Origin of the sequence: Streptomyces sp. NPDC048484, from assembly GCF_040651415.1 — a bacterium.
Classification (GTDB): domain Bacteria; phylum Actinomycetota; class Actinomycetes; order Streptomycetales; family Streptomycetaceae; genus Streptomyces.
Map to the genome: position 1 here is coordinate 113,194 of NZ_JBEZJY010000011.1, position 57,671 is coordinate 170,864.

Genomic DNA, 57,671 nt, shown 5'->3' on the forward strand with positions numbered 1-57,671 from the left:
GGCTCTGGAGCGCGAGCCGTCCACCGAGGACGGCCGGGAGCGGATGGCGCGGGCCATCGACGCGATCCTGGGCCTCGCCCGGGACCACCCCGTTCTGATGCGCCAGCACATGGCGGGCATCCTGCAGGGCGAGGGATTCAGGCAGTGTCCGGAGCAGCAGCGCCTGGCGGAGCTGCTCAGTGACACCACGGCCCGCCACGGATCGCCGGACGCCGGCGTCGACTACCCCATGCTGCGGGCGCTGCTGATGGGTGCGGTGTTCTCGGCTCTCGTGCCCGGGGTCCCGATGCCGGTACCGGTGCTGCGGGCCGAGCTGTTCCGGCGCTACGGGCTCGAATGGGAGCGGGGTGCCCCGCCGGGCGCCGAAGCGCCCGACGGGACGTACCGCGAGGACCTCTCACGGTTCTTCACTCCCGGGAGCCGCGAGTCGGAACAACGTCCCGATCACGGTCACGGTGACGAGCACGGTCGGGAGCAGAACCAGGAGACGGACGTGACCGGTCAGCCGGTCAGCCGAGGTCAGTCGAAGTAGTCCGGCTGCGTCTGAACGTTCAGCTCGCTCTGCCGGTTCTTCTTCGCCGGGTCCGTACGACGGTCGTTGATCTTCAGGACGTCGAAGCCCTTGGCGATGTCGTTCGAGTAGATGTAGCCGTTGTAGTAGTACGCGGACCAGGAGCCGCCGGTGACCATGGTCGTGGTGCTCAGCGGGCCGCGTTCGAAGTAGGCGATCTCCTTCGGCGCCGAGGAGTTCGTGAAGTCCCAGACGGAGACGCCGCCCTGGTACCAGGCCTGGACCATGATGTCCTTGCCCTTGACCGGGATCAGCGAGCCGTTGTGGGCCACGCAGTTCTCGGTGTCGGCCTGGTGGCGCGGGATCTTGAAGTAGCTGCGGAAGACCAGCTTGCGCTTGTCGCCCTTGCCGACGATGTCGTAGATGCCGTCGGCGCCGCGGTTCGGACCCACGGCCTCGTTGCAGGTGGCCGCTCCACCGCCGCCCAGCTCGTCGGTGAAGACGACCTTGTTGGCCTTCTGGTTGAAGCTCGCCGAGTGCCAGAACGCGAAGTTCACGTTGTCCTGGACCTGGTCGATGACCTTCGGGTTCTCCGGGTCCTTGATGGAGAACAGGATGCCGTCGCCCATGCAGGCGCCCGCCGCGAGGTCCTTGGAGGGCAGCACGGTGATGTCGTGGCAGCCGGTCGTCTTGGAGACACCCGGGTTGGTGGGCCCGCCCGGGTTTCCGCCGCCGTCCGCGCCTTCACCGGGGAAGAGAACGGGGAAGTTGACGACCGCCGCCTTCTCCGGGGCCTTGCGCGGCACCTTGATGATCGAGATGCCGTCGTGCGGCGGCTGGCAGTCGGGGAACGTGGCACTCGGCGAGTACGAGGACACGTAGATGTAGACGTTCTTGCGCTCCGGCACCAGCGTGTGGGTGTGGGAGCCGCAGGCGGTCTCGACGGCGGCGACGTACTTCGGGTTCTTCTTGTCGCTGATGTCGAAGACCTTCATGCCCTCCCACGAGGCCTTCTCGGTCGCGGGCTGCGTGGTGCTGTTGCAGGAGTTGTCGCTGCGCGAGGAGTCCGTGGAGAGGAAGAGCAGGTCGCCCGAGACGGTGATGTCGTTCTGCGAGCCCGGGCAGAGCACCTGGGAGACCGTCTTCGGGGCCTTCGGATTGCTGATGTCGAAGATACGGAAGCCGTCGTAGTTGCCGGCGAACGCGTACTTGCCCTGGAAGGCGAGGTCCGAGTTGGTGCCGGGCAACGCGTCCTTGGGGATGTTCGCGAGGTGCTCGATGTTGTCCGAGTGGACGATCTCGTCCTGCCCGGGTATCTCGCCCTTCGCGATCGCCGCTCTGGCCTCGGCCGCCTCACTCTTGGAGACCTTCTCCGAAGTCACCGGAGCGTCCCCGGGGTCGGGGGTCGCGACCGCGGGGCCTGCCGTGAGCAGTGCGGCCAGAAGGCCCGCCGCGGTGACGGCAACTCCCAGACGTCTGCGCCGCGTTCGGTGATTGTTCAACAGGGTCACTGCGTCCTCCCTAGTAGCCGTTCGCAGTCGAACGGTTCAGGTACCTCCGCAGTATCGTCTTCTGCATGCACAGATCAACAGGTGGCAACGCATTCGTAATGAATGTTTTTGATCATTGGCATGCGGAAGCGTGCTAGGACGGTCATCAACACTCACGAGGTGTCTGCCGATTCATGTGCCGCAGGAGGTCACTGTGCTCGCTCGCCGTACGTCCCGCCGTCTGATCACGGCGTCCGTGACGGCCGCCGTCCTCACACTCGGCGGCTGCACGGGCTCCGACGACGACACCAAGTCCGCGCCGAGAACGGGCCCTTCGGTGATCGCTCCGGGCAAACCGGGCGAAGCCGCCGAGACGCTCTCCGCCGCGGACGCCGCGGAGCAGCGCTCCGACGACGACACTCCCAACTCCGCGGACTTCGACTACGCCCGGATGATGATCGAGCATCACAACCAGGCCATCGAGATGACCGAACTCGCCCCGAAGCACGCCTCGTCGACGCGGGTGAAACGGCTCGCCGAGCGGATCTCGGCCGCACAGGGGCCGGAGGTCGAGACGATGGAGGCCTGGCTCAAGAACCACGGCGACGCCAAGAAGAACGGCGCCGAGAAGAACAAGGGGCACCACCACGACGTGATGCCGGGTATGGCGACCGAGGCACAGCTCAAGACACTGCGCGCGGCGAAGGACGAGGCGTTCGACGAGCTCTTCCTGAAGCTGATGATCACCCACCACAACGGGGCGATCACCATGGCCACGGACGTCCTCTCCCAGGGCAACAACATCCAGATCGGCGAGATGGCCGACGACGTGATCGCCCAGCAGACCACCGAGATCAGCCGCATGCGCGAGATGTGACGGCAGGGGCTTCAGCGGCGGGCGTGGCGGGGCGCGAGGAAACCCGCGTCCCGTGCCCCGGCGATCAGTCTCAGCGAGCGACGGCGGCTGTGCCCGGTCGCGGACATCACCGCGAGCACCGGATCCCGCCCCGCCCGCTGAGCCGCCAGATACTCTCCGGCGACGAGGCGACGGCCCTCGACGCCGGGCGGCCGGGCCGGGCGCGCGTGCCGCCTGTCGGGGCTCCCGTCGCCGGCCGGGCCCCCCGGCGCCCCGGCCGCTCCCGCGCACGCTTCCAGGAGCGGGCCCTCGATCCAGTCCGCAAGCGCCGCCAGGTCGTCGAGCGAGAGCGCGGGCCGGGCGCGTACCTCCTCGACGGAGACGCATCCCTGGCACACCGCCGCGAGCAGGTCGACACCGGCACCGTCGTCGAAGCGCAGCCGGACGTCGCACCACGTCGTGGCGGTGTCGTTCTCCCGCACTTCCCAGGCGCGCCGTACGGTCACCGCCCCGTCCGGCTCATCACGATCAGAAAGATTAAGAAAGGATGCTTCCAGCACATACGCAACGTAACCGCATGATCACATTCGTCACGAAAAGGCACGCACGCGGGGCCCACGCGGCACACCGTCGGCGCAGCGCCCTGTCCTGCCCCTCCCCCGTCTCGCGGTGCGGTGCGATGCTGGGAGCACCAGCGAGTTCCTCGTTCTTCTCGGGGAAGGGGTTGTGCCGTGCTGCAGGTCGCCGTCGTCGGATCGGGGCCGAGTGGCGTGTACGCCGCGCAAAGCCTTGTCCAGCAGGAGCGGGTGCCCGGGGTCAGGGTGGACGTCCTTGACCGGCTCCCGTGCCCGTACGGCCTGGTGCGCTACGGCGTGGCGCCCGACCACGAGAAGATCAAGTCACTGCAGAGCACGCTGCGTACGGTCCTGGAGCACGAGCGGGTGCGGTTCCTCGGCGGTGTCCTGGTCGGCCCGGACGGACTGCCGGCCGCCCGGCTGAGGGAGCTGTACCACGCGGTCGTGTACTGCGTGGGCGCCGCCACCGACCGGCATCTCGGAGTGCCCGGCGAGGAACTGCCGGGCAGCTGGTCGGCGACCGACTTCGTGTCCTGGTACAGCGCGCATCCGGACATGGTGTCCGACGGTTTCGCGGCCGGCGGTTTTGTGGCCGGCGCGCGGGCGGCGGTCGTCATCGGCGTGGGCAACGTGGCGGTGGACGTGACCCGCATACTGGCCCGTGGCGCCGCGGAACTGAGCCCGACCGACATGCCCCAGGCGGCACTCGCCGCACTGTCCGGCAGCCGGGTGCGGGAGATCCAGATGGTGGGGCGGCGCGGCCCCTCGCAGGCCCGCTTCACCACCAAGGAGCTGCGGGAGCTGGGCGGCCTGCCGGACACCGAAGTCGTCGTGGACCCCGCCGAGTTGGCGCTCGATCCGGCGTACGCGGATCCGTCCGCCCTGCCCGCCGCGCAGCGACGCAACGTCGAGGTGCTGCGCGGGTGGGCCGAGCGACCGCCGGCCGCCGGCTCCCGGCGGATCCGGCTCCGCTTCTTCCTGCGTCCGGTCGAGGTGCTGCCGGACGCGGGCGGGCGCGTGGGCGCGGTCCGCTTCGAACGGACCCTCCCCGACAGCCTCGGCGGCGTGACGGGCACGGGGCGGTACGAGGACATCGAGGCCCAGTTGGTCCTGCGCTCGGTCGGCTACCGCGGAGTTCCGCTGGAGGGACTGCCGTTCGACGCGGACCACGGCACTGTCCCGCATCTCGCGGGCCGCGTCCTGCGGGACGGCTCGGTCGCGCCCGGCGAGTACGTGGCCGGCTGGATCAAGCGCGGCCCGACGGGCGTCATCGGCACCAACCGACCCTGCGCGAAGGAAACGGTGACGTCGCTTCTGGAGGACGCCCCCGCACTCGTACAGCGCGAGGTACCGCCCGATCCGCTCGCCGCCCTGCGGGCCGCGGGCCTGCGCCCGGTCGACTGGTCGGGCTGGCAGGCGATCGAGCGGGCGGAGGCGCGGCTGGGGGCCTCACTGGGTCGCGGCGTGGTGAAACTTCCCGACTGGCAGTCACTGATGAACGCGGCCCGGACAGAAGACGCCCCATAAGGGGGCGGGGCCGCACCGGCAAGCGGCTCCGCCGCGGGGCGCGACCGGTCACGTACGACTCCCGGGTTTCGACACATCCCTGTCACCCCCTGTGGGCATGACACCTGGCGGCAACAACCAGGAAATCAACAAACTGTTCAACACCCGTACGGTCACGTGCGACCCCCCGCTCCCCCGCCGCCCAGGAGTACCCATGGCACCCCCCACCTCCGCCCCCGCACGGGAAGTGCACCCCGTGGACGAGGTCCCGCCCGTCCGCCACCTCGCCGCCTTCGGTCTGCAGCACGTGCTCGCGATGTACGCGGGCGCGGTCGCGGTCCCGCTGATCGTCGGCAGCGCGATGAAGCTGTCGCCGGCGGACACGGCGTACCTGATCACGGCGGACCTTCTGCTGTGCGGTATCGCGACGCTCATCCAGTGTGTCGGCTTCTGGCGGTTCGGGGTACGGCTGCCGATCATGCAGGGGTGCACCTTCGCGGCCGTGTCGCCGATGGTGCTGATCGGCACGGGCGGCGGCGGACTGCCCGCGATCTACGGTTCGGTGATCGTCGCCGGTCTCGCGATCATCCTGCTGGCGCCGGTCTTCGGCAAGCTTCTGCGGTTCTTCCCGCCGCTCGTCACGGGCACGGTGATCCTGATCATCGGGCTCTCGCTGCTGCCGGTGGCCGGCAACTGGGCGGCGGGCGGGGCCGGTTCACCGGACTTCGGCGAGCCGAGGAACCTGGCACTCGCCGCCTTCGTGCTCGCGGTGGTGCTCGGCGTGCAGCGGTTCGCGCCGGCGTTCCTGAGCCGGGTGGCCGTGCTGATCGGTATCGCCGTGGGACTCGCGGTCGCGGTGCCGTTCGGCTTCACGGACTTCGACGGCGTCGGCGACGCGGACTGGCTCGGCATCAGCACACCGTTCCACTTCGGCGCTCCCGCCTTCGAGGCGTCGGCGATCGCGTCGATGCTGGTCGTGGCACTGGTGACGATGACCGAGACCACCGGTGACCTCATCGCGGTCGGCGAGATGACCGACCGGAGGATCGAGCCCCGGACGCTGGCCGACGGTCTGCGCGCCGACGGCCTGTCCACCGTACTGGGCGGGGTGTTCAACACCTTCCCGTACACGGCGTACGCGCAGAACGTCGGCCTCGTCGGCATGACCCGGGTCCGCAGCCGCTGGGTCGTCGCCGCCGCGGGCGGCATGCTCGTGCTGCTCGGCCTGCTGCCCAAGCTGGGCGCGGTGGTCGCGGCGGTACCGGCCCCGGTGCTCGGCGGCGCGGGGCTCGTCATGTTCGGCACGGTCGCCGCGAGCGGACTGCGCACCCTGACCCAGGTGGACTTCAAGGGCAACAACAACCTGACGGTCGTGGCCGTTTCGGTGGCCGTGGGCATGCTGCCGGTCGGCGTGCCGGCGGTGTACGCGAAGTTCCCCGACTGGTTCCAGACGGTGATGAACAGCGGCATCAGCGCGGGCTGCCTCACGGCGATCGTGCTGAACCTGCTCTTCAACCACCTGCCCGCGAAGGGCGGTTCAGCGGCCCCCGAGCCGGACGGCCTGGCGAGCGGCGGCCGCGAGGACACTGTCGAGAAGTCCCGGGAATAGTCCGTCCAGGTCGTCCCGGCGCAGCCCGTTCAGCTTGGCGGTGCCCCGGTACGCCTGCCGGATCACCCCGGCCTCGCGCAGCACCCGGAAGTGGTGCGTGGTCGTGGACTTGGTGACGGGCAGGTCGAAGTGCGAACAGGAGAGCTCGCCGCCGTCGGCGGCGAGCTCGCGCACGACCTGGAGCCGCAGCGGGTCGGAAAGAGCGTGCAGCACGGCCTCCAGACGGATCTCCGAGCGCTGCGGGTGCGGCAGGTCGCGGCTGCTCCCGGTCGGGGCGGCGATCGTCACGGCGGCTCCACTCCGTCGGGTCCGGGGGGCTCCCCGGAGAACTCCATTGGAACTCCATTGTACGAGAACTCTCGTAGTTTGACATCCGCCATACTACGATGACTATCGTACGAGTCGTAAGCCGCCCCGCCACACGACCCGCCACACGATTGGAGTCCGCCGTGAGCGCGCTCTTCGAGCCCTACACCCTGCGCGAGCTGACCATCCCGAACCGGGTCTGGATGCCGCCGATGTGCCAGTACTCGGCCGCGCCTCAGGGCCCTGATACGGGCGCCCCCGCCGACTGGCACTTCGCGCACTACGCGGCGCGCGCCGCGGGCGGAACGGGCCTGATCATCGTCGAGGCCACCGCGATCAGCCCCGAGGGCCGGATCTCGCCGTACGACCTCGGCATCTGGAACGACACCCAGGTGGAGGCGTTCCGGAGGATCACGCGTTTCCTGGTGTCCCAGGGCACGGTTCCCGGCATCCAGCTCGCCCACTCCGGCCGCAAGGGCTCGACGGACCGCCCCTGGAAGGGCGGCGCGCCCGTCGGACCCGACGCCCACGGCTGGCAGCCGCTCGGACCGAGCCCACTCGCCTTCGACGAGAAGCACCCCGTACCGACCGAACTGACGGTGGACGGGATACGCGAGGTCGTCGGCCAGTTCGCCGACGCCGCCCGGCGGGCACTGGACGCCGGCTTCGAGATCGCCGAGATCCACGGCGCGCACGGCTACCTGATCGGTGAGTTCCTCTCCCCGCACTCCAACCGGCGCACGGACGCGTACGGCGGCTCGTACGAGAACCGGGTGCGCTTCGCCCTTGAGGTCGTCGACGCCGTACGCGAGGTGTGGCCCGACGACAAGCCGCTGTTCTTCCGCATCTCGGCCACCGACTGGCTGGAGGAGAACGGCTGGACGGTCGACGACACGGTCCGCCTCGCCGCCGAGTTGTCCGCCCACGGTGTCGACCTGCTCGACGTGTCCACGGGCGGCAACGCGTCCGGGGTACGCATCCCCGTCGGGCCGGGTTACCAGGTCCCCTTCGCCGCGCGCGTCAGGGACGAGACGTCCATGGCCGTCGCCGCCGTCGGTCTCATCACCGATGTCGAGCAGGCCGAGAAGATCCTCGCCAACGGTGAGGCGGACGCCGTGCTGCTCGGCCGGGAACTGCTGCGCAACCCCTCCTGGGCCCGGCACGCGGCTCGCGAACTCGGGAGCGCCCCGCACATACCGGACCAGTACCACCGTTCGGTCTGACGGGATCTGTGGACCCGGCCGTGCCGGGCCCGCCTCCGGCGGAGCCTGCCCACGACGGGCGTCGGCTCAGCCGGTCTTCCACCGCCACTGGGGGCCGACCCGCTCCCACTCCGTGTCCCACTGGTCCAGCCGCCGGCGCTCCAGGAGACCTCGCACCAGCCGCCCGCCCGCGAGGGGCACGGCCGCGGCGGCCACACCCATCAGGGTTCCGATCAGTCCCGCCCGCAGGGTCGCCTGGGCCTGCGTGACGGGCCTGGTGACGGGACGGCCCTGCGGATCGGTCCACACGGTGACCGGGGTGCCTGCCGTGCTGCCCGGCTCGACCCGGGTCTGCCCCTCGTGGACGGAGCCGTCCGCCGCCGACCAGCGGACCTCGGCCCACACCTGCTCGGAACCGGACGCCGTGCCGGGCGCACGCTCGGTGAGCAGCGCGTTCACGGGCCGCCACTCGACTCGCTCCCGGGCGAGGCTCTGCTCGACCGAGCGCGCCGTCGACAGGCCCGCGAGCGTGCCGGTGAGCAGGGCGAGGAGCCACACGGCGAGTATGGTCCAGGCCTCGATCGTGTCGCTACGGCGCCGCAGCGGATTGGGCCGCCAACGCCACAACAACGCCGCCGGACCACGCAAAGCCGCCATCGGGGCCCCTCTCCTCATGCCGCACGCGCACACCGTGCCGCCCGCGCACCATGTCTTACGCGCACCATGCCTCACTCGCACACCGGACGCTCTCCTATACGGGAGCGGCCCGCCGGTTGCTCACGAGACGTGCCCCACATCACCGCCACCCCATGAGAAACGCCCTGACCTGCGTCGATATGCCGCTCAGGGGTGATTGTCAGTGCCGGGGTGCACACTGGCCGATATCTGAGACAACGACGTCCGGAGGTGGCTGGCATGACCGAGGTACTGCTCGCGGTGGGCACGCGCAAGGGACTGTTCGTCGGGCGGCGGCGCGACGACGCCTGGGAGTTCGACGACAGCCCGTATTTCAACGCCCAGGCGGTCTACTCGGTCGCGATCGACACCCGGACCGATACGCCGCGGCTGCTCGTCGGAGGCGACAGCGCCCACTGGGGCCCGTCCGTGTTCCACTCCGACGACCTGGGCCGCACCTGGACCGAGCCGGCCAAGGCCGCCGTCAAGTTCCCCCAGGACACGGGTGCTTCGCTGGAGCGGGTCTGGCAACTGCACCCGTCGGCGGCCGAGCCGGACGTGGTGTACGCGGGCACGGAGCCGGCCGCGCTGTACCGCTCGGCGGACCGCGGCGAGTCCTTCGAGCTCGTCCGTCCTCTCTGGGAACATCCCACCCGCTCGCGGTGGGTGCCGGGCGGCGGCGGTGAGGGCCTGCACACGATCCTGACCGACGCCCGCGATCCGCGTGCGGTGACGGTCGCCGTCTCCACGGCCGGTGTCTTCCGCACGAAGGACGGCGGCGAGAGCTGGGAGCCGTCCAACTCCGGGATCTCGGCGGTGTTCCTGCCCGATCCGGACCCGGAGTTCGGCCAGTGCGTCCACAAGGTCGCGCGGGACTCGGCGACACCGGACCGTCTCTATCTGCAGAATCACTGGGGTGTGTACCGCAGCGACGACGCGGGGAGCCACTGGACGGACATCGGTGAGGGCCTGCCGTCCACGTTCGGCTTCGCTGTGGCCGCTCATCCCCACCGCGGCGGCACCGCCTATGTGTTCCCCATCACCGCCGACTCGGACCGGGTCCCGGCGGACCGCCGATGTCGTGTCTTCCGCACGGCGGACGCGGGCAAGAGCTGGGAGTCGCTCTCGGCGGGCCTGCCGCAGGAGGACCACTACGGCACGGTGCTGCGCGACGCCCTGTGCACGGACGGCGCGGACCCGGCGGGCGTGTACTTCGGCAACCGCAACGGAGAGGTGTTCGCGTCCGCCGACGATGGCGACAGCTGGCAGCAACTGGCGTCCCATCTGCCCGATGTCCTCTGCGTACGGGCCGCGGTGATCGCTTGAGCTCCCGCGACCGACCCCTCCGCGGCACCCGGTCGGTCTCCGGGACTCGGACGCTCGCTCGCGCACGGCCTCCAGGACCTGTCTGACGATTCCGCCCCGCGAAACCCGGTTCCGCGCGTTCGGCGCGCATGTCTCCAGTGGCCCACCGCCGTCAGGGTCCGGGGAGCCGACCGGAGCACGGGACGTGGAGCTGCCCGGGCCGGCCGGGCACACCGGCGGCGCGGCGTCCCCTCGCGGATCACGAACACCTCGCGGGCCGGTGGTACGGGGCAGGCGGCGCTCGCCCCGTACCACCGGCCGACGAAGAACCTGTGGCACTTCGGCAAGGAGACCCGGCCGTTACGACGCCAGGCCGTGCCCTACGGCAGGCGCCAGTCGACCGGCGGGGCACCCTGCTCGACGAGCAGGTCGTTGACTCGGCTGAACGGACGCGAACCGAAGAAACCCCGGTCCGCCGACATCGGCGACGGGTGGGCGGACTCGATCGCAGGAAGATCCCCGAGCAGCGGACGCAGATTGCGGGCGTCCCTGCCCCACAGCACCGACACGAGCGGCGTACCGCGGGCCACCAGCGCCCGGATCGCCTGCTCGGTGACCTCTTCCCAGCCCTTGCCGCGGTGCGCGGCCGGCTTGCGGGGTGCCGTCGTCAGCGCCCTGTTGAGCAGCAGCACCCCCTGCTCGGTCCACGGTGTCAGATCCCCGTTCGACGGCCTGGGCAGCGACAAATCCGCATGGAGTTCCCGGAAGATGTTCTCCAGACTTCCCGGCAGCGAACGCACCTCCGGCGAGACCGCGAAACTCAGCCCGACGGCCATCCCCGGCGTGGGATAAGGATCCTGACCGACGATCAGGACGCGCACATCGTCGAAAGGCTGCTGGAAAGCGCGCAGGACGTTCGCCCCGGCCGGCAGATAGGTCCGGCCGGCCGCTATCTCGGCCCGGAGGAAGTCCCCCATCGCAGCGATACGTTCAGCCGCAGGTTCCAGGGCCTTCGCCCAGCCCGCTTCAACAAGTTCATTCAAGGGTCGTGGTGCCACGGTCCGTCACTCTAGTGGCACACACCGGAGCCCCGCATACACGGGAAGCCTCCGCACAACAGCCGTCCCTCGGACGCTAGTCTTCCTCCTCAGTCGAGGTCCGCGAGCCGGTCGGGCAGATCACGCAGCCGGCCACCGGGAAGGAGGGGAGCTTGTTGCGTCCAGCGGTCAAGCCACTCCGCCATGGTCGTCACACCTGGTCGGCCCTTCTGCTCGGACACCCGATCGGACACCCAGAGGACCGGCGGCTGCCGTGACCGGCCCCGGGAGCGGGTCGGGCGTGCTGGGGGTGGACTCCGGCGGATCGGGGCTGCGGGTCGTCCTCGCTGTCGACGGAGGCCGGGTCACCACGCCGCTGACGTCCAGGGAGCCGGTGCGCACCGGACCGCGCGGCATCGACGCCGGGCATCTGCTGGAACAACTGGTGCCGATGGCCCGGCGGTTGATGACCGACACCGAGGTCGGCACACTCCGGGCCGTCACCGTCGGCGCCGCCGGCCTCACCACACTGGGCGACGCGCTGCGCGCCGAACTGCCCTCGGCACTGGCCCGTGAACTCGGCGTACGGCGGCTGGCCCTGGTCGCCGACGCCGTCACGGCGTACACGGGTGCGCTGGGGCAGCGGGTGGGCGCGGTCGTCGCGGCCGGCACCGGGATGATCGCGATCGGCACGGACCTGCACGAGTGGCGCAGGGCGGACGGCTGGGGCCACCTGCTCGGCGACAGCGGCAGCGGGGCCTGGATCGGTCAGGCCGGCCTCGACGCGGCGCTGCGCGCCTACGACCGGCGGCCGGGCGGCTCGGTGCCCCTGCTGGCACGCGTCGAGGCGGTGTTCGGCTCCGCTCCGGCGCTGCCGGGGCAGCTCTATCCGCGCCCTGACCGGCCGGCCGTGCTGGCGTCCTTCGCGCCGGAGGTGGCCGCCTGTGCCGACGGCGGCGACCCGACGGCGGTCGGCATCCTGGCCGCCGCGGCCCGGCACATCGCCGACTCGGCCGCCGCGGTGTGTCCCACAGCCGAAGAGGCCGGAGGGGCCGGAGAGGTCTCGGGGGAGGTCCCGGGGGAGATCTGTCTCGCCCTCACGGGCGGGCTGTTCAAGATGGGCGACCCCCTCCTCGTACCGCTACGGGCCGCCCTGACGGACCGGTTGCCGCACGCCCGGCAGGTTCCGGCCGCGGGTGACCCGCTCGACGGTGCCGTCGGTATCGCCGTCGAGCTGGCCGACGACCGTCTGACCCTGCCGCACGACGACAGCATGCTGTACGTCGTGCGGGACGCCATGGATACCGCGGACACCATGGGTACCGCGGACGCCACGGACACGGCGACGACCACGGACAACCCGTCACGAGACCGTTCATCTTGATCCGTAGATATCCATCCGAAGATAGCCAGGTAGATCAATCTGTACGTAACTCATCAGACAAAACCGGACGGATACCGCTCACCTGCACCCTCCCCGAACAGGGGAGCCCAGGAAACCAGTAACATTCGGCGCCATGAGCTCCCCCACTGGGCCCGCGTCCGGCCTACCAGTACGAATGCCGCGACCCCGCCAGCCCGGCCGGCACCGCCGACCGGAACCGTTGGCGGCTCCCGAGGGCGCGCCCGCGCTCGTCCTCGCGGTGCCGGGCACGCCCAGCGCCGCCACCCGTAGCCTCGCCGAGGAGGTCGTGAGCATCGCTCGCTCCGAGCTGCCCGGCCTCGACGCCCGGATCGGGTACCTGGACGGGGACGACTCCGAGTTCCCCACCCTTCAGTCGGTGCTCGCGCACGCCTTCGAGGAGCGCGCCGCACGCTTCGAGCAGGCCCGCGCGGCCGGTGCGGACGTCGTGGAGCCCGACGGCCCCGTGGCCGTGGTCGTGCCGCTGCTCGCCGGTCCGGACAGCGCGCTGCTGCGCCGCGTCCGCCAGGCCGTCATGGACAGCCGTGTCTCGGCCGACCTGACCGATGTACTCGGTCCGCACCCGCTGCTCGCCGAGGCGCTGCACGTGCGCCTGTCCGAGGCGGGCCTGGCGCGCGCGGACCGAGCCAGGCTGTTCACCGTGGCGACGGCCGCGGACGGCATCATCCTGGCGTCCGTGGGCGGCGACGAGGCGGTGCAGGCGGCCGGGATCACCGGCATGCTGCTCGCCGCGCGACTCGCCGTACCCGTGATGGCGGCGGCGCTGGACGAGGAGGGCGCGATCGCGGCCACCGCCGAGCAACTGCGTTCCTCGGGCTCCCAGCAGCTGGCGCTCGCCCCCTATCTGATCGGCCCCGAGCTGGACCCGGGTCTGCTCGACGAGGCCGCGAAGGAGGCGGGCTGTTCCGCCGCCGAGGCGCTGGGCCCGTACCCGGCGATCGGCAAGCTGGCGCTCGCCAAGTACACGACAGCGCTCGGCATCGCACCGCCGCAGCCGCAGGGCGCGCCGGTCCGCTGACGGGGCCGTTTCGCCCACGCACCGGCACACGCACCATCCCGAAGGGCCCCGCTCCGCTTTCCGGAGCCGGGCCCTTCGGGGTTCCGGCAAGAACCCCCTGGGACAGGTCCTAGTCGAGCACCACGCAGGACGCCGCCGGTGCCTTGACCGACCCGCCGCGCCGCGGTACGCCCGTGTCGGGGTCCACCAGGAACCATGCGACATTCCCCGATCGTTCGTTGGCCACGTACAGGAAGCGGCCCGTCGGGTCGAGGGCGAGCGCTCTCGGCCAGGTGCCGCCGCACGACACCGTGGCGACCAGTCGCAACCCCTCACCGGCCGCTCCGGGCACGAGCAGCGAGACGACATCCGGGCCGCGTGTGGCGGTCCACACGAAGCGGCCGTCGGGCGACACGACGATGCCGGAGGGGTAGGCGCCGCCGTCCGGGAGGTCGGGCAGCACGGACGTCTCCCCGACCGGCTTGAGCGAGCCCCTGACCGCGTCCCAGCGGCAGGCGGTGACGGTCGGCGAGAGTTCGTTGAGGACGTAGGCGTGTTCGCCGTCGGGGTGGAACGCCAGATGGCGGGGCCCCGAGCCGGGTCGCAGCGCGATCTCCCGGTGCAGCGCGAGTGTGCCGTCGCGCAGTGCGCACACCCGTACCGAGTCGGTGCCGAGGTCGACGCTCACGGCCCATCGGCGGCTCGGATCCGGCTGGACGTGGTGGGCGTGCGGCCCCTGCTGGCGCTGTGTGTGCGGGCCGGCGCCCTCGTGCCGCAGTACACCGGCGACGGCGCCGAGGCTCCCGTCGTGGCGGACGGGCAGGGCGCTGACGCTGCCGGAGCCGTAGTTGGCGGTCAGGATGTGCCCGTCGAAGAGGCTCAGATGCGTGGGGCCGCTGCCGCCGACCGGTACCAAAGGGCCGGTCAGGGACGGTTCGTCGCCCTTCACCCGGTAGGCGGCGACCGCGCCCTCCGTCGTCTCGCTCACCGCGTAGAGCATGTCTCCGCCGGGCGACAGGGCCAGATACGAGGGGTCGGCCACGCTGTTCACGGCGCTGAGCAGCGTCAGAGCGCCGGTTTCCCCGTCCACGGAGGCGGTGAGCACTCCCAGGCCTCCCGCCGCCGTGAAGGAGCCGATGTACGCCCGTCGCTGCCGTCCGTCGCCGTCCGTCACTGCGTCCCCTCTCGGTACCACGTCTCTCGGTGCCATGGCTCTCGGTGTCACGTCTCTCGGTGCCATGTCCGTGGGGCGACGGTAGCAGCGAATGGACTAGACCAAATCGGAATCCGCCTGCGTCTCGCCGCGCGCCCGGGCGTGTGCCTCCGGATGGTGCACGTAGGCGGGGTGCTGTTCGACCGTCTCGTACGTCCGGTGGAACACGGGCGTGGCGCTGCCCGAGATGGGCGGCACGATCCAGGACCAGTCCGCGCCGACCGGGCGGCCGCTGCTCTCCTCGCGGCCGAGGTGGGTGAGGAAACGGCGCGACTCGGTGTGGTGATCGGTGACCCTGACGCCGGCGCGGTCGAAGGAGTGCAGGACGGAGCGGTTGAGTTCGACCAGGGCGCGGTCCTTCCAGAGGGAGCGGTCGGTGCGCGTGTCGAGGCCCAGCCGCTCGGCGACGCGGGGCAGCAGGTCGTAGCGGTCGGCGTCGGCGAGGTTGCGCGCGCCGATCTCCGTGCCCATGTACCAGCCGTTGAAGGGCGCGGCCGGGTAGCAGATTCCGCCGATCTCCAGGCACATGTTGGCGAGGGCCGGGACGGCGTGCCAGCGCAGACCGAGCCCGCGCCACCAGGAGTACTCGGGATGGTCGAGGGGCACTTCGAGCACCGCGTCCGCGGGCAGCGTGAACCAGCGGGGCGTACCGCCGCCGCTCGGAACGGCGCCGCCCCGGGCCACGCCTCCCTGGACGACCAGGGGCAGGACGTCGAAGGGGGTTCCGGGGCCGCCGGGCCAGCCGAGACGACGCAGGAGCGCGGTGATGCCCGCGTTGCGCGGATCGCCGGTGACACCGCCGTCCGGGCGCCGGTAGCCCGCGTACCGGATGAGCTGTTCGTTCCAGATCCGCGGGCCCGGCCGGCCCGGCCGGTCCGGGGCGAGGACGGTGATGAGCGCACGGATCCGGCCGTCGCGGGTGGCCTCGCGCAGATGGTCGGCGCACGCGTCGGCGACGCCTTGCGCCTCCGTCACGTCCCTGCGGTCGTTCACGCGCAGGGAGTGCCAGTAGAGCCGCCCGATGCAGCGGTTGGCGTTGCGCCAGGCCACTCGGGCGCCGAAGACGAGTTCCTTCGTCGTCTGCCGGTACGTGCCCGAGTCCGCGATCTCCCGGTGTACGGCGGCGATCCGGCGGGCCGGGTCCCCGAGCCGTTCCTCGGTGTGCCGCAGGGCGATGAACTCCGCGGCCGCGAGGAAGAGGCGCCGGAGTGCGGCCGGGGACACGGCGTCGGGCGGGCCCCCCGGGGGCGGGTGTTCGACGAGGCGCCCGGCGGCCGTTTCGGGGGCCGGGCCGCGGTCATGCTGCCCGGCCGCTCCCGTACGACGTGGCCGTGCGTCGTCGACGCCGCCTGCGGGACACCGGCCGGGATCGGCCGGCACCCGGTCCAGCCATCCGCCCGGCCCCTCCTGTGCCGGTGGTGCCGGTGGTGCCGGTGGTGCCGGCGCCGGAAGCCCCGCGCTCCCGTCGTCGAGCAGGCGTTGGCCGATCCTGCGTGGGACATGCCGCATGGTGCACCTGCACCCCCAGGTGGCTCCGCCCGCGGACCGCTCCCGCACGGTCCGCGGGTTCCGTGCGTCTGATAGCCGCCGGGTTACCCTCCTCGTGGCCTGATCCACCCTCTACGTGGCCGGTAAATCTGCCTCATTCGCGGGCAGGATGTCCAACTCGCCTGCGTACGACAGGAGTTCAGGCGCCCGCGAGCGAACCCCGCAGCGGTGTGGCCGGCGCGGTGAGCGCTCGTTCCAGGCCATGGAGGCGGGCGGGGGTTCGGACGCTTCCTGGTGCTGCGGCTGTTGGTACTGCGCAGCAGTACGGACCGGAATCACCTGCCCTCGGGCAGGCGCGGGCTTCAAAAACCGGCTCCGCGCCCGCGGTACGCACGGCGCTCGCCAGGTTCCGGCAGTCGGTGAACTGACGAAGCCGACGCCGTGTGCCGCTGTTGCAGGGGCAGGCCCCGTCAGGCGGGGGCTGTGATGGGGCCCCGCAAGGGTACGGCGAGTGCTTTCAGCGCCTGCTCCAGACCATGCAGATGGGTCAGGGCCGGCTCACCACCGGAAGGGTGCGCTGCGGCGACGGGTATGCCGACCGCACTCCGCGCCGCAGCAGGCACGGTCAGGGCCTCCACCGCCGCCTCCACCCGCCGACAGGCGGCAGCGAGCCTCGCGTCGTGGGAGGCATCGGGATCCGCGGCAACCGATGCCAGGCCGCGCACCTCCCGCGCGCACTGGTCAAGCAGCACGATGACCTTGCGGGCCCGCGCCTTGCGGGCCCGCAACGGGCTGAGCGGGTGCACCAGCGGGGACAGCGAGAGCCGCACCCTGCCCAACAGCAGTTCCAGCTCAGCCACATACCGGGCCGGGTCTGCGGCAGGGGACCCGGCCAGGCGGGCGGCAGCCTCAGACGTGCAGGCATGGACGCAGTGCAACGCGCGCTGGACCCACGCATCGGTGGTGGCATGCGTGGTCACCGGGAGCACCAACAGCACAGCGAGCGCCGCGCCGAGCGCCCCCGCCCCCGTCTCCATCACACGCAGAACAAGCAGACCCGGATCGAGCACCCCCAGCAGCCCGTACAGCAGGCCCACCATCACCGTCACCGACAGCATCATCCACGTGTACGACACCGCGGCCGCATAGAAGATGCCGAACACACAGACCGCGACAAGCCCCGAGGTGGGAGCACCGGCTCCATCCAGCGGAACAGCGATCACCAGGCCGACGGCGATACCGATGACGGTCCCCAGGACCCGCCGAAACCCCCGAACCAGGGTCTCGCCGCGCGAGGCGGTGTTCACGAAGATCCACCAGGCGGTGCCGACGGCCCAGTACCAGCGCTCGTGCGAGAGGACCTGGCCCGCGGCGATCGCGAACGCGCAGGCGGCCGTCGCCTGGAAGGCCTGGCGGGTGGTCGGCCGGGAGAGGCCGCGGCCGGCCGGCGCGGCGGACGTGACCGGTGCCGGAGTGCGCCGCTCGATGCACCACGCGCCGAACCGCACCGCCGAGGACGCGGCCAGTGACAGGCCCATCGCGGCGTACAGCTGCGGCAGCTGACCGGGGACCGCGTGCAGGAACTGGGTGATGAAGAAGGTCATGAACGCGAAGATGCCGAGCGCGTGGCCACGGGGTCCCCAGCGGCGGGCGTACACCCCGCAGAAGATCACTGCGAGCCAGACCGCGTCGCGCAGGGTCGGTACCGCGTGCAGCACGGCTGAGAGGGCGAGGACGGGGAAGCCGACGGCGGGCAGCAGGGCGGTGGTGACCACCTGGCCGCGCACGGTCGCGTCGCCGACCGTGAACAGTGCGAGCAGCGCGGTGAGACCCCCGGTGATCGAGGCGGACAGCGAGAGCCCGGCCAGCTCCGACACGGTCACCGCGAGGCCGATGCCGAGCACCGCCCGCAGCGAGACCCGCAGCCGTACCAGGCCCGGATCCGGAGCCATGAACATCTTCTTCACCGTCGGCAGCCCGCCCCCGTTTCGCATTGCTTCAAGGACACAAGGACATGGGAGTGGCGCCGCAGGTCCGGTTCGGCGTTGATTCGGCGTTGATTCGGCGTTGATTTGGTTTTGCTGCGGTTTTGGTCCGGCTTCCTTGCCGGCCGGCGCTGCACGTCGCCATCAACAGCCACACGTTAAGCAGGAGAGGCGCAGTGGCTCAACAGGCGTCCGCTCCACTGGGCCATTGGTACAGTCAGAAACGATCACTCAATACCGTAGGGAGGCCAACGGACCATGGCCGTGGACGAGCTCGACACCCGCATCCTGCGACTGCTCCTCGAACGGCCGCGCACCAGCGTGCGGGAGTACGCCCGCGTCCTCGGCGTGGCCCGCGGCACGCTGCAGGCGCGGCTCGACCGGCTGGAGCGGGACGGAGTGATCACCGGGACGGGCCCCTCGCTCTCCCCCGCCGCGCTGGGCCACCCGGTGCTCGCGTTCGTGCACATCGAGGTCACCCAGGGGCATCTCGACGACGTGGGGGACGCGCTGGCAGCCGTGCCGGAGATCATCGAGGCGTTCTCGATCACCGGCGGCGGAGATCTGCTGACCCGGGTCGTCGCGAGGGACAACGGACATCTGGAGGACGTGATCCAGGCGCTGATCAGCCTGCCGGGGGTCGTCCGCACGCGCACCGAGGTGGCACTGCGCGAGCGCGTACCGCAGCGGGTGCTGCCGTTGGTGGAGGCGATCGGCCGTACGGCCCGGGGTTGATCATTGGCATCCTGGACACCATGAGCAATCTCGGCGGCACTTCGGTCATCTTCGATCTTGACGGCACGCTCGTGGACAGCGAGCCGAACTACTTCGAGGCGGGACGGCAGACGCTCGCCGAGCAGGGCGTCACGGACTTCAGCTGGGCCGACCACGAGCGGTACGTCGGCATCAGCACACAGGAGACGATCGCGCTCTGGAAGGAGCGGTACGCCCTCGACACCCCGCTCGACGTGCTCCTCGCGGACAAGAACCGCCGCTACCTGGAGCTGGCCCGCGCGTCCACGCGGGTCTACCCGGAGATGCGCGGGTTCGTGGAACTGCTGGCCGGTGACGGGGTCCCCATGGCCGTGGCCTCGGGCTCCTCGCGCCTGGCCATCGAGGCGATTCTGTCGGGCACGGGGCTGGACGCGTATCTGCGGACGGTCGTCTCGGCGGAGGAGGTCCCCCGTGGGAAGCCTGCTCCCGATGTCTTTCTGGAGGCGGCACGGCGGCTCGGAGCGGCTCCTGGGGACTGCGTGGTTTTTGAGGATGCCGTGCCGGGTGCCGTCGCTGCGCGTGCGGCCGGGATGCGGTGTGTCGCGGTCCCGTATGTCGCGGGACAGGCCGATGATCCCGCGTTCGCGACGGCGGAGTTGGTTGTGCGGGGCGGGCAGGCTGAGTTCATGGCGCGCGGCGTGTACGAGTGGCTCCGCCGATTTGACGGTTAGGGGGTCAGGCGGTCAGGCGGTCGGTTGGGTGCCACAGGGGCGCGGTGAGTGGGAGAGCGCGGGTTGCCCGTGGCTGAGCGCGCAGTTCCCCGCGCCCCTGGGTGAGTGGGCCCGGGCGAGTGGGACTGGGGGCCTGGTCGCGGCCCGGGACGGTATGGGCTGGGCTCGCGGTTCCTCGTACGCCTGGAGGGTGCTTCCCTACTTCATGCCCGCCGCGTCGAGCAGGGCCGTGGCCGCCGTGGTGGTGAGGCCCTCCAGGTTTTCCGCCTTTGCGCCGGCCCGGGCGCTCGCGCCGTCGAAGACGAGGGTGAGCTGACGGGCGAGCAGCTCGGGATCGCGTGCGCCGCCGCGCTCCGCCTCCACCCGGAAGGCCTCGATCAGCGTGCCCTTGACCCGCAGGGCGACAACGCTCGCCGGATGCCCGGGGTCCTTCAGCTCGACCAGGGCCGACAGGAACGGACAGCCCCGGAAGTCGTCCTCCGTCGACGCCTGCTCCAGCTGCTCGAAGACGTACAGGATCCGCGCCCGCGGCGGCCTGGGGTCCTCGGGGCCGAGGTGGAGCCTTCGCCCGTACTCCGGCGCACGCCGCTCCAGGCTCGCCGCGAGCACGTCGTCCTTGCTCTCGAAGAGCTGGTACATCGAGCGCTTGGAGACCCCGGCGGCCCGGCACAGCGCCTCGACGCCGATGGAGACGCCGTCGCGGTAGAACAGCTCCATGGCCGCGTCGAGCAGCCGGTCCCTCGTGGATGTCTTGTCCGTGCTGGTGGCCATGACGGCGAGGCTACCTCCGGGGGACGACAACCGGAAAACCGATCGGTATACCGGGATGACCGGTCAGGCCACCAGCTGCGGATACAGGACCGAAAGGTCGGCCGACAACCCGGACTTGACCTGGCGGGACACGTCGTCGGCGAGCACCTCGAAGGCTCCGCTCCCGATGCCGTCGAGCGCCTGGGCCGCCACGTCGGCAGGCGAGGACTTGGGTGCGTCGACCGCCGCGGTCATGTCAGTGTCGACGTATCCGACATGGAGCCCCGTGACGCCGATCCCCCGCGGGCGGAGGTCGAGCCGCAGGGAGTTGGTCTGGGACCAGAGCGCGGCCTTGGACGCGCTGTACGAGCCGGCGAGGCCGATCCACGACAGCACGGAGTGGACGTTCAGGATGTGGCCGCCTCCGTTGCGCTCGATGACGGGGACGAACGCCCGGGCGGTGAGCAGCGGCCCGTAGAAGTTCGTCTCGAAGTCCCGGCGCACGTCGTCGACCGGCGAGTCCAGGAAGGAGGCGTTCACGGAGACGCCCGCGTTGTTGATCAGGATGGTGACGTCGTCGGCCCGCTCCGCGGCCGCCGCAACGGACGCGGGGTCGGTGACCTCCAGGGCCAGCGGTACGGCCCGGGGGTCCGTGACCGTACGCGGGTCGCGGGCGGTGGCGTACACCTTCTTCGCTCCCCGCTCGAAGAGCCCCTCCACCAGCGCCTTCCCGATCCCCCTGCCACCGCCGGTCACCAGGACGACGGAACCCTCGATTGCAGTCATGACACTCTCCGAACCTCGACACACGCGCGGAAACCGATCGGTTTCCCTTCGCCTCAGAAAGGTAAACCGATCGGTTTCACAAAGCAAGTGACCCCGCTTGTGGCCCCGCTGCCGCAGCGAGGCCACTCCCGGTGCGTCTACGCGCCGCTCGCCTTGAGCATGTCCTCACGCTCCACGAGCTTCACCCGCTCACGACCCTGGGGCTCCCCCAGCGCCTTCTCCGCGGCGTCCAGGCGGTACCAGCCCTCCCACGTGGTGAAGCGGACGTTCCGGTCGGCAAGGAACGCGTCCACCGACCCCGGGTCCGGCGAGGCGGGGGTCCCCAGACGGCCGTTCCGGTGATCGTCCAGGAGGCTGGCGACCGTCTCGTTGGCGTCGCCCTTCGTGTGGCCGATCAGGCCCACCGGGCCGCGCCGGATCCACCCGGTGACGTACGCGGACGTAAGGTGCTCGCCGGTCTCCTCGATCACCCGGCCGGCCCTGTCCGGGACGGTGCCCGACTCGACGTCCCAGGGCAGCTTGGGCAGCTTGTCGGACAGGTAGCCGACGGCACGGTAGACCGCCCCGAGGTCCCAGTCCTTGAACTCGCCGGTCCCCTTGACGTTGCCGGTGCCGTCGAGGACGGTGCGCTCGGTGCGCAGACCGACGACCTTGCCGTCCTCGCCGAGGATCTCGGTCGGCGACTCGAAGAAGTGCAGGAACAGCTTGTGCGGACGGTCGCCGACGTCGCGGATCGCCCAGTTCTCCAGCGTCTTCGCGACCATGTCGGCCTGCTTGTTGCCGCGCCGGGTCGCGATCGAGCCGTCGTCGTAGTCGATGTCCTCGGGGTCGACGATGACCTCGATGTTCGGGGAGTGGTCCAGCTCCCGCAGCTCCAGCGGGCTGAACTTCGCCTGCGCAGGGCCGCGACGGCCGAAGACGTGCACCTCCAGGGCCTTGTTGGCCTTGAGACCCTCGTGGACGTTCGGCGGAACCTCGGTCGGCAGCAGTTCCTCCGCGGTCTTGGCGAGGATGCGCGCCACGTCGAGCGCTACGTTGCCGACGCCCAGGACGGCGACCTTCTCGGCCTCCAGCGGCCAGGTCCGCGGCACGTCCGGGTGACCGTCGTACCAGGAGACGAAGTCCGCCGCGCCGTACGAGCCGTCGAGCCCGATACCGGGTATGTCCAGCGCCCGGTCGGCCGTCGCCCCGGTGGAGAAGATCACCGCGTCGTAGAAGGCGCGCAGATCGTCCAGGTTGATGTCGTTCGGGTAGTCGACGTTGCCGAAGAGACGGATCTGCGGTTTGTCGAGCACCTGGTGCAGGGCCGTGATGATGCCCTTGATGCGCGGGTGGTCGGGGGCGACGCCGTAGCGGATCAGCCCGAAGGGCGCCGGCATCCGCTCGAAGAGGTCGATGGAGACACCGGGCTCGACGGCCACTGCGGACTTCAACAGCGCGTCGGCGGCGTAGATCCCGGCGGGGCCGGCTCCGACTATGGCTACCCGCAGGGGGCGAGGCATGATCAGGTTCCCTTCGAGCGGTGATCAGGAGTACTCACCGGGGAGCCTAAACTAAGGCTTGCCTAAGCTTGTAGCCGGGTTGGATCTATGACCCCATAAAGCCGACTTATGAGTTGTTGTTCACAGCGAGGTGGCCAGCAGCGAGGTGGCCGGTGCCGCGACAGGCAGCCGGCCGAGGTAGCGATGTTCGGCTCGCCACGTCTTCAGCCGGCCGCTTCTTCAGCTTCTCGGCCCTTCAGGTGCTCAGTGCCTCGGAGCTCCTCAGCTGTCGTAGTCCACGGTCAAGGTCTCGGAGACCGGGAACGACTGGCACGTGAGGACGTACCCCGCGTCGACCTCGGCGTCCTCCAGGGCGAAGTTCCGGCGCATGTCGGCCTTGCCGTCGGTGATCAGCGCACGGCAGGTGCCGCAGACGCCGCCCTTGCAGGCGAACGGCAGATCGGGGCGGGTCCGCTGGGCGCCGTCGAGGATGCTCCGGTCCCTGGCCAGACCCGAGGTGGTTGAGCGGCCGTCCAGCGTGATGGTGACCTGGCTGACGGGCCCCCGCACGGCCGTCTCCTCGTGACGTACCTCTCGGATCGGCTCGTCGTCGGCGTAGAACAGCTCCCGGTGGACGCGATCGCCGGGCACGCCGAGACCGGTCAGGACCCGCTGAGCGTCGAGGACCATGCCGTGCGGCCCGCACAGCCACCAGTGGTCCGCCGCCTTCACGTCGACCAGCGAGCCGACGAGCGCCGAGAGCCGGTCCGCGTCGAGGCGGCCGGACAGCACCTCGGCCTCGCGGGGCTCACGGGACAACACATGGGCGAGCTGGAACCTGGCCGGGTACAGGTCCTTCAGATCCGCCAGCTCGTCGGCGAACATCACGGTGTCCGTGCGCCGGTTGCCGTAGAAGAGGGTGACCGTCGAGCGCGGGTCCGCGGCCAGGACGGACTCGGCTATGGAGAGCATCGGCGTGACACCGGAGCCTGCCGCGACCAGCACGTGACGGCCGGGCGCGGCGAGGTCGGGCGTGAACGTGCCGGTGGGAGCCATCACTTCGACCGTGTCGCCGGGGCGCACGTCACGCACGAGCCATGCCGAGAACAGACCGCCCGGCACCACCCGCACACCGATGCGTGGCACCGAACCGGCCGGAGAGCAGATCGAGTACGAGCGGCGCTCGTCCCGTCCGTCGACCACACGCCGCAGCGTCAGCGACTGACCGGGCGCGAAGGCGAACTCCGCCGCCAGCTCCGCCGGGACCTCGAAGCTCACGGCGGCCGCGTCCTCGCACAGCGGCTGTACGGCGGCCACGCGCAGGGCGTGAAAGGCCGCACGGCGGCGCACGCGGCGACGCACCGCCGACACGGAGCCGGAGCCGGGGTCGGGGGTCGGAGCGGCACCCACGGCCGGCGCGGGCGCCGCAGCCGTGGCAGCCGTGGCCGTCACGGCCGTCGTGGCAGCCGGGCCCGTCAGGCCTCCTGCCGGCTCTTCCCTCGGGCCTTCCATCAGATCTCCTTGACGTACTCGAACGGCTCGCGACAGGCGCGGCAGCGCCACAGCGCCTTGCAGGACGTGGCGGCGAAACGGGAGGTCTCCTCGGTGTCCGCCGAGCCGCAGCGCGGACAGGCCACCGTGCGGCGGGCGGGAGTCAGCACGAGGGGCACCGGGCCGGCGGCGCGCCCGGGTGCGGCTCCCGGCGGCGCGATCCCGTGCTCGGTGAGCTTGCGGCGGCCCTCCGGGGTGATCCAGTCGCTCGTCCACGGCGGGTCCAGGACCGTACGGATCTCCACGCGCGTGTAGCCCGCGCCGCGCAGTCGTGCCGCCACGCCCGCGCGCATCTCGGCCATCGCGGGGCAGCCCGAGTAGGTCGGCGTCAGACTTGCGACCACGGTGCCGTCGCCGGTCAACTCGACCTCGCGCAGGACCCCGAGGTCGGCCAGGGTGAGCATGGGCAGCTCGGGATCCGGCACCTGTTCGGCGATGTGCCGGGCGCGCCGCACGTCCGTCAGCACGGTCATGGCCGCCTTGTCTGTCTCAGCGGCCTTGGCCGTCTCAGCAGTCCTAGCCGTCTCAGCCGTCACCATGTCGCTCCCGGGTGCGCGCGGGCCACGCTCTGCAACTCGGCCAGCAGCGGCGCGAGATGCCCGGTGTGCTCCCCGGCACGGCCGGCCCCGGGCAGCGGCCGGTACACGGGCATGGGCAGCCCGGCCGCCTCGGTGACCTGCCGCAGGACGGCGACCACCTCGTCCCGTACGTCGTACGCCGTGAACAACTCGCCGAAGTACGGGGCGACCTGCTCCAGCGCGCTACGCGTGCGGCGGTGCGACTCGTCCGTACCGTCGCCCAGCCGCACGACCCACTCGGCCGCGTACTGCCGGTGATACGTCAGCTCCTTGACACCCTTCGCCGCGACGGCCGCCAGGACGGGGTCGGGATGCGACGACAACTCCTCGAAGTGCGCGAGCCGCCAGCTGGACAGCACCAGCAGCCGGACGGCCGAGAACGCGAAGTCCCCGTCCGGGAGTTCGGCCAGACGTACGTTCCTGAAGTTCTCCGCGTCCCGGAAGTAGGCGTATGCGTCCTCGCCGCGTCCGGTGCCGTCGGCCTGGCCCGCGCGTGCGTACAGCAGGCGGGCCTGGCCCAGCAGGTCGAGGCCGATGTTGGCGAGCGCGACCTCCTCCTCCAGCTCGGGGGCGTGGGTGGTCCACTCGGCCAGCCGCTGGGCACTCACCAGGGCGTCGTCCGCGAGGGCCACGCAGTCCGTGGCCAGCAGGCCGGCGTCGATGCCCTCGGGCACGGTGGTGTCCACCCCGTGCAGCGGGTCCTCGAAGCCGGTGCCGTACGCCCAGCGCGCGTCGTCCTCGTGCCCCTCGGCGAGGGACAGGTAGACATGGTCGTCGCTCATGCCCTGCTCCTCAGATGTGCGGGACGTCGTCGGGGATGTCGTAGAAGGTCGGGTGACGGTAGACCTTGTCGGCGCTCGGCGCGAAGAACGGGTCCTTCTCGTCGCGCGTGGAGGCCGCGATGTGCTCCGAGCGCACCACCCAGATCGAGACTCCCTCGTTGCGGCGGGTGTACAGGTCGCGCGCGTGGGTGAGGGCCATGGCGTCGTCCGCGGCGTGCAGGGAGCCCACGTGGACGTGGTTCAGCCCGCGCTTGCCGCGCACGAAGACCTCGTACAGCGGCCAGTCGCCCTTGGGAGTGCTTTGGACGGCCTCCGGGGCGGTGTCACCCGCGATCGCGTCGCCCGGGGTGGTGTCAGTGGTGTCGCTCATGCCACCGCTCCTTCACGTGCGCACGCGCGCCGGGCCTGCTTGGCCGCATGGGCCGTGGCCGCCTCCCGTACCCAGGCGCCCTCCTCGTGGGCGGACCTGCGGCGCTCCACTCGCTCGGCGTTGCACGGTCCGTCGCCGCTGATGACCCACTTGAGCTCGGCCCAGTCGGGGGTGCCGAAGTCGTGGCGACCACGCTCCGCGTTCCAGCGCAGGTCCGGGTCCGGGAGCGTCACGCCCAGCTTCTCGGCCTGCGGGACGGTCATGTCGACGAACCGCTGACGCAGTTCGTCGTTGGTGTGCCGCTTGATCTTCCAGGCCATCGAGGCCGCCGAGTTCGGTGAGTCGCCGTCGGGCGGGCCGAACATCATGAGCGAGGGCCACCACCAGCGGTCCACCGAGTCCTGGACCATGGTCCGCTGCGCCTCGGTGCCGCGCATCATGGTCAGCAGCAGTTCGTAGCCCTGCCGCTGGTGGAACGACTCCTCCTTGCAGATCCGCACCATGGCGCGCGCGTAGGGCCCGTACGAACTCCTGCACAGCGGAACCTGGTTGCAGATCGCCGCGCCGTCGACGAACCAGCCGATCACTCCGACGTCGGCGAACGTCGGGGTCGGGTAGTTGAAGATCGACGAGTACTTCTGGCGTCCCTCGATCAGCCGCTCGGTCAGGTCCGCACGGTCGGCGCCCAAAGTCTCGGCGGCCGAGTACAGATACAGGCCGTGCCCGGCTTCGTCCTGGACCTTCGCGAACAGAATGGCCTTGCGGCGCAGCGACGGGGCCCGAGTGATCCACTCGCCCTCCGGCTGCATGCCGATGATCTCCGAGTGCGCGTGCTGCGCGATCTGCCGGACGAGCGTCCTGCGATAGCCGTCGGGCATCCAGTCGCGGGGCTCGATCCGCTGGTCCCGCGCGATCGTCGCGTCGAAGTGCTCCTGCAACAACTGCTCCGGGAGGGGCGTCTCGGCGGAGTGTGTCGTGGTCATCGATACCAGCTTCCCTACCGACCATTCGTTCGGTACCAGTGTGCCGTCTTTCCCGCGACCGGGCAAGACCCGGGCCGGACGGGGGCAGGACGGGGGCCCGATCAGGCGACGCGGTCCGGAAACGGGGGCAACGGAGAAAAGGGGCATACGGAGTCCATGCCCGAGCCGCTCGCGCGCCCCCTGCGCCGGTCGCACGGGGCGGACGACCGGCGTGGGAGCACACCGTCGTGGGCGCCCTGCCCCGTGCAACGGATCTTCACGTCCGAGGCATGAACACGCCCCTTTCACGCGGTTCCCGGTGGCCACCCCTGACTGTTTGGCTTGACCGGCGGCGCGGCACTGCCCAGCCGTCCGTACAGCCACACAGCCACTGCCCCGGCGTACGCCGCCCCGGAACTCTCCCCCGACCTCCACAGTCCCCGCGAACCCACACCCGACGGCCGCCCGGTGCATCCCCGAGGCGCCCCCGCACCCGTTCACGGCCATGCGCGTCCGCCCACGGCCACTCACGACGACTGACGACTCAGGTATTCGGAGGACATGTGACTGCCCCGGAAAGTCCCCCCGACAGCGCCGCCGGGCCCACCGGCGACCAACCACGGTTCACCAGCCTCGGCACCCAGGCGGCACGTCAGCTCGCCACCACCACCAAGTCCGAACCGCAGATGCAGGCCATCACCTCGCGCTGGCTGCTCAAAATGCTGCCCTGGGTGGACGTCAAGGGCGGCGCCTACCGGGTGAACCGGCGACTGCAGCACCGCGTCGGACGGGGCCGGGTGCAGTTCGACCAGAACGGCGCGGACGACATCAAGGTCATCCCCGAGACGCTCACCGAACTCCCCTCCCTGCGCGGCTACTCCGACACGGCGGCCCTGAAGGAGATCGCCTCACGTTTCCGGGTGCGGGAGGTACGCGCCGGCCAGATCCTCTTCGACGCCGGGCAGCCCGTCACGGAGGCGTACCTCGTCGTCCACGGCCGCTTCACCCGCTACACCACGGGCAAGTACGGCGAGGAAGAGGTCACCGGGGTCGTCACGGACGGGGAGGGGCTGGGCGACGAGGCCATCGGCCAGGCCGAACCGCGGTGGCACAACTCGGTACGGGCCGAGACCGCGGGCGTGGTGCTGGCGGTCAACTGGGACGGCCTCGAGCAGCTCGCCGAACGCACCCCGTCCTTCGCGGCGCAGCTGGCCGCGTTCGCCGAGCGGCAGAGCAAGCCCATGAACCGCAAGGGCGAGGCCGACGTCCCCGTGCAGGCAGGGCACGTGGGCGAGCCGGTCCTCGCCGGCGGCTTCGTCGACTACGACCTCGCTCCGCGCGAGTACGAGCTGTCGCTCACCCAGACGGTCCTGCGCGTCCACACCCGGGTCGCGGACCTCTACAACAGCCCGATGAACCAGACCGAGCAGCAACTGCGCCTGGCCATCGAGGAGATCCGCGAACGCCAGGAGTGGGAACTCGTCAACAACCGCGACTTCGGTCTGCTGCACAACGTCGACCACAGCCAGCGTGTCAGCACCTTCTCCGGTCCCCCGACACCGGACGACCTCGACGAGCTGTTGTCGATGCGCCGCAAGACCCGGGTGTTCCTGGCCCACCCGAAGGCGATCGCGGCCTTCTTCCGGCAGTGCAACCGGCGCGGTCTCGTGCCCGGCACGGTCGACATCGAGGGACACCAGGTGCCTGCGTGGCGCGGGGTTCCGTTCCTGCCCTGCGGCAAGATCCCGATCAGCCCGCAGCAAACGAGCAGCGTCATCGCCCTGCGCACCGGAGAGGCGGACCAGGGCGTCGTGGGCCTGTATCAGACCGGCATTCCCGAGGAGTTCCAGCCGGGGCTCAACGTGCGGTTCATGAGCATCGACACCACCGCGGTCATGAACTATCTGGTCACCGCCTACTACTCGTTGGCGATCCTCGTTCCCGACGCGGCGGGAATCCTGGAGGACGTCCAGGTCGGGCGGACCGCGGAATGAGCGCACCGCCCATGTCCGGTCCGGCGCCGCGACTGCCCGGACCGCCGAGCCTCGCCCGCGCCGCCACCAGCCGTCGGGGCGGCGCGGTTCCCGGGCTGCGGTACCGGCCCGCCGTGCCCGCGGACCCGGAGAAGGCCGCGGAGATCGACCGCAGGCTGGAGGCCTGGGCCCGTTCGCTGGATCTGTTTCCCCAGAGCTGGACGGGGGACTTCGCGGGGTTCCAGTGCGGCCGGGCCGTCGTGCTCCAGCACCCCGGAGCGATCGGCCTCGACCACCTCACGGCGGCCGGCAAACTGCTGCTCGCCGAGAACGTCGTCGACGACTGCTACTGCGAGGAGGTCGAGGGCAGGGGCGGAGCCTCGCGCGGACTGGGCGGGCGGCTGATCATGGCCCAGTCGGCACTCGATCCGTACCACGGCACACCTGAGTTGGAGGAGGAGTGGCGCCGCGGCATGGACGCCGACGGGCCGCTCCGCTCGTACCGCCACGCGTTGCGGGACTACGGCGACCTCGCCACGCCCAGCCAGATCGACCGGATCACGCACGACCTGGCCCGGCTGCACCTGGGCTATCTCGCGGAGGCCGCCTGGTCCGAGATCCGGTACCTGCCGCAGGTCTGGGAGTACCTGGTGATGCGGCAGTTCAACAACTTCCGCCCCTGTCTGTCGATCGTGGACGCCGTGGACGGCTACGAACTGCCCGAAGCCCTGTACGCCCGGCCCGAGATCCAGCGGATCACCGCGCTCGCGTGCAACGCCACCACGATCGTCAACGACCTGTACTCCTTCACCAAGGAACTGGCCTCCGATCCCACCCATCTGAATCTGCCTCAGGTCATCGCCGCCAACGAGCGGTGCGGGCTGAAGGCCGCCTATCTCCAGGCCGTCGAGATCCACAACAGGATCATGGAAGCGTTCGAGGAGGAGTCGGCGGCACTGTCCGCCACCTCGCCCCTTGTCGCGCGCTATGCCGAGGGACTGGCCTCGTGGGTGTCCGGCAACCACGAATGGCACGCCACCAATTCCCACCGCTACCACCTGCCGAACTACTGGTAGCGCCGCCTGTCCCGGCCCGTCGCCACCGTCATCGTCATCGTCACCGCGCCACGAGGAGTGCCCCTTGACCATCGCAGACACCGAAACCGACACCGAGTCCCAGACCGCGGCCGAGGCCTCGGCGGCACCGGTACCGCGCCAGTCCACGTACCAGTCGGCCTACCAGTCGACGTACCAGTCCAGCGTCGCGGACTACTGGAACGCCGAGGAGAACCCGGTCAACCTCGAACTCGGGAAGATCGACGATCTGTACCACCACCACTACGGCATCGGAGCCGTCGACCGGTCCGTGCTCAGCGGTGTCACCGGCTCGGAGGCGGGCCGCAGCGGGGAACGTTCCGGCGGCGGCTCCGCCGAGCACCGCGACCGCGTCACCGCCGAACTGCACCGTCTGGAACAGGCCCAGGCCGAGCTGCTCGCCTCCCATCTCGGGGCGCTCTCCCCCACCGACCATGTCTTCGACGCCGGCTGCGGGCGCGGCGGCGGCAGCGTGGTGGCTCATCTGCGGTACGGCTGCCACACCGACGGAGTGACGATCTCCAGGAAACAGGCCGACTTCGCCAACGAGCAGGCCCGCAAGCGGGGCATCGCCGACAAGGTGCGTTACCACCACCGGAACATGCTCGACACCGGCCTGGCCACAGGTGCGTACGCGGCTTCGTGGAACAACGAGTCCACCATGTACGTGGAGCTGGACCTGCTCTTCGCCGAGCACGCCCGACTGCTGCGCCGCGGCGGCCGCTATGTGACGATCACCGGCTGCTACAACGACGCCTACGGGCGGGCCTCGCGTGAGGTGTCGTTGATCAACGCCCACTACATCTGCGACATCCACCCGCGCTCGGAGTACTTCCGGGCGATGGCCCGCAATCGGCTCGTGCCCGTCCATGTGCAGGACCTGACCGCCGACACCATCCCCTACTGGGCTCTGCGCGAACAGGCCGGCCATCTGGTCACCGGCATCGAGGAAACGTTCCTGAACGCGTATCGGAACGGCAGCTTCCAGTATCTGCTCATCGTGGCCGACCGCGTCTGACCGGCCCTCCGGGCGGCTCCGCCTCAGCGCCCGTGCGCGTCGGAGCCGCCCGTCGCCGGGTTCGCCGTTGGGGTGGACGTGGAGGTACGCGAGGTCGCCCGAGCGCAGGGCGACCAGACGGCCGTAGGCGCCTAGGTAGGGCTGAAGGCCGGTGACGGGCTTGCCGTCGCGCAGGACGTTGAGTTCCAGTTGAGTTCCAGTTCCGAACTGACGCCGGCCCCTCAGGCGGCCTCCGCGGCCTCTGCGGCCTCCGCGGGCCCCGCCGCGTTCCGCCGCTGCCCGCCGTCGCGGTGGATCGGCGTTCCCGAGCCCGTGAGAGGGGCGCCCGTCCCACCGCGGCGGGCCGCGACGATCTCCGCCGCGATGGACAGGGCGGTCTCCTCGGGCGTACGGGCGCCGAGGTCGAGGCCGATCGGCGACCTGAGCCGTGCCAACTCGACGCCGGTCAGGCCGACTTCACGCAGCCGCCGGTCACGCTCCGCGTGCGTCCGGCGTGAGCCCATCGCCCCGACGAACGCGACCGGCATCCGCAGGGCCTGCTCCAGCAGGGGAATATCGAACTTGGCGTCGTGCGTGAGCACGCACAGGACCGTGCGCGCGTCGGTCGTGGTGTCCCGCAGATAGCGGTGCGGCCAGTCGACGACGAGGTCGTCCGCCTCGGGAAAGCGTGCCCGGGTGGCGAACACGGGGCGGGCGTCGCACACCGTCACGTGGTAGCCGAGGAACTTGCCGGCCCGGACGAGCGCCGCGGCGAAGTCGATCGCACCGAACACGATCATGCGCGGCGGCGGCACGTTCGACTCGACGAGCAGGGTGAGTCCGCCGGGGCAGTGCGTGCCGTCCTCCGCGAGGTCGAGGGTGCCGGTGCGTCCGGCGTCCAGCATCGCCCGTGCCTCGGCCGCCGCCGTCCGGTCCAGCTCCGTGGAACCGCCGCCGGGCGACTCCTCGTACGGCCCGTCGTACGAGCCCTCGTAGGACCCGTCGGGATGCACCAGCAGGGCCCTGCCCAGGAGTTCCGCCGGTCCTCGGACGACCCGGACGAGGGCCCGGGGCTCGCCCGCGGCGGCGGCCGCGAGCGCCGACCGGAACACCTCCCGGGCAGGCGCCGCCGCGTCGACGGGGGTGACCATGATGTCGAGAACCCCGCCGCAGGTCAGTCCGACCGCGAAGGCGTCCTCGTCGCTGTAGCCGAACCGTTCGACGACGGTCCCGCCGTCCTGGAGTGCCTGGACGCACAGGTCGTACACCGCCGCTTCCACACAGCCGCCGGAGACCGAGCCGACGGCCGTGCCCTCACTGTCGACGGCGAGGGCTGCGCCCGGACCGCGCGGTGCGCTGCCGCCGACGGACACGACGGTGGCGACGGCGAACTCCCGACCCTCCTCGGTCCAGCGGGCCAGCTCGCCGGCGATGTCAAGCATGGGCGTCCGCCGCGAGGACGCGGTCGGGCCGGATGGGCAGGCTGCGGTGGCGTACCCCGGTGGCGTGCCAGACGGCGTTGGCGATCGCCGCCGCGGCCCCCACGATGCCGATCTCGCCGATGCCCTTGATGCCGACCGGGTCGTCCGGGTCCGGGTCGTCCACCCAGTCCGCCTCGACGAGCGGTACGTCGGCGTTCGTGGCGACGTGATAGCCCGCGAGGTCGGCGCCGTAGAGCGCGCCGGTGTTCTGGTCCCTGACCGCCTCTTCGTGCAGGGCCATGGAGATGCCCCAGATCATCCCGCCGGTGAACTGGCCGCGGGCCGTGAGCGGGTTGACGATCCGGCCGGCGGCGAAGATGCCGAGCATGCGGCGCACCCGCACTTCTCCGGTGGTCACGTCCACGGCGACCTCGGCGAACTGTGCTCCGAAGGAGTGCCGCTCCTTCTGTGCGAGAGCTCCGACGGCGTCGGTCGTGTTCGACCGAACCGTGATGCCCTCCGGCGGGACGCCGTCGGCCAGCGCGAGCCGCTCGCGCAGTTCGTCGGCCGCGGCCGTGACCGCCCAGGCCCAGGAGCGGGTGCCCATCGAACCGCCGGCGATCATCGCCGGGCCGAAGTCGCTGTCGCCGATCCGCACGCGCACCCGGTCGGTCGGCACCTGGAGGGCGTCGGCGGCGACCAGGGTGAGCGCCGTCCGTGCGCCGGTTCCGATGTCCGCGGCGCTGATCCGCACGGTGAAGGTGCCGTCGGCCTCCGCGGTCGCGGCCGCCGTGGACGGCATCGCTCCCGCGAAGAAGGAGGCCGCCGCCGTCCCGGTGCCGATCAGCCAGCGTCCGTCCCGGCGCAGACCGGGGCGCGGATCCCGCTCCGCCCAGCCGAACCTGCGGGCGCCCTCGCGGAAGCAGGCGGGCAGGTTGCGGGTGCTGAACGGCAGTCCGGAGACCGGACCCACCTCGGGTTCGTTGCGCAGGCGCAGTTCGATCGGGTCGATGCCGCACTTCTCGGCGAGTTCGTCGAGCGCCGACTCCAGCGCGAACGAGCCAGGTGCCTCGCCGGGAGCGCGCATGAACGTCGGCGTGGGCACGTCGAGCCGTACGACCCGGTTGGCGGTGTGGTGGGCGGGGGCGTCGTACATCACCCGGGCCGGCCCCGCGCCCGACTCGATGAACTCGTGCACGGTCGAGGTGAGGCTCAGCGAACTGTGCTCCAGCGCGCGCAGCCGCCCCTCGGCGTCGGCGCCGAGCCGGACCCGTTGGGTCGTGGGGCTGCGGTAGCCGGCGAGCGAGAACATCTGACGGCGCGTCATGATGACGCGGACCGGGCGTGACAGGACGGTCGCCGCCATCACCGCGGCCACCTGGTGCGCGCGGACGCCCTTGCTGCCGAAGCCGCCGCCGATGTGTTCGGACCGCACCCGCACCGAGGCGGGGTCGAGGGAGAAGAGTTTCGCGAGTTCGTCCTTGACCCACACCGTGCCCTGGTTGGAGTCCACGACCTCCAGCCTGCCGCCGTCCCACAGGGCCGTCGCCCCGTGGGGCTCCATCGAGCTGTGGTGCTCCTCCGGCGTGGAGTACTCGGCGTCCAGGACGACGGCGGACGCGGCGAGTTCGGCCGCCAGGTCCCCCTTCTCCGTCGTCCCCGGCCCACCCGGTCCGGGGATCGAGTAGGCGTCCGGGTGTGCGCGTCCGCCGGAGAAGCCCACGTCGTGCGGCTCCTCCTCGTAGTGGACCACCAGCGCCTCGGCGCCCTCCCTGGCCTGCTCGGAGGTCTCGGCGACGACCAGCGCCACCGGCCATCCCGCGTGCGGCACCCGGTCGTGCTGGAAGACGGCGATGGTCGGGTCCGGCGACATTCCGAGCACGCCGATGTAGTCGATGTCGACCCGTGGGGCGTTCCCGTGGTGCAGGACGGCGAGGACGCCCGGCATCTGAAGGACCGCGGCGTCCTCCACCGACGTGATGCGGCCGCGAGTGACCGTCGACAACGCCAGCCACCCGTGGGCCAGTTCGTCGAAGGGGATCTCTCCCGCGTAACGGGCCGCTCCGGTGACCTTGTCGCGGCCCTCCACGCGGGTGTGCGCGGTACCGACGGCTTGCGCCGCCCTGGTCCCGGTTGTGGTCGTGGTCATCGGGCGGCCTCCTCGGCGAGTTCGCTCAGCACGGCGACGACGAGGTTGCGCATCAGTGTCACCTTGTATCCGTTGTGCGGCAGCGGCCGGGCGGCCGCCAGTTCGGCGTCGGCGGCCGCGGCGAAGGCCGCGGCGTCGACCGGACCGCCGGTCAGGGCCTGTTCGGCCACGCGGGCCCGCCAGGGCCGGGAGGCGACCGCCCCGAAGGCGAGGCGCACCTCGCGCACGACGCCGTCCCGGACGTCGAGCGCGGCGGCGATCGAGCCGATCGCGAAGGCGTAGGAGGCCCGCTCGCGCACCTTGCGGTAGCGGGAGTTGGCGGCCACCGGAGCGGGCGGCAGGGTGACGCCGGTGATCAGTGCCCCCGGCGGCAGGGCGGTCTCCAGGTGCGGGGTGTCGCCCACCGGCAGGTAGAACTCCGTGAGCGGCAACTCGCCCGGTCCGTCCGCCGTTTCGTAGGAGACGACGGCGTCGAAGGCCGTCAGCGCCACCCCCAGGTCGGACGGGTGGGTGGCCACGCAGTGGTCAGAAGCTCCCAGGATCGCGTGGTTGTGGTGCTCGCCCTCGATCGCGGGGCACCCACTGCCGGGGACCCGCTTGTTGCACGGCTTGGTCACGTCGGTGAAGTAGCCGCAGCGGGTGCGCTGCAGCAGGTTTCCACCGACGGTGGCCATGTTGCGCAGCTGCCCGGAGGCGCCGGCCAGCACCGCCTGGGACAGGGCCGGGTAGCGGCGGCGCACGTCGGGGTGGGCCGCGAGATCGCTGTTGGTCACGGTCGCGCCGATGCGCAGGCCGCCATCCCCGGTCGACTCGATCCGGTCCAGCGGGAGTTCGCGTACGTCGACGAGCCGGCCGGGCCGTTCCACGCCGGTCTTCATCAGGTCGACGAGATTGGTGCCGCCGCCGAGGTACCGGGCGTCCGGGTCGGCGTCGAGCAGTGCGAGGGCGCCGGACACGTCGACAGCGCGCTCATATCCGAACTCCCTCATGCCGCCGCCTCCTTGTGGTCCGTGGCCTGCGCGCCGTGCGTGACCTGCACCGATGGCGCGGTTCGCGCATCGGCCTCGGCCGCGCGGGCGACCGCCTGCACGATCGACACGTACGCGCCACAACGGCACAGGTTGCCGCTCATCCGCTCGCGGATCTCCTCGGCGGTCAGTGGCGGCGGCCCCGCTTCGGGACGTACGTCGTCGGTGACGGCGCTCGGCCAGCCGGCGGCGTGCTCCTCGATGACCGCGACGGCTGAACAGATCTGGCCGGGGGTGCAGTAACCGCACTGGTAGCCGTCGAGGTCGAGGAACGCCTGCTGTACCGCGTGCAGTTGCTCGCCCTCGGCGACGCCTTCGATGGTGGTGATCTCCCGGCCTTCGGCCGCCACCGCCAGTTGCAGGCAGGCGACGGCCCGGCGTTTGTCGAGCAGGACGGTACATGCCCCGCATTGCCCCTGGTCACAGCCCTTCTTGGCGCCCGTCAGATCGAGGCGCTCACGCAGGGCGTCGAGCAGGGTGGTGCGGTGGTCGACGGTCAGCGTGTGCTTCTCGCCGTTGATGTTCAAGGTGACGGCGCTGTAGGTCGACGAGGGCGCTGGGGCCATGATCAGCCTTCTTTCGCACGGCCGGACCACCGCGCGGGGACGGTCCGGTTTGCAGAGGAAACGGACGACGCAAAGACGTGACGGACGCCGCAAAGACGTATCGGAGGGGAACCGGAGACGTATCGGGAAGAGGGAGAAGAGGAAGTCGACACCGCGCGTAGCACGGCGGGCCGGAAGCGTGCAGGATGCGAGGAAGGCCGGTGCCGACCACCACCGGCTGCCCGCGCCGGCCGCTCAGCCGCTAAGGTGAACCTAACCGGACAGCTGTCCGCTCGCTGAAAAACCTAGCGGACAGGTGTCCGCTTAGCAAGGATGGGATTCGGCCACGGACCCGCGAGGAGGACGAGTGCAGCAGAAGAAGGACGCGCCTCTGCGCTCGGACGCGCAGAGAAATCGCGAGCGGATCCTGGAAGTGGCCCTGGCCGAGCTGACCCTCTGCGCGGACGCCCCGCTCAGCGTGATCGCCAGGAAGGCGGGCGTCGGACAGGGCACGTTCTACCGCAATTTCCCCAACCGCGACGCTCTCGTCCTGGAGATCTACCGCCACGAGATGCAGCAGGTCGCCGACGCCGCGCCCGAGCTGCTCAGGTCCCATGAGCCCGACCGGGCCCTGCGTGAGTGGATGGACCACCTCACCCGGTTCGCCATGACCAAGGCGGGCCTCGCGGAGGCGATCCGGCAGGCCACCGGCCCGCCGGGCAGCCCGGCGAAGCCGGGACACACGCCGGTGACGTCCGCCGCGGAGCTGCTGCTCCGCGCCGGCGAGGAGGCCGGCACCATCCGCCCGGGAGTGACCGCGGACGACTTCATCCTCGCCATCGCGGGCCTCTGGCAGCTCGACCCCCACGGGGACTGGCAGCCGCGCGCCGCCCGCCTCCTGGACCTCGTCATGGACGGACTGCGCGCGGGGGCCGCCGGCGGGTGAGGGCGGCGGTTCACCGGTCCTGCGGCGAGACGGCGAAGACATGGCTGTGCCAGGCGTCCAGGGCCACGAACAGACCCGAGTCGGCCAGCTCGTCGCCGTCACGGTCGTACGTCTGCGCCGTGAGCAGGTCCGTCAGGCGGTACCGGTGGCCACGGAGGTCGTCCCACTCCAGGGGGACGCGTGCCTGGGCCGGACGGTCGGAGTCGTTGACGACGACCAGGTGGCGCGCGTCCGGATGCGTCCACGTCCAGGCCAGCAGGGAGCGGTGGGTGTCGTTGTCCGGCCAGCCGGCCGGCGTCAGCGGCCGCCACTCGCCCCGGCGTCCGCGGCCGGCAGCAGACGACTGTGGAAGTCGTACGACGGCTCGTCCACCGGCTCCCGCGGCCTGCGGGAGAGGAACACCGGCGGGCGCACCCTGCGTCCCTCGAACTGCCCCTCGTGCCAGAGTGTCGCGCCGGGCAGGGTCGCGACCGCCACGGCCGCCGCGCGTCCCCGCCCACCGGGCAGGGCGGCGGCGGCCCGCGGCTCGTCGTGGTTCTCCAGGAAGCGCACCAGGCCCCGCTGGTAGGCGGGGCCGGCGCGCAGATGGCCGCGGACCGATCCGGCGTCCTCGTGGAGCAGGCGGTCATGGAGCCGTTTGTCTTGACGCCCTCGCCTGCCCGAGGGCAAGTGATTCCGGTCCGTACTGCTACGCAGTACCACCACGGGTTCCTGTTTCACGGGCCTCTGCCGACCGGTGAGGGTCGGTCTTACAGGGCCTCCGCAGGCCTGACTTCCCGCCCGTCCGGCGGTAGGCCGGACAACTCCGTTGTCCGACCAGGCGATCCTAGCCATGCCGCTGCGCCCCTCCGGGCCGCTATGGGCAGGATGCCCCTCACCTCCACCCCGAAGGGTGGAGCACTGGGCAAGTGTTCGGTAGATCCGGCCGTCGGCCTCGACGAAGGCGTCCGGCGCGTGGACGAGGTCGTCGGCGTTACCCCGGATCAGACAGTCGGGGCGCTCGGTGAGCCAGGGGTGGTCGGGGGCCACATGGTTGGGGACGTGGTCGAGCATCAACCGCAGCCCGCGCGAGGCCAGTTGGGAGCGGGCCTCCGCCAGGCCCGCCGGCCCGCCGAGGGACTCGTCGACGACGTAGTTCCGTACGCAGTACGGGGATCCCGCGATGTCCGCCTCGGTGACGTCGGGCAGAGCCGCGCGGAACGACGCCCTCAGTCCCTCGTCGCGCAGGGCGATCCGCAGTCCGGCCGGGCTGCGTTCCCACACGCCCATCAGCCAGACGGTGCCGGTCCCCGGCCGTGCGACCTCGTCCCAGGCCTCGCCGGGCACCTCCCCCAGGGTGACGCGCCGCCCGTACCGGCCGCTCAACTCCCCCAGCCAGATCAGTGTGTTGATCTCATAGATCACCGTCATGACAGGGGCTCCTCGCGCAGCGCGCCCCAGTCCCCCGGGCCCACCAGGTGGAACAGGGTCGCGGTGACCGCGGACAGGCCGGTCCAGCCGGTCTGGTGGGAGGCGCCGAGGCCGGCGCCGTTGTCACCGTGGAAGTACTCGTAGAAGAGGAGCAGGTCCTTCCAGTGCGGGTCCTTGGCGAACTTGGCCTGGGCGCCGTGCACCGGACGGTGGCCGTCGGGGCCGCGCAGGAACGTCGCGGTGAGCCGGCCTGAGATCTCGCGGGCGACCTCGTAGAGGTTCATCCGGCGTCCCGAGCCGGTCGGGCACTCCACGGTGAAGTCCTCGCCGTGATAGGCGTGCAGGTTCAACAGGGCGCGGATCAGCAGGATGTTGACCGGGAACCACACCGGGCCGCGCCAGTTGGAGTTGCCGCCGAACATGCCCGAGTCCGACTCGGCGGGCAGATAACCGACCCCGTACGTCTGCCCTTTCACCTGGAAGCTGTACGGGTGGGCGGCGTGATGGCGGGAGAGCGAGCGGATGCCGTACGGGCCGAGGAACTCGTCCTCGTCGAGCATGCGGGTCAGGACGCGCCGGAGCCGGTCCTCGCCGAACAGTGCGAACAGATGCCGTCCGCGCACGCCGGGCCCCACGGTCTGCTGCGAGGAGACGATGGCCCGCACGGCGGGATGGCGGTCGATGAACTCCTGTGCTCCTGCGACCAGTTCGGGGAAGCGCTGGTCGGCCCAGCCGCCGACCACGCTGGTGGCGGCGAGCGGGATCAGCCCGACCAGCGAGCGCACCTTGAGCCGGGTCGCGTCGCCGTCGGGCAGTCGCAGGACGTCGTAGAAGAAGCCGTCCTCCTCGTCCCACAGGCTTTCGTTGTCCCTGCCGATGCGGTTCGTGGCGACCGCGATCCACGCGAAGTGCTCGAACAACGTCTGCGCCTGCTCGACGTACACCTTGTTGTCGGCGGCCAGTTCGACGGCGATCTCAAGGAGATTCTGGCAGTACAGCGCCATCCAGGCGGTGCCGTCCGCCTGGTCGAGCTGACCACCGGTCGGCAGGGGCGCGCTGCGGTCGAAGACGCCGATGTTGTCGAGGCCGAGGAAGCCACCCTGGAAGACGTTGTTGCCGTCGGCGTCCTTGCGGTTGAGCCACCAGGTGAAGTTCTTCATCAGCTTGTGGAAGGCGTTCTCCAGGAAGGCGCGGTCGCCGTGTCCGGTGCGCTGCTTCTCCAGTTCGTAGACGAAGAGGGTCGCCCAGGCGTGCACCGGCGGGTTGACGTCGCCGAAGTTCCACTCGTACGCGGGGATCTGGCCGTTGGGATGCAGATAGAGGCGGCGCAGGAGCAGGTCCAGCTGGCCCTTGGCGAAGCCGATGTCGACCATGGCCAGGGCGACGGAGTGGAAGGCGAGGTCCCAGGCCGCGAACCATGGGTACTCCCAGGTGTCCGGCATCGACATGACCTCGTCGTTGACCATGTGGTACCAGGCACTGTTGCGCAGGCGGGGGTCGGCGGCGAGCGGGTCGACGCCGTGCTCGGTCAGCCAGCGCTCGACATCGAGGTGGTAGTACTGCTTGCTCCACAGCATCCCGGCCAGCGCCTGCCGGACCAGCCTCCGCTCGTCCTCACCCATCCCGTCCGGGGTGACTCCTTCGTAGAAGACGTCGGCCTCGGCCCGGCGGGTCTCCAGTACCTGCCCGAACTCTCCCCAGGGGTCGGCGGGTTCGGCCTCGGTCAGCCGCAGGCGGATGCGTGCGCTCTCGCCGCCGGGCACGGTCAGCACACTGTGCAGGGCCGCCTTGGTGCCGGTCCCGGCGGGGTTGACGGCCGCCGTGTCGCCGTGGACGACATACCGGCCGATGCCGTCCTTGACGTACGGGGTGGGGTTCGGGCTGCCGAAGATCCGCTCGTCGTTGGTCTCGTTCCCGGTGAACAGCGCGGGGGCGTCCGTGTCGCAGTACAGCCGGCGCGTGCCCAGCTCCTCGTGGTCCGCCCGGATTCCGCCGGGCATCCGCCGCAGCCCCGGTACGGCGGTGCCGCCCGCCCACGACCAGGTGTGCCGGAACCAGAGGGTCGGCAGCAGATGGAGCGTGGCCTCGTCCGGGCCGCGGTTGTGCGCGGTGATCTCGACCAGCAGATCCTCCGGCCCCGCCTTCGCGTACTCGACGAACACGTCGAAGTAGCGGTCCTCGTCGAAGATGCCGGTGTCCAGCAGCTCGTACTCGAAGTCCCGCCGGCCCCTGGCCCCGTTGGTCCCGACGAGGTCACCGTAGGGGAACTCCCCCTGCGGGTACTTGTAGAGAAACTTCATGTACGAATGCGTGGGGGTGCTGTCGAGGTAGAAGTAGTACTCCTTGACGTCCTCGCCGTGATTGCCCTCGCTGTTGGTCAGCCCGAACATCCGCTCCTTGAGGATCGGGTCGCGGCCGTTCCACAGGGCCAGGGCGAAGCACAGCCGCTGTTTGTCGTCACTCACACCGGCGATACCGTCCTCGCCCCAGCGGTACGCACGTGAGCGCGCCTGATCATGGGTGAAGTACGACCAGGCCTCGCCGTCGGGGCTGTAGTCCTCCCGGACCGTTCCCCACTGCCGCTCGCTCAGATAGGGCCCCCAGCGTCGCCAGGGCACCGCGTCCTCGTCGGCCTCGGCCAGTCGTCGCCGCTCGACGTCCGGTGCGCCACTACCACTGCCAGTCATCATCGCCCGTCCTCCCCACAGCCGGCACGTGCATCCAGACGTCCAGAATCAGTCGATTCGGACCGGGCCGCAATGCACTGGCCGCGATGACACTGCGAGCTGAGATCGGCCGGTCAGGCGGGGCTGTCCCACAGGACGTGCAGGCTGAGGGGCTTGCGGAAGACCAGGCCGTACGCGGCCGTGGGGTGTGCCGGGTCGAGGCGCAGGGCGGGGAGGCGTCCGAGCAGGTGCTGGAGGGCGATACGGGTCTCCAGGCGGGCGAGGTGTGCGGCGAGGCAGTAGTGCGGACCGTGGGCGAAGGCGAGTTGGAGGCGCGCGTTCTCGCGGCGGACGTCGAACCTGTCGGGGTCGGGGAAGACGGCGGGGTCACGGTTGGCTCCGGCCAGGGAGACGGTGACCAGGTCGCCGCGGCGGACGGTGACCGGGCCGAGGACGGTGTCCCTGGTGGCGTAGCGGTCGACGACCGCCGCGCCCGGTTCGAGCCGCAGCGACTCCTCGATCGCGCCGTCCAGCAGGTCGGTGTCGGCCCGGACGAGGGCGAGTTGGCCGGGGTGTCGCAGCAGATGCAGCAGGGTGTTGGTGATCATCCCCTCGGTGGTCTCGATACCGCCGAACATCAGGACCGCGGCGTTGGACGCCACCTCGGGCAGCGTCAGGTGCCCGGCGGCCGAGACGAGGAGCGAGGCCGCGTTCCGGTCGGCGACGGTGGCTTCCACGGCTGCCCGCAGCTGGGCGTACGCCGCGGTGCCGGCGGGACCCGCCGCCTGTCCGGCGGTGATGTCCGAGACCGACTCCACGATGGAGTCGTACCAGGACAGGACCGTGGCGGTACTCGTGCCGACCAGCCCGAGTGCCTCGGTCACGACGGCGACCGCGAGCGGACCGGCGAAGGCCCGACGCAGGTCGGCGGTGCCGGTTGGCGGGAGTTCAGTGATGAGGCGGTCTGTCTCCCGCTCGATGAACGAGGCGAAGCCGTCATGGACCGCCCGGGGGCGGAAGGGGGCGGTGAAGGGCTCACGGTGGCGGGCGTGCGGGTCACCGTCCAGGGACAGCATGCTCGGCCCGACGACCTGTGCGGTGGAGAACCGGGGGTCGTCGACCGTGAAGGTCTCGGCGTCCCGCATCACGCTCATCGCGAGGTCACGGCGGCTCACCAGCCAGCCGTCCAGCTCGGGCAGCCAGGACACGGGCTCGTGCTCGCGGAGCCGCGCCAGTCGTGCGTGGGGGTCCCGGGTGAGTTCGGCGAGCGTGGTCGCGGCACCGATTGGGCAGGACGTGGTCGCGGCACCGGGCGGGAAGGAACCGACGGCGCTCATCGCGAGGTCCGGGCGGGTATGGGGTAACCGATCACACGCAAGGCTAACAATCGCCGTTCGGTAGCTGCTCAGCCGCTGCTCAGCCGCTCCGCCATGGCTCCCCGGTCGTTCTTCGGAGCTCCTCGACCGGGCCCTGTGATGGCGCCGCGGGCCGGTGGACCCGGTAGTTGGTGAGCACCGCCGTGACCACCTCGGTGCGGGACCGCAGCCCGGTGCGGGTGAACAGCCGGGTCAGACGGTTGGCGACCGCGTCCTCGCTGAGCCGCAGCACCGTGGCGATCTGGCGGTTGGTGAGTCCTTCGGCGATCAGGGTCGCGAGCAGCTGCTCGTTCTCGGTGGTGGCCTGTCTGCGCCCGGGGACGGCGATTCCGGCCTCGCGCATGGCGGCCCTGGTGTGGAACCGGAACAGTGCGGCACCGGTCTCCCCGAACAGTTCGTACGCCTCGTGCAGCAATGCGGGCGGGCCCGCACCCGCGCCCGCGCCCGCGGCGGCGACGAGGGTCACCGCCGTCTCGAACGGCTGGCTGCGCGAGCGTGCCAGCTCCACCGCCTCCCTCAGGTTCTCCCGGGCGGTGCTCTCGCGGGCGGTGCCGTGTCCGTCCGGACCGGCCTGGCCGTCCTGGCCCAGGACGCGGGCCGACGCGAGCAGGTACCTCAGCCGTGTCCTTCCGTCGCCCGTACGGTCGGAGATCCGTTCCAGGCGCTCCAGGCAGGTCACCGCCTCACTCGTACTTCCTGCCTCCGCGTGCACCTCGGCGAGCGAGGCCCACAGTTCGCCGGTGCCGGCGACCTGTCCGCCGACGGCTGCCGCGTCCAGGCCGCGGCGCAGCACCTTCTCGGCGCCGGCCGGATCGCCGAGAATCCGCAGCACCTCCGACTCGGCGACGTCCAGCGAGTACTCCAGCGGGCCCTCCCCGCGACCACGCACGCTGTCGCCGCGCGCACTGTCGAGGAGGCGGCGGGCGCTCGTGGTGCGGCCCCGAGCCAGCAGGATGGCGGCGGTCCGCGCCGGAACCAGATGGCTGTCCGCCGCGGATGTGCCCGTCCGGTTGTTCGCCAGCATCCAGCGGGCCGATTCCAGTGCCTCGTCCCACCGGCCCTGGAGATGGCGCCAGAGGAACAGGCTGCGCGGGGCCAGCACCTCGGGTGTCAGTCCCTGTGCGTCCAGCAGGACTTCGGCCGCGCGCAGGTCCCGGCCGCTGAGCAGCTCGTCGAACATCGTGGTGACGAGCGCGTGGACGTGGCCGCTGCCGAGGTACGACGCCTCCGGAAAGGCCAGTGCCTCCCGGAACCGCTCCGGCCGGCCCAGCGCCAGTTCCGCCACGGCTCGGAAGTATGCGGGCTTCACCCGGGAGTGGTCGTCGGCGGTCCACAGCGCCTCGGTCCCCGCCAGCAGGTCCAGTACTTCCTGCCACCTCTCCAACTGGCTCAGGGCCAGGGCCCGGCCGGTCACGGCGACCGGGGCGGGCAGCCGTAGCTCGTCCCACCACCGCGCCGTGGCCAGCCGGGACAGCGCCCGCCAGTCCAGGTCGTTGGCCGTCGCCGCCGTGAACAGGCTGGCGGTGTTCTGCAGCGCTCGCGGGCCGAGGACGTCCGCCAGGTTGCGCAGGATCGACTCCGCGATGATCCGTGCGGTCCGGTGGTCCCCCGCGTTGTAGGCGGCCTTGGCGTACCGGTGCAGGGCCGCGACCCGATCGGCCGGCCGCTCGACCAGGTGGCCGGCCGCCTGGCACCACCGGAGCACTCCCCTGCCCTCGGAGTCGGGGTGCAGCCACTGCGCGGCGGCCGTCAGTTCGGTGACCGCGCGGTCGCGGTCGACAAGAGATCCTGCTTCCGCGACCCGGTCCGCGAGGTAGGCCACCGCGTCCGCCTCGTCCAGCAGCGCCACCACCGGCGGTCTTCGCGGGAGCGGCTTGGACCCGTGGAACGCGCCCGACGCGCCCGCCCCCTCCGCCGCACCCGCCGCGTCCTGGTCCGCCCATAACGCCTCCACGGCAGTGGCGGACAGCCGGCCGCGTTCCAGGGGCCCCAGCCGCTCCCGGACCGCGTGCGCCGTCAGCGGCAGCCGAAGCCTCCAGCCCCGTGGCGTCACGTCGTCGGGCCCGGGGAGGTCGGCGTCGTCCGGGACGGGGAGTTCACCGACCTCGGGCCCTGGCAGGTCTTCGACGATCTCCGCGTCGATCAGGTCGCGGATTCCGTCGCTCACCGCGTCGGCGGACAGTCCGGTCGACGTCGCGATCAGCTCCGCGGTACGCCCGCCGAGCGGCCACAGGATGCTCAGTGCCCCGGCCACCGTGCGGCACGGCTCGCTCAGCGCGTCCAACGCCGTCATGAACCGGTCGCTGTCCGACAGCACCGGCGTCGGTCTCCTCGCGCCGACGAAGGCGTGCCCGTCGGCAACCCTGATCGCCCCCTGCCTCGTCCACCCGGTGAGCAGGGCGTCGACCGCACCGGGGATCCCGAGGGTGAGCTCCCGCACCCGCCGGGCGAGAGTCGTGTCGGGTGTGGCCCGCAGCCGACGCGCCACCACAGTGGTGGTCTCATCCGGTCCCAGCCGGGACAGGACGATCGTGTGGGCCCTCTGGACGGCCGCCAACCGGGCCACCTGACGACCCGCAGGGCCCGCAGGAGCCGCAGGAGCCGTCGACGGTTCCTCACGGACGCTCGGCTCGCCGCGTCCCAGCGCCGAAGCCAACAGCCGGACGGTGTGCGGCACCCGGGTGAAGTCGGTCTCGCGGAGCACCGCCAGCGAACCGGCGTCGGCGTGCTGGATGTCGTCCATCACGACGACCACGGGCGCGGGTGCGGGCACGGGCGGGGGCGCGGGCGCGAGTTGCTCCAGAGCGGTGCGCAGCAGCCCTGCCATGGCCGTCCCGTCACGCTGCTCGGCCGCCCTCAGGGCCTCCGTCGCCCGCAGTGCCTCGGTGGCCGGCTTCGCCGACCGTTGGTTGGTCGCGGCGGACCGGTGCTCCTCCAGCGCCATGATCAACCGCAGCGCCAGCAGAAACGGGCGCGCGTCGTCACCCGGAACGCAGCCGACCGCGAGCACGACCGTCCCCTCTGCGCGCAGCCGTTCGCCAACCGTGCGCACGAACTCGGTGCGCCCGGCGCCACGTTCACCGCGCACGAGCACCAGGCGCGGCCCGCCCGTATCACCCAGCCGACCGTGAACCTCGTCCAACTGCCGTTCGCGGCCCACCAGTCGACCGGCCGTACGGTCCAGGCTCACGGCCGTACCCCCGTGAAGCAGCCAGGGAGTTCCGGACGGAGCAGCCATGGTCCACCGCCCTCTCTCGACGACATGTGCCGGGCGGGCGGTGACGTACCCACGTATGGAGAGCGTCGCCGGCCGGCCCTTTGTCCGGGCTTTCGACCGGCGACAGCCATTATGGTCATGTGCCAGTGGCTGTTTCCCGATGGTCATTCTCGTTGGTCATTCTCGTTGGTCATTTCCGGAGGCGTGGGCGTGCACGACAGCGGACCTGTCATAGGCAGGGACAGCGAGATCCGGGAGGTGACCCGGACTCTGCTGTCCACCGGTGACCCGGCGCGCGCCCTGCTGGTCGTCGGCGCGGCCGGAACGGGCAAGACCTCCGTGCTGGAACACGCTCGGCGAGCGGTCGTCGAGGAGGGCGCCAAGGTCCTGCGGTTGCGCTGTCACGACGGTGCGAGCACGCCCGGTGCGGGCGCCCTGGCCAATGGCGTCCACAGCGCACTCGCCAAGGTCCACAACCGCCGGAGCACGGTCCGCATCAGCGGAGCCCGCCGGACACCGCGTCGACCCATCGCCCAGTACGGCGAGTTGACGCAGCTGGCGGCCCTGAGCGAGGTGCTCACGGACGCGGCCCGTGACACCCCCTTCGCGCTGGTGATCGACGACGTCGAGCGGATGCCGTCGGCGACGGCATCCGCCCTCGGCCTGCTGATACGTGTCTTCCGCCCGGCCGGCGTGCCGATGGTGATGGCCGGGCGGCCGGTACACCCTAAAGACGGTGGCGCCTCGCAGCTGACGGCAGCGGCCGACCTGTTGCTCGAACTGCCTCCGCTGCGGCCCTCCGACGTCGAGGCCCTGATAGTGCGCAGACTCGGCCGACCGGTCGAGCCGGCACTGGTCACAGCGGTGCTGCGCGCCCTGGGCCCGATGGCCGGCACCCCCGAGGCCGTGCTGTCGGTGCTCGACTCGATGGACGAGCGCGGCGACTTCCTCGAACTGGGCGGCCATGCCTGCCTGACCGAGCCTGAGCAAGCACTGCGACTCACCACGGACGTGGCACAGCTGAGGCGGCTGTGCTGGCCGGGCGAGCCACCGGACGCCATCGGCCTGGAGGCGGCGGCCGCGGCGGCCCGCGCCCTCGAACACGCCGAGATACGGCTCGACGATCTGCACCGGCTCAAGCCGGGAGGCCCCCGGCGGGCCGGCCTCCTCGACCGAGCCCTGACACCGCTGGTCGGGGACGGGATCCTGACCGTGGACGGGGACGGCCGGGCGTCGTTCGCCGTCCCGGCACTCGCGGCGGCGCTGCGCGCACTGCCCACTCACCACGACGTGTCGTCGCTGCACGCCCTGATCACCAAGTCGTTGAGCGACCGGCTGGGCGCGGAGACCGCGGGGGGTGGCCATCCCCGCCTGGCCGATCACGTGACCGCTGCCGGGGCCCTCCTGGACGACGCGCTCGCGGTGGATGTGCTGCTGGCGGCAGCCCGTACGGACGCCAGGTCCGACTGGCCGCGGTCGGTCCGTGCCTACTCCTCGGCGTTACGACGCCTGGCTCCGCACGACCCCAGGACGCCCGGTGTGCTGTACGAGTCCGCCGAGCTGAGCCTGCGCCACGCCGACCACCCCGGTGCACTGGCCCTGGGCGAACCACTGCTCGCCTGCCTGGACGCCCCACCCGCCGAGCGGGACCGGGACGGAGGCCGGGATCAGGACCGTCTGGCGTACGTCAGTGAGGTGTGGGCTCTGGCGGCCCTGCACGAGCACCGGTTGCCGTGCGCCGAAGGCTCCGGCCCCCAGGGCCGCGGTGTTCCGGAACACCTGCCCGCCGTGGCCGAAATCGCGGCTCTGGCCGGTCCGTACGGGATCGGCCGGGTGACACATCGTCCGGAGAGCGAAACCGGCCCGACTCCGGCCGTCGGCCGTCGGTCCGGATCAGGGTCAGGATCAGGATCCGGGCCGCTGCCCTCGCCGGCGGAACTACGGCTACTGGCTGCCTCCTCGGGCGGCCGCGCCGAGCTGCTGGACGCACTGGGCACACTGAACGCGCTGGACGTCCTGTCACCCCACGAGGCGAACGGCGCGCACACCCTGGACCGGCTACGGCACGCGGCCACCCATGCGGACCTCGCCGACGCCCTGGCCACCGTGCTCGGTGACCGCTACACGGGGGCGGGGGACAGCACCGCAGCTCACTACCACGCCATGGTGCACTCCTATCTGGAGGGCGACTGGGACCAAGCCCTTTCGTCCGCCCGCCGGATCGAGGCACGAAGCCGGACCCGCGGCACGGAGTCCGCCACCGCACAGGCTGCCACCGCACAGACCGCCCGCGCGCTTGCAGCCGAGATCCACTGCGCACGCGGGGAGTTGGGGCACGCCCGGGTGTGGCTGGAGCTGATTCCCGACGGCGTGACCCACCCGCTCGTCGCCTGGACGAAGATGAGCCTGCGGTATTGGACGGGCCAGGTGGAGGAGGCGCTGGAGGAAGCGCTCGGGGATGCACGGCGGGCTCGCGGGAGCGGGCTGCTCTCGGGTATCGAGAAGGTCCTGCTGCGGTACCTGTCCTACGCCCTGCTGGAAGGCATGCCCCGGGCCATGCGAGAGGCACTGGACGAGCTGGAGGCACTGCACGAGGAAGTGGGCTCTCCCATGACACACGAGGCGGTGCTCTTCGGCCGCGGCCTGGTGCACGGCGACGGGGACCAGGCGCTGGCCGCTCTCCAGTCGGTGCAACAGCGAGGTGATGTGTACCTGAGCCTGCTCTGTTGTCTGTGCTTGGTGGAGATCGGCGAAGACTCCGAACGGTGGCTGGCCGAGGCTTCGCGTATCGCACAGGCACTGGGTATCGGGCGCGCCACCCTGACGACACTCGGCCACATGTCGCGCCGACGGAGCTTCGTTCTACCGAGGCTGCGGCCGGCCAGGGACCGGTTGAGCAAGGAGGACGTCAGGCTGACCGTGATGGTCAGCGACGGGGCTACCAACCGGCAGATCGCGGCGCGGCTGGCATCGAGCGAGAAGACGGTGGAGCGGCGGCTGACGCAGCTGTTCCAGCGCACCGGGTGCCGCTCCCGGGCGGAGCTGGCAGCGGCCTGGCTGGACGGCAGCCTCGCCGACCGCGGCCTGGTGCCGGGCGGTGTGCCCGGCACCGCCTTGTGACTGACAGATCAGGAGAAGCGGGCGGTATGGGTGTCGACGAGGACACCCAGACGGCCGGTGTCCAGGGAGCCGTCGGCGTTCACTCCGAGGTGCCATTCGGCGTCGGTGATCCAGCCGAGTACCAGGAGCGCGTCGGTCTCGCGCAGCGGGGCGTTTCCCCATCTCTCGTCGCGGTACTGGGCGGCGGTGACCACGAAGAGACGGCGGGCGTGCGTCCCACCGGCCGCCGCCCCTCTGTTCCTGTACCTCTGCGAGGTCTGCGAGGTCTGGAAAGCCGGCGCTGACGGGACGATTCCCGACAGCGCGGCTCCGGACGGCGCGGCTCCGGACGGCGCGGCTCCGGACGGCACGCCGTCCTCGTGGTCCAGAGCCTCCTTCCGGGTGGCCGCGGTGTGCAGGCGGGCCGACCGCGTGCCCAGTCCGTCGGTCACCGAGGGGGTGGTCGCCGAGCCCACCAGGACGACCGTGGCATGGATCCCGACAGGTCCCGAGACGACTTCGGTGATGATGGCCTGCGCCAGGCGCAGCACCTCGTTGTCGTCACCTGTCAGGGCGATCGGCCCCGGCAGCTGCGAGAGGTCGACCAGCACCCGGTCTCCCCTGTGGAGGCCGAGGGTGACGGTCAGGGAGTACGGATGCGTGGGCGCGCCGCCGGAGTTGCCGGTGCTGCGCAGGCTCGCCGGGTCCAGCGACCACTCCTTCCCGGAGACGTCCGACGTCCAGGGCGAGGGCGCTGCCGCGTCGGCCTGCGCGAGCCGCAGCGTCAGCCGCTGTCCCGAGTGGACGACCGTGTGCACGTCGGGCAGGGGGCGCGCGCCGTGCGCGCGCCCCTCGGCCAGGGCCTGCAGGCCCTGGGCGACCGTCTCCAGTACCTTCCGGTCGGCGCCCGGCCCCGCGGTACGGGCCTGTCCGGAGGAGGAGTTGAGTTTGCGCCGGGTCAATGCGGCAGCGGCCCCGAGCAGCACCAGACCGAGCACCACGAACAGGACAAGGGACGCGATCATGCGACTACCTTTGTTGCTAGAAGTTGCTGGAAGTTGCTGAAGTTGCCAGGTGGTCCAGGAGTGGTCACGGGCCGCACGGCATCCCACAGACCGGTCCGCTGTACGTCGACCAGTTCCGGTTGCCTTGCGCCGCCACCCGCCGGGACGGTCCACCAGCGGTTCGGTCCGACGCACGCTCCGGCAGCCGGAGTGCGTCTGAACTCGCTTTCACGTCATCTTTGTGCGGCTGACTCCCCCGGTGAAGCCATAGCCGCGAACCTTGCCGTTCTGTACAGGGAGTTCTTGCGCACCCTCGCCGGAACTCGCCGGGCGCTCGCGCCAGGTTTCCCTCGGTTGGAGGACCGCGGGCCCTTGGCACGGCTGTCCGGTCCCCGCGGGTGGCACCATCAGCCCCCAGAACCATCTGGAAGACCACACTCCTCATGGGCGACCACAGACGGGAGTTGGGAGGGCGCATGCCTCAGCAGGTACTCACCGAGACCGTGCGCGTGGCGATCCACGCGCCCGCCCCCTTGGTCCGTGCCGGACTGGCCGGCTTCGTCGCCCTGGACCCGCGTCTGCACGAGCTGCCGCAGGACAGGATCCGGGAGGCGGACGCGATCGTGGTCGCCGTGGACGTGGCCGACGCCTCCGCGCTGGACCTGCTCCACCGCCTGTGCGACGAACCCGACGCGCGGTTCCTCGTGGTGGTGGGCAAGCAGTGGCGGGCCGACATGTCGGCGGCACGGAAGCGGGGCGTCCGCGCCGTCGTGTGGTGGGACTTCTGCAGCCCGGACGTCTTCGTCCGCTCCGTGCACGCGGTGGCGGGCGCCGATGGGAGCGCTCCCACTCCCCCGCACACACCTGCACGCCAGGTACGTCACGCCGAGCGCACGGGCCAGCACATCGCCGCCGCCCGGACCCGGACCGTACCCAAGCTGAACTCCCGCGAAGTGGACGTGCTGCGCCTGATCGCGGAAGGAAAGCAGTGCGACGAGATCGCGGTCGAGCTCTCCTATTCCGAACGCACGGTGCGATACATCCTGTACGGGGCGATGAAGCGCACCCGGACTCGCAACCGCGCGCATGCAGTGTCCTACGCGATACGGGCCGGACTGATCTGAACCGTCCACGCGCCGGGCGCTGACGAATGCCCCCGGCCGTCAGGCGACCCGGACGCGGAACGCGCTCAGGTCGTGCCGGCCTGCTGGATGCTGTCGCCGCTGTTGCTGATCGCGATGTAGGTGCCGATGCGGCGGAAGTCGTTCATGACGCCGAACATGCTCTTGTTCGACGGCAGGAGGGCCTGGAGAGAAGTCTCCTCCGTCAACTGGGCCAAGAACATTTCCTTGTAGGCGTTGTAGACCCTCGCCGTGTAATTGGGCTCCTTCGCCGCGTTCATCCGGTAGTCGTTGGTGAGTGCGATGGAAGCCAGGTCCATCAGGTAGCAGTCGATGAGGTCCGTGACGTCCTGGGCCTGGGCACCGTCCTCTCCCACGCGCGCGTCCTCGGCCAGGGCACGGGCCATCTCCAGGACGATGTCGCGGTAGATCCGGTGCCTGGTGCTGCTGGGGAAGGCGGCCATGATGTGGTCGGCCTGCCCCGCGCCCTCGGTGTTCATCGTCCGCGGCGGCGTCAAGTGCGCCAGCCCCGGTACCGCCAGCGGGACACCCCGGAACATCTCCTCCTCGTCGGGGATGTCCCGGTTCCGGGAGGCGAGGGGGTGCAGACCGATCTCGTGGGCGAGCATGCCCATGATGTGGCCGATGTCGTACTTCTCGAAGTAGTAGCTCGCGAGGTTGATCTGGACACCGTCGTCGCCCAGGTCGCGTACGTCCGCAGGAGTCTCCGTCGTCCGCACGTGCAAGGTGACACGGACGGGACGGTCACCGACGTACGCCTTGATCGTCGAGTGATTCCGCAGCAGTTCGATGATGCGGACGGCCTTGTCCCGGTAGCTCTCATCCGTGTGCTTCAGATTGGTGAACTCGAAGTTCCCCGACTTGAAGGGGGTGAGAGCCGGTTCGGCGGCGGTGGTCGGTGTCGCGTTCGGGTCCTGCTGCATACGGGCCGGGACTTCGGTGACCGTCGTGCCATCAGTGGACGGTCGGGGCAGGGAGACCGGGTCGACCCAGACAGATTCGCGGCGGACCTTGTCGGTGTCTTCGCGTACCTCGCCCCAGGTCTGCTCGCCGGCCTCCCGCGCACCTCGCCCGGGCCGCGGAGTCACGTCCCCGATCAGTGCACCCAGTAGGGCCAGGTGACGTCCGCGGAGACCGGCAACGGCAAGCGAAAGGTCCTCGGGTTCCGCGTTCAGGTCACCGAGAAGGCTGCCCGGGATGTGAGGGCGGTGCGGCGAGTCGGCATCCCGGTACTCATCCCGCAGACCGAGCTGATGGGTCAGCTCGTGCACCATCTGCACCGGGTCGGCGTCCGCCCACCACGTGTTCTGGTCCATGGCCCGATCCCGACCCGCCAAATCCACCGTCAGGTGCGGAGACTCCGAGGGATCGACCAACTCGACCGTCACATGCAGCAGATCACCGTTCGGCAGCCGGTAACCGGGGCTGTTCAGGAACTCGCTCACACCCGCACTGAGTTGTGCGAAAGCGTGCGCGTCCTGCCCTTCCGTGCCTCGCATCACCATACGGACCGTGAGATCAGTGACCGGATCACCGTCGTAGGTGAACCGCTGCGCATCGAAATCGGAACGCACCACGAACCGCGGCCGGCTGTCACGCCGCCCGCTCGGCCGCGTGGTGCCGGACGGCCCGGCCTGCAGCCCGGACCTGGTGCTGCCCGGCGAAAGACGCGGGCGCGTCTCGCCGGCATCACTGCTGCTCGGCGCCGGTGTACTGGTCTGGATGCTGTCGCCCTGGTTGTTGAACGCGACGCTACTGCCCAGGCCGAGGAAGTTGCTCGTGACGTTGTACCAGCTCTTGTCGGCCGGCAGCAGACTCCTTACGGGGCTGTCCTGCGCCAACTGTGCGGCGAACTGCTCCTTGTAGGCGTTGTAGACCTTGGCCGTGTACCGCGGTTCCCAGGCAGCGTCCTTGCGCTTGTCATTGGTGAGCGCGATCGTGGCCAGGTCCATGAGGTAGGTGTCGATCAGATCCGTGACGTCCTTGGCCTTGGCACCCTCCTCACCCGTCCGCGCCTCCTCCGCCAAGTCGTCTGCCATGCCGAGCACGATGTCCCGGTAGATCCGGTGCCTCGTACTGCTCGGGAAAGCCGCCATGATGTGGTCGGCCTGCCCCGCGCCCTCGGTGTTCATCGTCCGCGGCGGCGTCAAGTGCGCCAGCCCCGGAACGGTCAACGGCACTCCTGCGAACATCCCTTCCTCGTCAGGGATGTTCGTGTTCCGGGAAGCGAGGGGGTGAAGGCCTATCTCGTGAGCCAGCATCCCCATGATGTAGCCGATGTCGTACTTCTCGAAGTAATAGCTCGCAAGGTTGATGTCGACGCCGGCGTCACCGCGGTCCGTCACATCGGCCGGGGTCTCCGTCGTCCGCACGTGCAAGGTGATCCGGACCGGGCGGCCGCCGACGTAGTCACGGATCGTGTCGTGCTTCCGGAGCAGCTCGATGATCCGAACCGCCTTGTCCCGGTACCCCTCGTTCGTGTGCTTCAGGTTGGTGAACTCGAAGTTCCCCAACTTGAAGGACCGGAGCGCCGGCACCGGGGCGACGGGCCCCACGTCCGCGTCCGAGCCCTGCTGCATGTGAGCCGGAACCTCGGTGACCGCCGTGCCGTCGGCAGTTCGCGGCAGGGAGACCGGATCGACCCAGATCGATTCACGGGGTTCCGCGGTGGCGCCCTTCCGGGCCGCCGCCCAGCTCTGGTCGGCCTGGTCGCCGTCCTGTCGAGACGCTGGGGTCACTTCGCCGATGAGCGCTCCGAGCAGAGCCATGTGCCGGTCGCGCAGCCCGGCGACGCCGAGGGAGGGGTCTTCGGGAGCCTCGTTCAGGTCGCCCAGCAGGCTCCCGAGGATGTGGGGGCGGTGCGGGGAATCGGCATCCTGGTACTCGTCGCGCAGGCCCAGTTGGTGGGTGAGCTCGTGCACCAACTGGACCGGGGCGGCATCCGCCCACCAAGTGGTCTGGTTCATCGCCTGGTCCCGGCCCGCCAGGTCCACGGTCAGGTGCGGGGCATCGGTGGCGCCCGGGGCTCGCGGGGCATCAGGGGGGTCGACGTGCTCGACGGTCACGTGCAGCCGGTCGCCGTTGAACAGGCGGTAGGCCGGATCGTTCAGGAACTCGGCCACACCCACCCTTAGTTGGTCGATCACCTGAGTGACCTGGTCGTTCGAGCCGCGCAGCGCGATGCGGACAGTCAGCTCGGTGACCGGCTCGCCCTGGTACGAGAACCGCCGGGCGTCGAAGCCGGAACGCACCACGAACCGGGGACGGCTGTCGCGCGGGCCCCTGGGCCGCGATGCGCCGGGGGGCCGGGTCTGCGACGCGGTACCGGTACCGGTGTCTGTGTCGGTGCTAATGCTGGTGCCGGTGCCGGCTTCGGGAAGTCTGGGGCGTACCTCACCAGTGTTGGCCGCCGCCTGGTCCGGAGCAACGGGCTGTTGGATGCTGTCGCCGCGATTGTTGGTCGCGATGCTGCTGGCGAGTTGGGTGAAGGACCGTGCGACGCCGAACAGGGTCTTGTTCGACGGCAGCAGAGCCCGAAGAGAGGTGTTCTCCGCCAACTGGTCGTGGAGCATCTCCTTGTAGGCGTTGTAGACCCTCGCCGTGTAGTTGGGCTCCTTGACCGCGTTGATCCGGTAGTCGCTCGTGATCGCGATGGAGGCCAGATCCATCAGGTAGGTCTCGAACAGATCGGTGACGTCCTGGGACTTGGCTCCCGTCACGCCGACCCGCGCGCGCTGAGCGAGCACCTTGGCCATCTCGATGACGATGTCCCGGTAGATGCCGTGCCGGATGGTCTTGGGGTAGGCGGCCATGATGTGGTCGGCCTGACCCGCACCCTCCGTGTTCATGGTGCGCGGCGTCTTCAGGTCGGTCAGTCCCGGTACCGGCAGGGGCATACCCCGGTATGCCTCCTCCTGCTCGGGAATATCCGTGTTGCGGGAGGCGAGGGGGTGCAGGCCTATCTCGTGAGCCAGCATCCCCATGATGTAGCCGATGTCGTACTTCTCGAAGTAATAGCTCGCAAGGTTGATCTGAACGCCGGCATCACCCAGGTCGCGCACGTCGGCCGGGGTCTCGGTCGTGCGCAGGTGCAGGGTGATCCGGACAGGGCGGTTGCCGACGTAGCTCTTGATGGTGCTGTGCTCGTCGAGCAACTCGATGATCCGGACCGCCTTGTCCACGTACCTGTCCGTCTGGTTCAGGTTGGTGAACTCGAAGTTCCCCAACTTGAAGGGACGCAGGACCGGTTCCGGTGCGGGTGCCGTGTCTGTGCCCGCGTCCGCGTCCGTGCCCGTGTCCGCGTCCGTGCCCATGGGACCGTCGGTGTCGGTCCCGGTTCCGGTGCCGGACAGCGTGCTCAGCTCGTACGCCTCTTCCTCCAGGAGGCCCGGAAGGTCGCTGCCCTTCGGTGAGGGGGGCAGCGGAAGGGCGGCCGGGTCCTGGAGGACCACGTCCTGCGGAGCCGGATCCGGCACGGGCGGGACCAGCGGAGCCGTATCGATGGGCGTCGCGACCTCCCCCTCGGACCCCTTTGCCTCGGACCCCTTCGCCTCGGACCCCTTCAGCTCGGAACCCTTCGCCTCCGTGCCCTTCACCTCGGGCCCCTTCAAGTCCTTCGGCTCGGGAGCCTTCAGATCCTTCGGGTCGGGAGCCTTCGGCGCGGGTGCCGGGGTGTGCAGGGTCAGAGGGACGAAGTCCCCGCCCCGGCGCCGGAGCCGGATGTGCGGGCCGCTGTCACCGGACGGGCCCGCGTAGGTGTGAGCGGTGCCGTTCTCCTCGATCAGGGTGACGGTCGTGCCGGTCGCCGCGGCGGCCCACTCGGCCACCGCGCGGTCGGCCCCGGGGCCCCACGGGGCCTCGGCGAGGTGGCGGCGCAGATTGCCGTCGAGGGTGTACTGGCTCGGCGCCGGGTCGCCGGAGCGGACCACTGGAGGCGGGGGCGAGAAGAGCGTGTCGTGCTCTGCCCGGTCGCCGGGCAGGCCGTTCAGGCGCATCAGTTCGGCGGGCGACACCCCGGCGCGCCGGCGCAGCCGAGCCGCCACCGGGCGGGCGAGTCCGGGCTGTCGCGCGGCCTGCAGCAATGTCGTGGAGAGCGCGCCGAAGAAGCCGTTGCCGCGGCCGGTCGGCGTGCCCTGGGTGTAGGTGGCACCGTCGGGTGCGGTGAGGACGCCGTCGCGGTCCAGGCGGTAGCGCGGGCCACTGCTGTCGGCGGGCGGCAGCCAGGGCGCAATGGTGTGGCTGCGGTGCGCGGGCGGCTGCTCCGGGACGGGGCGCGTGGTATCGACACCCGAGGTCTTGTCAGTCCCAGCGGCCCCAGCTGTCCCAGCGGTTGCGACGGTTCCATCGGTCCCGGCCTTCGAGGTGCCGGCGTTCGTACCGGAGCCGACGGCGGTCGCCGGGGCCGGCAGCTCGGTGGCGACCGGAGGCAAGGCGCCGGGCGGGAGGGCGGCGTGGAAGAAGCCACCGGTGGCGAAGAGAACCGGGTCGGAGGCCGGGTCGACGGAGGCCGGGTCGATGCCGTGCGGGAGGAACAGCTGATCGCGGCCCTCACCGGTCACCACCGTGAGCGGAGTGCCCAGCACCCGGGCGGCGAGAGCGGGCAGCAGGTCGGCTCCGCCGTGGTCCCCCGCGCGGCGCTCGGGCAGTCCCGGTTCGCCGTCGGGAAGCTCCGTGCCACCGTCCTGCCGCGGCTCGCTCGCGAACGGACGGGACAGGGCCTGCGTGGCGAGCGCCGCTCGCTGCGCGGGGGTCGGCCAGTAGGTCTGCGGGAGCCGTCCGAAGGCGTCGAACTCGGCCTGCTGCGCGGGGGTGAACACCACTCCCGCGGTGTCGAGTTCGGCCTGGGTGAAGGTGTCCTCCGCGTCCAGGGCGAGGGCGTCGAGCAGGTCCTCGTTGCCGTCCTCGCCCAGTTCCCAGGCAAGGCGGTGGCGGGCGGCGTCGATGGCTTCCGCGGTGACCGCCGGGTCGGCCGGGTCATGGGTGAACCGGTCGGCGAGGTCGCCATCGAGCAGGTACCGCAGGCGGCCCCTTGCCTCGGCGGCGGCGAGCAGCGCGTGGAAGAACGAGGCACCGTCGTGCGGCATGTCGTGCAGTTCGCGCACCGTGGCGCCGTCCGGCGAGGTGATGGTGCGCGGCGCGGAATCGGTCGCGTCGGAGACTGTGTACGGCTCGGGTGCCTCGGAGCGCCAGTCCGGCTCGGTGTACTTCTGCGGCGCGTCCGGCACCGTGACCGTGGCCGAACCCTGGTGATGGGCGGTGAGGCGGGAGGCCGCGAGCTGCAGCCGGTGGTGGTCCGTGGCGGCGGCGTCGGTGTGCTGCTCCCAGCGGTGGACCTCCTGGCGGGCGGCCTGCCAGGCGACGATGGCCGGGGACCAGACCATGTCCTGCGGCAGGTCGGTCGGCGGACCGGAGTTGTCGTCGCCGAGCGCGTCCTGTTCCGCCGGACTCAGGTCGAGCCACGTCTCCCGGGACCGCGCCCGGGCGTCGTAGTAGTTCTTCTCGGCTGTGGCGAGGTCGGCGGCAGCCTTGGCCTGGCCGTCCCAGGCCGCGAGGACCTCGTCGGTGAACGTGGCCTCGTCCAGGAGCCCGTAGTCGCGGGCGATGTCCTCGCGCAGCCAGACCAGGGCGGTGGTCTCGGCCTCGGCGGCGCGCGGCCCGCGCTTGGCCATGCCGAGCGCGTGCAGCGGGCGGCTGTCGGTGAACCGGTGGTCCACCTCGGCCA

At 71.0% G+C, this 57,671-nt stretch carries 41 protein-coding genes and 1 pseudogene (2 of these 42 only partly in view); 16 read left to right on the forward strand and 26 right to left on the reverse strand.

Annotated elements, in window-relative coordinates; genetic code table 11:
* Positions 1-532, forward strand: partial view of a helix-turn-helix domain-containing protein gene (locus AB0D14_RS13770; RefSeq protein ID WP_362778067.1) — the 3' portion only. It extends 230 nt beyond the left edge of the window; only the last 532 of its 762 coding nucleotides appear in the window; its start codon lies off the left edge, out of view; it ends in the stop codon at positions 530-532.
* On the opposite strand, the gene AB0D14_RS13775 is transcribed toward AB0D14_RS13770, so the two are convergent.
* Positions 520-2,022: a hypothetical protein gene (locus AB0D14_RS13775; RefSeq protein ID WP_362778069.1), complete on the reverse strand. Its 1,503-nt coding sequence runs from the start codon at positions 2,020-2,022 to the stop codon at positions 520-522. The two genes, AB0D14_RS13770 and AB0D14_RS13775, sit on opposite strands and share 13 nt — an antisense overlap.
* Positions 2,023-2,215: 193 nt before the next feature.
* Between AB0D14_RS13775 and AB0D14_RS13780 the strand changes: the two genes are divergently transcribed.
* Positions 2,216-2,878 (forward strand): DUF305 domain-containing protein, encoded by a 663-nt coding sequence (locus AB0D14_RS13780; protein WP_362778070.1) that lies wholly within the window; start codon positions 2,216-2,218, stop codon positions 2,876-2,878.
* 11 nt (positions 2,879-2,889) lie between these two features.
* Here the strand turns inward: AB0D14_RS13780 and AB0D14_RS13785 are convergent, their stop codons facing one another.
* Positions 2,890-3,363 carry a DUF6214 family protein gene (locus AB0D14_RS13785; RefSeq protein ID WP_362778071.1) on the reverse strand — a complete coding sequence of 158 codons (474 nt, stop codon included), beginning with the start codon at positions 3,361-3,363 and terminating at the stop codon, positions 2,890-2,892.
* Positions 3,364-3,588: 225 nt separating this feature from the next.
* Between AB0D14_RS13785 and AB0D14_RS13790 the strand changes: the two genes are divergently transcribed.
* Together AB0D14_RS13790 and AB0D14_RS13795 are read left to right on the forward strand one after the other, a co-directional pair.
* A complete protein-coding gene (locus AB0D14_RS13790; protein WP_362778073.1) occupies positions 3,589-4,959 on the forward strand; it encodes an FAD-dependent oxidoreductase in 1,371 nt (456 codons plus the stop codon).
* Positions 4,960-5,152: 193 nt separating this feature from the next.
* Entirely contained in the window at positions 5,153-6,547 is a 1,395-nt protein-coding gene (locus AB0D14_RS13795; RefSeq protein WP_362778075.1) for a nucleobase:cation symporter-2 family protein, read from the forward strand.
* Here AB0D14_RS13795 and AB0D14_RS13800 read toward each other — a convergent pair.
* Positions 6,476-6,829: a helix-turn-helix transcriptional regulator gene (locus AB0D14_RS13800; RefSeq protein ID WP_362778209.1), complete on the reverse strand. Its 354-nt coding sequence runs from the start codon at positions 6,827-6,829 to the stop codon at positions 6,476-6,478. The two genes, AB0D14_RS13795 and AB0D14_RS13800, sit on opposite strands and share 72 nt — an antisense overlap.
* Before the next feature lie 167 nt (positions 6,830-6,996).
* Between AB0D14_RS13800 and AB0D14_RS13805 the strand changes: the two genes are divergently transcribed.
* Complete coding sequence (locus AB0D14_RS13805) at positions 6,997-8,076, forward strand: NADH:flavin oxidoreductase/NADH oxidase (RefSeq protein WP_362778077.1); 1,080 nt, start codon at positions 6,997-6,999, stop codon at positions 8,074-8,076.
* A 66-nt stretch (positions 8,077-8,142) separates the two neighbouring features.
* Here the strand turns inward: AB0D14_RS13805 and AB0D14_RS13810 are convergent, their stop codons facing one another.
* Positions 8,143-8,712, reverse strand: coding sequence for a hypothetical protein (locus AB0D14_RS13810; protein ID WP_362778080.1), 570 nt, complete (start codon positions 8,710-8,712; stop codon positions 8,143-8,145).
* Positions 8,713-8,970: 258 nt separating this feature from the next.
* On the opposite strand from AB0D14_RS13810, the gene AB0D14_RS13815 reads away from it, so the two are divergent.
* Positions 8,971-10,056, forward strand: coding sequence for an exo-alpha-sialidase (locus tag AB0D14_RS13815; RefSeq protein ID WP_362778082.1), 1,086 nt, complete (start codon positions 8,971-8,973; stop codon positions 10,054-10,056).
* 359 nt (positions 10,057-10,415) lie between these two features.
* Here the strand turns inward: AB0D14_RS13815 and AB0D14_RS13820 are convergent, their stop codons facing one another.
* Positions 10,416-11,093, reverse strand: coding sequence for a uracil-DNA glycosylase (locus AB0D14_RS13820; RefSeq protein ID WP_362778083.1), 678 nt, complete (start codon positions 11,091-11,093; stop codon positions 10,416-10,418).
* A 253-nt stretch (positions 11,094-11,346) separates the two neighbouring features.
* Between AB0D14_RS13820 and AB0D14_RS13825 the strand changes: the two genes are divergently transcribed.
* Complete coding sequence (locus AB0D14_RS13825) at positions 11,347-12,456, forward strand: BadF/BadG/BcrA/BcrD ATPase family protein (RefSeq protein WP_362778085.1); 1,110 nt, start codon at positions 11,347-11,349, stop codon at positions 12,454-12,456.
* Between the two features lie 133 nt (positions 12,457-12,589).
* Entirely contained in the window at positions 12,590-13,513 is a 924-nt protein-coding gene (locus AB0D14_RS13830; RefSeq protein WP_362778087.1) for a hypothetical protein, read from the forward strand.
* A 109-nt stretch (positions 13,514-13,622) separates the two neighbouring features.
* On the opposite strand, the gene AB0D14_RS13835 is transcribed toward AB0D14_RS13830, so the two are convergent.
* From AB0D14_RS13835 to AB0D14_RS13845, 3 genes are all read right to left on the reverse strand, one after another.
* On the reverse strand, positions 13,623-14,666 hold the full coding sequence (locus tag AB0D14_RS13835; RefSeq protein ID WP_362778090.1) for a lactonase family protein: 1,044 nt from the start codon (positions 14,664-14,666) through the stop codon (positions 13,623-13,625).
* Between the two features lie 96 nt (positions 14,667-14,762).
* Positions 14,763-16,214 carry a nitric oxide synthase oxygenase gene (locus AB0D14_RS13840; RefSeq protein WP_362778092.1) on the reverse strand — a complete coding sequence of 484 codons (1,452 nt, stop codon included), beginning with the start codon at positions 16,212-16,214 and terminating at the stop codon, positions 14,763-14,765.
* 449 nt (positions 16,215-16,663) lie between these two features.
* Positions 16,664-18,187, reverse strand: coding sequence for an FUSC family protein (locus AB0D14_RS13845; protein ID WP_362778093.1), 1,524 nt, complete (start codon positions 18,185-18,187; stop codon positions 16,664-16,666).
* A 249-nt stretch (positions 18,188-18,436) separates the two neighbouring features.
* On the opposite strand from AB0D14_RS13845, the gene AB0D14_RS13850 reads away from it, so the two are divergent.
* Positions 18,437-18,913 (forward strand): Lrp/AsnC family transcriptional regulator, encoded by a 477-nt coding sequence (locus tag AB0D14_RS13850; protein WP_362778096.1) that lies wholly within the window; start codon positions 18,437-18,439, stop codon positions 18,911-18,913.
* A 20-nt stretch (positions 18,914-18,933) separates the two neighbouring features.
* Positions 18,934-19,623: an HAD family phosphatase gene (locus tag AB0D14_RS13855; RefSeq protein ID WP_362778098.1), complete on the forward strand. Its 690-nt coding sequence runs from the start codon at positions 18,934-18,936 to the stop codon at positions 19,621-19,623.
* A gap of 198 nt (positions 19,624-19,821) precedes the next feature.
* Here AB0D14_RS13855 and AB0D14_RS13860 read toward each other — a convergent pair whose 3' ends face one another.
* From AB0D14_RS13860 to paaA, 8 genes are all read right to left on the reverse strand, one after another.
* Entirely contained in the window at positions 19,822-20,394 is a 573-nt protein-coding gene (locus tag AB0D14_RS13860) for a TetR/AcrR family transcriptional regulator (RefSeq protein ID WP_362778100.1), read from the reverse strand.
* A gap of 63 nt (positions 20,395-20,457) precedes the next feature.
* Entirely contained in the window at positions 20,458-21,159 is a 702-nt protein-coding gene (locus tag AB0D14_RS13865; protein WP_362778102.1) for an SDR family oxidoreductase, read from the reverse strand.
* A gap of 137 nt (positions 21,160-21,296) precedes the next feature.
* Positions 21,297-22,661, reverse strand: coding sequence for an FAD-dependent oxidoreductase (locus tag AB0D14_RS13870; RefSeq protein WP_362778103.1), 1,365 nt, complete (start codon positions 22,659-22,661; stop codon positions 21,297-21,299).
* A gap of 261 nt (positions 22,662-22,922) precedes the next feature.
* Positions 22,923-24,152, reverse strand: a complete 1,230-nt coding sequence (paaE, locus tag AB0D14_RS13875; protein WP_362778105.1) for a 1,2-phenylacetyl-CoA epoxidase subunit PaaE — start codon at positions 24,150-24,152, stop codon at positions 22,923-22,925.
* The gene (gene paaD / locus AB0D14_RS13880; RefSeq protein WP_362778108.1) at positions 24,152-24,664 is read right to left on the reverse strand and encodes a 1,2-phenylacetyl-CoA epoxidase subunit PaaD; all 513 of its coding nucleotides are present in this window, start codon (positions 24,662-24,664) and stop codon (positions 24,152-24,154) included. The genes paaE and paaD overlap by 1 nt, the downstream gene beginning before the upstream one ends.
* A gap of 59 nt (positions 24,665-24,723) precedes the next feature.
* A complete protein-coding gene (gene paaC, locus AB0D14_RS13885) occupies positions 24,724-25,551 on the reverse strand; it encodes a 1,2-phenylacetyl-CoA epoxidase subunit PaaC (protein WP_362778110.1) in 828 nt (275 codons plus the stop codon).
* Positions 25,552-25,561: 10 nt separating this feature from the next.
* The gene (gene paaB / locus AB0D14_RS13890; protein ID WP_362778212.1) at positions 25,562-25,885 is read right to left on the reverse strand and encodes a 1,2-phenylacetyl-CoA epoxidase subunit PaaB; all 324 of its coding nucleotides are present in this window, start codon (positions 25,883-25,885) and stop codon (positions 25,562-25,564) included.
* Between the two features lie 32 nt (positions 25,886-25,917).
* Positions 25,918-26,904: a 1,2-phenylacetyl-CoA epoxidase subunit PaaA gene (paaA, locus tag AB0D14_RS13895; protein WP_362778113.1), complete on the reverse strand. Its 987-nt coding sequence runs from the start codon at positions 26,902-26,904 to the stop codon at positions 25,918-25,920.
* A 542-nt stretch (positions 26,905-27,446) separates the two neighbouring features.
* Between paaA and AB0D14_RS13900 the strand changes: the two genes are divergently transcribed.
* The 3 genes from AB0D14_RS13900 (at position 27,447) to AB0D14_RS13910 (ending at position 30,968) form a co-directional block, all read left to right on the forward strand.
* On the forward strand, positions 27,447-28,877 hold the full coding sequence (locus AB0D14_RS13900) for a family 2B encapsulin nanocompartment shell protein (protein WP_362778116.1): 1,431 nt from the start codon (positions 27,447-27,449) through the stop codon (positions 28,875-28,877).
* On the forward strand, positions 28,874-29,932 hold the full coding sequence (locus tag AB0D14_RS13905) for a family 2 encapsulin nanocompartment cargo protein terpene cyclase (protein ID WP_362778118.1): 1,059 nt from the start codon (positions 28,874-28,876) through the stop codon (positions 29,930-29,932). The genes AB0D14_RS13900 and AB0D14_RS13905 overlap by 4 nt, the downstream gene beginning before the upstream one ends.
* A gap of 64 nt (positions 29,933-29,996) precedes the next feature.
* On the forward strand, positions 29,997-30,968 hold the full coding sequence (locus tag AB0D14_RS13910; RefSeq protein ID WP_362778119.1) for a geranyl diphosphate 2-C-methyltransferase: 972 nt from the start codon (positions 29,997-29,999) through the stop codon (positions 30,966-30,968).
* Positions 30,969-31,189: 221 nt separating this feature from the next.
* Here AB0D14_RS13910 and AB0D14_RS13915 read toward each other — a convergent pair whose 3' ends face one another.
* From AB0D14_RS13915 to AB0D14_RS13930, 4 genes are read right to left on the reverse strand one after another with little or no spacing between them, the layout of a single operon-like run.
* The gene (locus tag AB0D14_RS13915; protein WP_362778121.1) at positions 31,190-32,389 is read right to left on the reverse strand and encodes an XdhC/CoxI family protein; all 1,200 of its coding nucleotides are present in this window, start codon (positions 32,387-32,389) and stop codon (positions 31,190-31,192) included.
* Positions 32,382-34,517, reverse strand: a complete 2,136-nt coding sequence (locus tag AB0D14_RS13920) for a xanthine dehydrogenase family protein molybdopterin-binding subunit (protein WP_362778124.1) — start codon at positions 34,515-34,517, stop codon at positions 32,382-32,384. The genes AB0D14_RS13915 and AB0D14_RS13920 overlap by 8 nt, the downstream gene beginning before the upstream one ends.
* Positions 34,514-35,506: a xanthine dehydrogenase family protein subunit M gene (locus tag AB0D14_RS13925; protein WP_362778126.1), complete on the reverse strand. Its 993-nt coding sequence runs from the start codon at positions 35,504-35,506 to the stop codon at positions 34,514-34,516. The genes AB0D14_RS13920 and AB0D14_RS13925 overlap by 4 nt, the downstream gene beginning before the upstream one ends.
* A complete protein-coding gene (locus AB0D14_RS13930; protein ID WP_362778129.1) occupies positions 35,503-36,111 on the reverse strand; it encodes a 2Fe-2S iron-sulfur cluster-binding protein in 609 nt (202 codons plus the stop codon). Before AB0D14_RS13930 ends, AB0D14_RS13925 begins: the two co-directional genes overlap by 4 nt.
* Positions 36,112-36,457: 346 nt before the next feature.
* On the opposite strand from AB0D14_RS13930, the gene AB0D14_RS13935 reads away from it, so the two are divergent.
* Positions 36,458-37,036, forward strand: coding sequence for a TetR/AcrR family transcriptional regulator (locus AB0D14_RS13935; RefSeq protein WP_362778131.1), 579 nt, complete (start codon positions 36,458-36,460; stop codon positions 37,034-37,036).
* Between the two features lie 10 nt (positions 37,037-37,046).
* Here the strand turns inward: AB0D14_RS13935 and AB0D14_RS13940 are convergent.
* From AB0D14_RS13940 to AB0D14_RS13955, 4 genes and pseudogenes are all read right to left on the reverse strand, one after another.
* A pseudogene (locus AB0D14_RS13940) lies at positions 37,047-38,446 on the reverse strand (alpha-amylase).
* A complete protein-coding gene (locus AB0D14_RS13945; protein ID WP_362778214.1) occupies positions 38,443-41,133 on the reverse strand; it encodes a glucosidase in 2,691 nt (896 codons plus the stop codon). The pseudogene AB0D14_RS13940 and the gene AB0D14_RS13945 overlap by 4 nt, the downstream one beginning before the upstream one ends.
* A 113-nt stretch (positions 41,134-41,246) precedes the next feature.
* Positions 41,247-42,449, reverse strand: coding sequence for a cytochrome P450 (locus AB0D14_RS13950; protein WP_362778133.1), 1,203 nt, complete (start codon positions 42,447-42,449; stop codon positions 41,247-41,249).
* Positions 42,450-42,528: 79 nt separating this feature from the next.
* Positions 42,529-45,726, reverse strand: a complete 3,198-nt coding sequence (locus AB0D14_RS13955) for an AAA family ATPase (protein ID WP_362778136.1) — start codon at positions 45,724-45,726, stop codon at positions 42,529-42,531.
* A 189-nt stretch (positions 45,727-45,915) separates the two neighbouring features.
* Between AB0D14_RS13955 and AB0D14_RS13960 the strand changes: the two genes are divergently transcribed.
* Positions 45,916-48,825, forward strand: a complete 2,910-nt coding sequence (locus tag AB0D14_RS13960) for a LuxR family transcriptional regulator (RefSeq protein WP_362778138.1) — start codon at positions 45,916-45,918, stop codon at positions 48,823-48,825.
* Positions 48,826-48,833: 8 nt separating this feature from the next.
* Here the strand turns inward: AB0D14_RS13960 and AB0D14_RS13965 are convergent, their stop codons facing one another.
* Entirely contained in the window at positions 48,834-49,829 is a 996-nt protein-coding gene (locus AB0D14_RS13965; protein WP_362778141.1) for a hypothetical protein, read from the reverse strand.
* Positions 49,830-50,284: 455 nt separating this feature from the next.
* Here AB0D14_RS13965 and AB0D14_RS13970 point away from each other — a divergent pair, with 455 nt between their 5' ends.
* Positions 50,285-50,932, forward strand: coding sequence for a response regulator transcription factor (locus tag AB0D14_RS13970; RefSeq protein WP_362778144.1), 648 nt, complete (start codon positions 50,285-50,287; stop codon positions 50,930-50,932).
* Positions 50,933-50,997: 65 nt separating this feature from the next.
* Here the strand turns inward: AB0D14_RS13970 and AB0D14_RS13975 are convergent, their stop codons facing one another.
* A protein-coding gene (locus AB0D14_RS13975) for a hypothetical protein (protein ID WP_362778147.1) crosses the window boundary here: on the reverse strand, positions 50,998-57,671 show its final stretch. It continues 10,699 nt past the right edge of the window; the window shows 6,674 of its 17,373 coding nt (coding positions 10,700-17,373); the start codon falls outside the window, past its right edge — the gene reads right to left on this strand; its stop codon occupies positions 50,998-51,000.

Bases quoted from the DNA above. Each gene is read 5' to 3' on its own strand.
- AB0D14_RS13965 (WP_362778141.1), bottom strand. From the start codon at position 49,829: ATGATCGCGTCCCTTGTCCTGTTCGTGGTGCTCGGTCTGGTGCTGCTC.
- AB0D14_RS13840 (WP_362778092.1), bottom strand. From the start codon at position 16,214: ATGCGGCATGTCCCACGCAGGATCGGCCAACGCCTGCTCGACGACGGG.
- AB0D14_RS13845 (WP_362778093.1), bottom strand. From the start codon at position 18,187: ATGCGAAACGGGGGCGGGCTGCCGACGGTGAAGAAGATGTTCATGGCT.
- AB0D14_RS13865 (WP_362778102.1), bottom strand. From the start codon at position 21,159: ATGACTGCAATCGAGGGTTCCGTCGTCCTGGTGACCGGCGGTGGCAGG.
- AB0D14_RS13955 (WP_362778136.1), bottom strand. From the start codon at position 45,726: ATGGCTGCTCCGTCCGGAACTCCCTGGCTGCTTCACGGGGGTACGGCC.
- AB0D14_RS13950 (WP_362778133.1), bottom strand. From the start codon at position 42,449: ATGAGCGCCGTCGGTTCCTTCCCGCCCGGTGCCGCGACCACGTCCTGC.
- AB0D14_RS13915 (WP_362778121.1), bottom strand. From the start codon at position 32,389: ATGCTTGACATCGCCGGCGAGCTGGCCCGCTGGACCGAGGAGGGTCGG.
- AB0D14_RS13925 (WP_362778126.1), bottom strand. From the start codon at position 35,506: ATGAGGGAGTTCGGATATGAGCGCGCTGTCGACGTGTCCGGCGCCCTC.
- AB0D14_RS13930 (WP_362778129.1), bottom strand. From the start codon at position 36,111: ATGGCCCCAGCGCCCTCGTCGACCTACAGCGCCGTCACCTTGAACATC.
- AB0D14_RS13810 (WP_362778080.1), bottom strand. From the start codon at position 8,712: ATGGCGGCTTTGCGTGGTCCGGCGGCGTTGTTGTGGCGTTGGCGGCCC.
- AB0D14_RS13905 (WP_362778118.1), top strand. From the start codon at position 28,874: ATGAGCGCACCGCCCATGTCCGGTCCGGCGCCGCGACTGCCCGGACCG.
- AB0D14_RS13920 (WP_362778124.1), bottom strand. From the start codon at position 34,517: ATGACCACGACCACAACCGGGACCAGGGCGGCGCAAGCCGTCGGTACC.
- AB0D14_RS13860 (WP_362778100.1), bottom strand. From the start codon at position 20,394: ATGGCCACCAGCACGGACAAGACATCCACGAGGGACCGGCTGCTCGAC.
- AB0D14_RS13850 (WP_362778096.1), top strand. From the start codon at position 18,437: ATGGCCGTGGACGAGCTCGACACCCGCATCCTGCGACTGCTCCTCGAA.
- AB0D14_RS13945 (WP_362778214.1), bottom strand. From the start codon at position 41,133: ATGACTGGCAGTGGTAGTGGCGCACCGGACGTCGAGCGGCGACGACTG.
- paaA (WP_362778113.1), bottom strand. From the start codon at position 26,904: ATGACCACGACACACTCCGCCGAGACGCCCCTCCCGGAGCAGTTGTTG.
- paaD (WP_362778108.1), bottom strand. From the start codon at position 24,664: ATGACCGTGCTGACGGACGTGCGGCGCGCCCGGCACATCGCCGAACAG.
- paaC (WP_362778110.1), bottom strand. From the start codon at position 25,551: ATGAGCGACGACCATGTCTACCTGTCCCTCGCCGAGGGGCACGAGGAC.
- AB0D14_RS13970 (WP_362778144.1), top strand. From the start codon at position 50,285: ATGCCTCAGCAGGTACTCACCGAGACCGTGCGCGTGGCGATCCACGCG.
- AB0D14_RS13795 (WP_362778075.1), top strand. From the start codon at position 5,153: ATGGCACCCCCCACCTCCGCCCCCGCACGGGAAGTGCACCCCGTGGAC.
- AB0D14_RS13855 (WP_362778098.1), top strand. From the start codon at position 18,934: ATGAGCAATCTCGGCGGCACTTCGGTCATCTTCGATCTTGACGGCACG.
- paaE (WP_362778105.1), bottom strand. From the start codon at position 24,152: ATGGAAGGCCCGAGGGAAGAGCCGGCAGGAGGCCTGACGGGCCCGGCT.
- AB0D14_RS13815 (WP_362778082.1), top strand. From the start codon at position 8,971: ATGACCGAGGTACTGCTCGCGGTGGGCACGCGCAAGGGACTGTTCGTC.
- AB0D14_RS13870 (WP_362778103.1), bottom strand. From the start codon at position 22,661: ATGCCTCGCCCCCTGCGGGTAGCCATAGTCGGAGCCGGCCCCGCCGGG.
- AB0D14_RS13830 (WP_362778087.1), top strand. From the start codon at position 12,590: ATGAGCTCCCCCACTGGGCCCGCGTCCGGCCTACCAGTACGAATGCCG.